Source organism: Labrenzia sp. PHM005, from assembly GCF_006517275.1.
In the GTDB taxonomy this organism is placed as follows: domain Bacteria; phylum Pseudomonadota; class Alphaproteobacteria; order Rhizobiales; family Stappiaceae; genus Roseibium.
Genome location: NZ_CP041191.1, coordinates 1,775,687 through 1,833,357 on the forward strand (window position 1 = coordinate 1,775,687; position 57,671 = coordinate 1,833,357).

General features: G+C 54.7%; 40 protein-coding genes and 1 pseudogene (2 of these 41 running past the window's edge). 18 read left to right on the plus strand and 23 right to left on the minus strand.

Annotated features, from left to right (window positions below; all coding sequences use genetic code 11):
* The 3 genes from FJ695_RS08095 to FJ695_RS08105 all read right to left on the minus strand — a co-directional run.
* A protein-coding gene (locus tag FJ695_RS08095) for a sugar phosphate isomerase/epimerase (RefSeq protein WP_141184958.1) crosses the window boundary here: on the minus strand, positions 1–22 show its 5' end (the start). Its footprint begins 797 nt before the window's first position; only the first 22 of its 819 coding nucleotides appear in the window; its start codon is at positions 20–22; the stop codon falls past the left edge of the window.
* Positions 23–98: 76 nt separating this feature from the next.
* Entirely contained in the window at positions 99–1,046 is a 948-nt protein-coding gene (locus FJ695_RS08100; RefSeq protein WP_141184959.1) for a glyoxylate/hydroxypyruvate reductase A, read from the minus strand.
* Positions 1,043–1,456 (minus strand): VOC family protein, encoded by a 414-nt coding sequence (locus FJ695_RS08105; RefSeq protein WP_141184960.1) that lies wholly within the window; start codon positions 1,454–1,456, stop codon positions 1,043–1,045. Before FJ695_RS08105 ends, FJ695_RS08100 begins: the two co-directional genes overlap by 4 nt.
* 90 nt (positions 1,457–1,546) lie before the next feature.
* Between FJ695_RS08105 and FJ695_RS08110 the strand changes: the two genes are divergently transcribed.
* The 4 genes from FJ695_RS08110 (at position 1,547) to FJ695_RS08125 (ending at position 5,884) form a co-directional block, all read left to right on the plus strand.
* Positions 1,547–2,401: a LysR family transcriptional regulator gene (locus FJ695_RS08110; RefSeq protein WP_141184961.1), complete on the plus strand. Its 855-nt coding sequence runs from the start codon at positions 1,547–1,549 to the stop codon at positions 2,399–2,401.
* Positions 2,402–2,905: 504 nt separating this feature from the next.
* Entirely contained in the window at positions 2,906–3,898 is a 993-nt protein-coding gene (locus FJ695_RS08115) for an ABC transporter substrate-binding protein (RefSeq protein ID WP_141184962.1), read from the plus strand.
* A 74-nt stretch (positions 3,899–3,972) separates the two neighbouring features.
* On the plus strand, positions 3,973–4,860 hold the full coding sequence (locus FJ695_RS08120) for a proline/glycine betaine ABC transporter permease (RefSeq protein WP_141188636.1): 888 nt from the start codon (positions 3,973–3,975) through the stop codon (positions 4,858–4,860).
* The gene (locus FJ695_RS08125; protein WP_141184963.1) at positions 4,853–5,884 is read left to right on the plus strand and encodes a glycine betaine/L-proline ABC transporter ATP-binding protein; all 1,032 of its coding nucleotides are present in this window, start codon (positions 4,853–4,855) and stop codon (positions 5,882–5,884) included. Before FJ695_RS08120 ends, FJ695_RS08125 begins: the two co-directional genes overlap by 8 nt.
* A 179-nt stretch (positions 5,885–6,063) precedes the next feature.
* Here the strand turns inward: FJ695_RS08125 and FJ695_RS08130 are convergent, their stop codons facing one another.
* The 6 genes and pseudogenes from FJ695_RS08130 to FJ695_RS08155 all read right to left on the minus strand — a co-directional run bounded on the left by FJ695_RS08130 (position 6,064) and on the right by FJ695_RS08155 (position 15,902).
* Positions 6,064–6,672: an N-acetyltransferase gene (locus FJ695_RS08130; protein ID WP_141184964.1), complete on the minus strand. Its 609-nt coding sequence runs from the start codon at positions 6,670–6,672 to the stop codon at positions 6,064–6,066.
* Between the two features lie 203 nt (positions 6,673–6,875).
* On the minus strand, positions 6,876–8,510 hold the full coding sequence (locus FJ695_RS08135; RefSeq protein ID WP_209010971.1) for a bifunctional diguanylate cyclase/phosphodiesterase: 1,635 nt from the start codon (positions 8,508–8,510) through the stop codon (positions 6,876–6,878).
* A 10-nt stretch (positions 8,511–8,520) separates the two neighbouring features.
* On the minus strand, positions 8,521–10,299 hold the full coding sequence (locus FJ695_RS08140) for an ATP-binding protein (RefSeq protein WP_168206294.1): 1,779 nt from the start codon (positions 10,297–10,299) through the stop codon (positions 8,521–8,523).
* Between the two features lie 246 nt (positions 10,300–10,545).
* Positions 10,546–11,787: pseudogene (locus tag FJ695_RS08145) on the minus strand (HlyD family type I secretion periplasmic adaptor subunit); the annotation flags it as partial.
* 154 nt (positions 11,788–11,941) lie between these two features.
* Positions 11,942–14,128 carry a peptidase domain-containing ABC transporter gene (locus FJ695_RS08150; protein ID WP_141184967.1) on the minus strand — a complete coding sequence of 729 codons (2,187 nt, stop codon included), beginning with the start codon at positions 14,126–14,128 and terminating at the stop codon, positions 11,942–11,944.
* A gap of 1 nt (position 14,129) precedes the next feature.
* Positions 14,130–15,902, minus strand: a complete 1,773-nt coding sequence (locus FJ695_RS08155) for a peptidase domain-containing ABC transporter (protein WP_141184968.1) — start codon at positions 15,900–15,902, stop codon at positions 14,130–14,132.
* 176 nt (positions 15,903–16,078) lie between these two features.
* On the opposite strand from FJ695_RS08155, the gene FJ695_RS08160 reads away from it, so the two are divergent.
* Positions 16,079–25,972 (plus strand): cadherin domain-containing protein, encoded by a 9,894-nt coding sequence (locus FJ695_RS08160; RefSeq protein ID WP_168206296.1) that lies wholly within the window; start codon positions 16,079–16,081, stop codon positions 25,970–25,972.
* Positions 25,973–26,040: 68 nt separating this feature from the next.
* Here FJ695_RS08160 and FJ695_RS08165 read toward each other — a convergent pair whose 3' ends face one another.
* Both FJ695_RS08165 and FJ695_RS08170 read right to left on the minus strand, forming a co-directional pair.
* Positions 26,041–27,471, minus strand: a complete 1,431-nt coding sequence (locus FJ695_RS08165) for a TolC family outer membrane protein (protein WP_209010972.1) — start codon at positions 27,469–27,471, stop codon at positions 26,041–26,043.
* A 270-nt stretch (positions 27,472–27,741) separates the two neighbouring features.
* Positions 27,742–29,781: a bifunctional diguanylate cyclase/phosphodiesterase gene (locus tag FJ695_RS08170; RefSeq protein WP_141184971.1), complete on the minus strand. Its 2,040-nt coding sequence runs from the start codon at positions 29,779–29,781 to the stop codon at positions 27,742–27,744.
* A gap of 628 nt (positions 29,782–30,409) precedes the next feature.
* Here FJ695_RS08170 and FJ695_RS08175 point away from each other — a divergent pair.
* Complete coding sequence (locus tag FJ695_RS08175; RefSeq protein ID WP_141184972.1) at positions 30,410–31,078, plus strand: GntR family transcriptional regulator; 669 nt, start codon at positions 30,410–30,412, stop codon at positions 31,076–31,078.
* Positions 31,079–31,094: 16 nt separating this feature from the next.
* Here the strand turns inward: FJ695_RS08175 and FJ695_RS08180 are convergent, their stop codons facing one another.
* Positions 31,095–32,129 (minus strand): LacI family DNA-binding transcriptional regulator, encoded by a 1,035-nt coding sequence (locus tag FJ695_RS08180; protein WP_141184973.1) that lies wholly within the window; start codon positions 32,127–32,129, stop codon positions 31,095–31,097.
* Between the two features lie 250 nt (positions 32,130–32,379).
* Between FJ695_RS08180 and FJ695_RS08185 the strand changes: the two genes are divergently transcribed.
* The 10 genes from FJ695_RS08185 to FJ695_RS08230 all read left to right on the plus strand — a co-directional run bounded on the left by FJ695_RS08185 (position 32,380) and on the right by FJ695_RS08230 (position 43,817).
* Entirely contained in the window at positions 32,380–33,750 is a 1,371-nt protein-coding gene (locus FJ695_RS08185; RefSeq protein ID WP_209010973.1) for an ABC transporter substrate-binding protein, read from the plus strand.
* 98 nt (positions 33,751–33,848) lie between these two features.
* Positions 33,849–35,102: a carbohydrate ABC transporter permease gene (locus FJ695_RS08190; protein ID WP_141184974.1), complete on the plus strand. Its 1,254-nt coding sequence runs from the start codon at positions 33,849–33,851 to the stop codon at positions 35,100–35,102.
* On the plus strand, positions 35,102–36,250 hold the full coding sequence (locus FJ695_RS08195) for a carbohydrate ABC transporter permease (protein WP_141184975.1): 1,149 nt from the start codon (positions 35,102–35,104) through the stop codon (positions 36,248–36,250). Before FJ695_RS08190 ends, FJ695_RS08195 begins: the two co-directional genes overlap by 1 nt.
* Positions 36,251–36,283: 33 nt before the next feature.
* On the plus strand, positions 36,284–37,375 hold the full coding sequence (locus FJ695_RS08200; RefSeq protein ID WP_141184976.1) for an ABC transporter ATP-binding protein: 1,092 nt from the start codon (positions 36,284–36,286) through the stop codon (positions 37,373–37,375).
* A 339-nt stretch (positions 37,376–37,714) separates the two neighbouring features.
* Positions 37,715–38,506, plus strand: a complete 792-nt coding sequence (locus FJ695_RS08205) for a DeoR/GlpR family DNA-binding transcription regulator (RefSeq protein WP_141184977.1) — start codon at positions 37,715–37,717, stop codon at positions 38,504–38,506.
* Positions 38,503–39,573 (plus strand): ABC transporter ATP-binding protein, encoded by a 1,071-nt coding sequence (locus FJ695_RS08210; protein ID WP_141184978.1) that lies wholly within the window; start codon positions 38,503–38,505, stop codon positions 39,571–39,573. The genes FJ695_RS08205 and FJ695_RS08210 overlap by 4 nt, the downstream gene beginning before the upstream one ends.
* Positions 39,574–39,655: 82 nt before the next feature.
* Positions 39,656–40,939 carry an ABC transporter substrate-binding protein gene (locus FJ695_RS08215; protein ID WP_141184979.1) on the plus strand — a complete coding sequence of 428 codons (1,284 nt, stop codon included), beginning with the start codon at positions 39,656–39,658 and terminating at the stop codon, positions 40,937–40,939.
* A 106-nt stretch (positions 40,940–41,045) separates the two neighbouring features.
* On the plus strand, positions 41,046–41,933 hold the full coding sequence (locus tag FJ695_RS08220) for a carbohydrate ABC transporter permease (RefSeq protein ID WP_141184980.1): 888 nt from the start codon (positions 41,046–41,048) through the stop codon (positions 41,931–41,933).
* On the plus strand, positions 41,930–42,751 hold the full coding sequence (locus FJ695_RS08225) for a carbohydrate ABC transporter permease (protein ID WP_141184981.1): 822 nt from the start codon (positions 41,930–41,932) through the stop codon (positions 42,749–42,751). Before FJ695_RS08220 ends, FJ695_RS08225 begins: the two co-directional genes overlap by 4 nt.
* 157 nt (positions 42,752–42,908) lie before the next feature.
* A complete protein-coding gene (locus FJ695_RS08230) occupies positions 42,909–43,817 on the plus strand; it encodes a sugar kinase (RefSeq protein ID WP_141184982.1) in 909 nt (302 codons plus the stop codon).
* Positions 43,818–43,874: 57 nt separating this feature from the next.
* Here FJ695_RS08230 and FJ695_RS08235 read toward each other — a convergent pair whose 3' ends face one another.
* The 7 genes from FJ695_RS08235 to FJ695_RS08260 form a co-directional block, all read right to left on the minus strand.
* Positions 43,875–44,825, minus strand: a complete 951-nt coding sequence (locus tag FJ695_RS08235; protein ID WP_141184983.1) for an SH3 domain-containing protein — start codon at positions 44,823–44,825, stop codon at positions 43,875–43,877.
* Positions 44,826–45,051: 226 nt separating this feature from the next.
* Positions 45,052–45,873 carry a 5-deoxy-glucuronate isomerase gene (gene iolB, locus FJ695_RS08240; protein WP_141184984.1) on the minus strand — a complete coding sequence of 274 codons (822 nt, stop codon included), beginning with the start codon at positions 45,871–45,873 and terminating at the stop codon, positions 45,052–45,054.
* Entirely contained in the window at positions 45,870–46,766 is an 897-nt protein-coding gene (gene iolE / locus FJ695_RS08245) for a myo-inosose-2 dehydratase (protein ID WP_141184985.1), read from the minus strand. The genes iolB and iolE overlap by 4 nt, the downstream gene beginning before the upstream one ends.
* An 18-nt stretch (positions 46,767–46,784) precedes the next feature.
* Positions 46,785–48,629 (minus strand): 3D-(3,5/4)-trihydroxycyclohexane-1,2-dione acylhydrolase (decyclizing), encoded by a 1,845-nt coding sequence (iolD, locus tag FJ695_RS08250; protein WP_141184986.1) that lies wholly within the window; start codon positions 48,627–48,629, stop codon positions 46,785–46,787.
* On the minus strand, positions 48,626–50,608 hold the full coding sequence (gene iolC, locus FJ695_RS08255; protein ID WP_141184987.1) for a 5-dehydro-2-deoxygluconokinase: 1,983 nt from the start codon (positions 50,606–50,608) through the stop codon (positions 48,626–48,628). The genes iolD and iolC overlap by 4 nt, the downstream gene beginning before the upstream one ends.
* Positions 50,559–50,780, minus strand: coding sequence for a hypothetical protein (locus FJ695_RS27970; protein WP_168206297.1), 222 nt, complete (start codon positions 50,778–50,780; stop codon positions 50,559–50,561). The genes iolC and FJ695_RS27970 overlap by 50 nt, the downstream gene beginning before the upstream one ends.
* 183 nt (positions 50,781–50,963) lie before the next feature.
* Positions 50,964–51,812, minus strand: coding sequence for a MurR/RpiR family transcriptional regulator (locus tag FJ695_RS08260; protein ID WP_141184988.1), 849 nt, complete (start codon positions 51,810–51,812; stop codon positions 50,964–50,966).
* Between the two features lie 117 nt (positions 51,813–51,929).
* On the opposite strand from FJ695_RS08260, the gene iolG reads away from it, so the two are divergent.
* Together iolG and FJ695_RS08270 are read left to right on the plus strand one after the other, a co-directional pair.
* The gene (gene iolG / locus FJ695_RS08265; protein ID WP_141184989.1) at positions 51,930–52,931 is read left to right on the plus strand and encodes an inositol 2-dehydrogenase; all 1,002 of its coding nucleotides are present in this window, start codon (positions 51,930–51,932) and stop codon (positions 52,929–52,931) included.
* 195 nt (positions 52,932–53,126) lie between these two features.
* A complete protein-coding gene (locus tag FJ695_RS08270) occupies positions 53,127–53,798 on the plus strand; it encodes a DsbA family oxidoreductase (RefSeq protein ID WP_141184990.1) in 672 nt (223 codons plus the stop codon).
* Between the two features lie 22 nt (positions 53,799–53,820).
* On the opposite strand, the gene FJ695_RS08275 is transcribed toward FJ695_RS08270, so the two are convergent.
* The 4 genes in view from FJ695_RS08275 to FJ695_RS08290 are tightly spaced (at most 8 nt apart) and all read right to left on the minus strand, a layout consistent with a single transcriptional unit that may run on beyond the window.
* The gene (locus FJ695_RS08275; RefSeq protein ID WP_141184991.1) at positions 53,821–55,722 is read right to left on the minus strand and encodes a beta-galactosidase; all 1,902 of its coding nucleotides are present in this window, start codon (positions 55,720–55,722) and stop codon (positions 53,821–53,823) included.
* 8 nt (positions 55,723–55,730) lie between these two features.
* Positions 55,731–56,570 carry an SMP-30/gluconolactonase/LRE family protein gene (locus FJ695_RS08280; RefSeq protein WP_141184992.1) on the minus strand — a complete coding sequence of 280 codons (840 nt, stop codon included), beginning with the start codon at positions 56,568–56,570 and terminating at the stop codon, positions 55,731–55,733.
* 4 nt (positions 56,571–56,574) lie between these two features.
* The gene (locus tag FJ695_RS08285) at positions 56,575–57,189 is read right to left on the minus strand and encodes a 2-dehydro-3-deoxy-6-phosphogalactonate aldolase (protein ID WP_141184993.1); all 615 of its coding nucleotides are present in this window, start codon (positions 57,187–57,189) and stop codon (positions 56,575–56,577) included.
* On the minus strand, positions 57,186–57,671 hold the 3' portion of the coding sequence (locus tag FJ695_RS08290) for a 2-dehydro-3-deoxygalactonokinase (RefSeq protein ID WP_141184994.1). It continues 435 nt past the right edge of the window; the window shows 486 of its 921 coding nt (coding positions 436–921); its start codon lies off the right edge, out of view — the gene reads right to left on this strand; its stop codon occupies positions 57,186–57,188. Before FJ695_RS08290 ends, FJ695_RS08285 begins: the two co-directional genes overlap by 4 nt.

The following is a 57,671-nucleotide window of genomic DNA, read 5'->3' on the forward strand; positions in this document are numbered from 1 at the left end:
CGAGAATAGGAAGGCTGGACATGGAAACCCTTGAAACTTGATGAAATCAAACAGCCTCTTAGGCGGTCTTCGGTGACACTATTACGACGTTATCAGCTTCAATACCCTTGTTTGCGGTCGACAGCGTCCGGAATCTCGCCGGTTCGCAAATACTGGCCAATGTTCTGAGCCACAATCTTGGAAGCTGTGCTGGTGATCGTGGGGGCTGAGATATGGGGAAGCACGGTCACCTGCGGGTGATCCCAAAAGGGATGTGTTTCTGGCAAAGGTTCCTCGTCAAAGACATCCAGGACCGCGTGGTTGAGCTGTCCGCTGTTGAGGGCGCCTAAAAGTGCATCCGTTTTGATGATGGGGCCGCGGGCAAAATTGATCAAACTGGCACCGGATTTGAAGTTTGCAAAAGCTGTCTCATTGAACAACCCGCGCGTGTCATCCGTCAGGGGCATCAAAAGCACGGCAATATCTGATTGCGACAACACGTCTTGGAGGCCATCGTGGCCGGAGTATGTTTTAAGCCCGTCAATCACTTTGGGGGTGCGGCTCCAGCCGATGACGTTAAACCCGTTGGCCTTCAGCCGCAGCGCCGATGCTTGGCCCAGTTTCCCAATGCCAAGGACGCTCACCGTAACCTCTTGCGGTGTTTTTAAAGGGTGATCGAGCCAGAGTTTGGCGCGCTGTTGGGCCATATAGGTCGGCATGCTGCGGTGAAGATACAGCGTCCAGGCCAGGACCGCTTCAGACATGGTTTCTGCCATTTGCGGATCGGTCAGCCTGACTATCAGCGGGCCATCTTCTGGCAGTTCTTTTACAAGCCGTTCAACCCCGGCCCAGAGGCTTTGCACCCAAACGAGATTTTTCAAGGCCGCGACCTTCTCGGGATCGGGATTGGCGACGATCGCGATTTTGGCGGCATTTCGCTCCTCGTCTGAAAGCTCGTCGAAGGCCTTGACCTCGGCAATCCCGTCCAGCGCTTCTGGAAGAGCATCCCGCCAGCTCTTGCGCTCCATGCCGCTGACTTCGGAAACGAAGGGAATAACCGTCTTCATGCCGCAAACACTCCAGCTTGGCTTGCAAATCCCTTGATTTCGATCGGGTTCCCTGACGGGTCCAGAAAAAACATGGTGCTTTGTTCCCCAGGTTCGCCCTCAAAACGGATGGTGGGCGGAATGACGAATTCCAATCCCGCTTCGGTGAGTTTACCGGCAAGGGCCTTCCAAGCGGTCATGTCGAGGACTGCGCCCAAATGCGGCATGGGAACCATATGAGCGCCAACTTTGCCGGTGGTTGTTGTTTCAAATGGTTTGCCAAGATGCAGAGATAGCTGGTGGCCGAAGAAATTGAAGTCGACCCAAGTCTCCGTGCTGCGGCCTTCCTGGCATCCCAGGATGCCGCCGTAAAACGCACGTGCGTTGTCCAGATCGGTCACATGAAAGGCGAGATGAAAACAAGGTTGCATAAGCTGTCTCCGAATTTGTCCGGATTTTCATAGCAGAGATCTTGCAAAACAATTACTATCTTTTTGTTCTTCTTAGGATAGGAAAAAGTTTTGGATACACGGTTTCTCGAAAGCCTGCTTGCTGTCGTCACGACCGGATCGATTGCTGCGGCTGCCCGCCAGCAGGGATTAACTGCAGCCGCCGTCAGCCAGCGGATACGTGTATTGGAAACGGATTTGGGATGCCGGCTTTTGACCCGCTCTGCCCAGTCGGCCAAGCCGACGCAGGAATGCCGGAACATGCTGCCAGCAGCGCAAGCTCTGGTCCGCGACGCGCAGCGGCTGTCTGGCCACGTCACTTCGGACGGTCTGAGAGGGGCTTATCGGCTTGGAGCAATTTCAACGGCGTTGCTCGATTTTGTGCCGAAGGTGGTCCTCTACTTCCGTGAGGCGGCGCCGGAAGTTCGGCTAACCGTGCGCCCGGGAAGTTCGCAGGCGCTTTATGAGAGCCTGGCCGCAGATGAGCTCGATGCTGTGATCGGCGTTGAGCCGCCTTTTTCTGTGCCCAAAGAAATCCGCAAGAAGGCTATGGCTGAAGAACCTTTCATGCATATTACGCCGCGCGAATTGCCGATAGCACCGCAGCAAGAAGAACTGCCCTGGATACTTTATGACCGGTCAACCTGGGGCGGGCGGTTGATCGCAAGCTATCTCGAAACACAAATTGGTGAGACTCCGGTCTTGTGCGAACTGGATTCTCTGGAGACGATTGCGGCCATGGTTGAGGCCGGATTGGGACAAGCCGCGGTTCCAAAATGGGCTGGTATGATGACTCAGTATTCCGGTTTGACCATCGTAGGCCTGCAAACTGATCAATGGTTCCAACGGCCTATCGTGTTGCTGCAAAAATCCTCGTCGGGTGTCCCTTCAATCGATGCCCTGTTGCAGAAGACACTTTTGCGATGACGTTTTTAGGAGAATGATCGTTATCATAATTCTCCTTTTGATTGCCTTTTTAAGGAAAATTAACCTTTTGAGTGTGGTTGCGGCGCCTGTTTAAAGTTACATTCTTAGTAAAAATGGCGTTTCTTGGCAGGAAAATGTCGCTGGATGGCTAGTTCACGAAATAACACGCATGATGGCCAAAAGAAGTGCAGGTCGGCTGTTGTACTGAAGGGCGCATAATGCAATTGTATTGATCGCATGCCCAAGAGCTTGGTTGAAATAGCTATTTCGACCTTGTGCGGCCCGTCGGGTTTTGCGGTGAAGATTAGGGAGCTGGGTCGAAGTTTATGATGCTGGAAAAGGCAGTAGAAAAGATCAAAGATCTTCACGCCTTTCTGTGTGATTTGATCCACAGCGCTATTTTACATGTTCAATTGATGCGCCGGGAGGTGAATACTTATTGTTTAGTATTCATGCGCTGCGCCAATGAAGAGCTCAACAAACAGACTGCATAGGAGTACCCTCATGAAAAAGTTGTTTGTCTCGGTCGCTGCGACCGCGTTAATCGGTATGGCATCTTCCGCCATGGCGGAAGACTGCGGTACGGTGACCGTCGCGGAAATGAACTGGGCGTCCGCTGGCGCGATCGCGCAGATAGATAAGATCATTCTTGAAAATGGCTATGGCTGTAACGTAGAGCTGGTGACCGGTGACACCATGCCAACCTTTACGTCGATGAATGAAAAGGGTGAGCCGGACATGGCGCCGGAGCTCTGGATTAATGCTGTTCGTGAGCCGCTCGACAAAGCTGTTGCTGCAGGGTCTCTGATCATTGGCGGTGAAATCCTCAACGAAGGCGGTGTAGAAGGTTGGTGGGTCCCGACCGCTATCGCTGAAGAACATGACATTTATACAGTTGAAGCTGCTCTCGCGCGGCCAGACCTGTTCCCAGGTGCTGAAGATGACAGCAAGGGCGGCTTCTTCACCTGCCCGACTGGCTGGAATTGCCGCATCACGACCGGCAACCTGTTCCGCGCTTATGGCGGTGAAGAAGCTGGCTTTGAATTGGTCGATCCGGGCTCTGCTGCCGGTCTCGACGGCTCCATGGCGCGTGCAAACGAACGTGGCGAAGGTTGGCTCGGCTATTATTGGGCCCCGACTGCGATGCTTGGAAAGTACGACATGACGCTGCTGGATTTTGAAGTTCCGCACGACAAAGCAGAGTGGGACAAATGCACTGTGGTCGAAGACTGCCCGGACCCGAAGAAGAACTCTTGGGTTGCGTCTGAGGTGTTCACGGTTGTCACGGACGACTTTGCCAAAAAAGCAGGCCCGACGATGGATTATGTCAAGGGTCGGACTTGGGACAACCGGACAGCCGGTAAAGTGTTGGCCTGGATGACAGACAACCAGGCAACCAACGAAGACGGTGCGTACTACTTCCTGGAAAACTTTGAAGACGTTTGGACCAAGTGGGTGAGCCCGGAAGTCGCAGAAAAGGTAAAAGCTTCTCTGTAATCCGTTGAAGCAAAAAAGAGCCCGCGCAAATGTGCGGGCTCTTCAATGAGGGGCATAATAACGGGACGAGAATGATGGAGTGGCTACAAGAATTTCCCTCGCTAAGCAGGGGCAGTTTACGCGCATTGCGCCAATCGGTTGATGGGTCCTTTAAAGATTTTACGCGCGCATACGGCGATGCAATTGAAAGTGCTTTCGATCCGATCAAAGATTTCCTGATCTTTCTGGAACATTTGCTGATCAATTCACCCTGGCCAATCATCTTAGCTGTACTCGTTGGTATCGTTTACCTCATGAGCCGCAACGTTAAGATCACTCTCGGTTCTCTCGCTGCCTTGTGCCTGATCGGCTTCCTCGGAATGTGGGAAGATACCATGCGCACCATTGCCATGGTCACGGTCTGTACCTTGATGGCAATTGTGCTCGGGATTCCTCTTGGAATCTTGATGGCCCGGTCGGATCGTGTGCAGAGCATGATCAACCCGGTTCTCGACCTGATGCAAACGATGCCAAGCTTCGTTTACCTCATCCCGGTCGTTATGATTTTCGGACTTGGGAAAGTCCCGGGAATGATCGCTGTGGTGATTTATGCGATCCCGCCGATGATCCGTTTGACCAACCTTGGCATTCGCCTTGTTGATAAAGATGTTCTGGAAGCCGCCGATGCATTTGGGTCAAGCTCCTGGCAGAAATTGAGCAATGTTCAATTGCCTTTGGCTTTGCCGACGATCATGGCTGGTGTCAACCAGTGTATCATGATGTCGCTTGCAATGGTTGTTGTTGCAGCGCTGATTGGCGTGAAGGGTCTGGGTCAGCCGGTGCTGAATGCCATTGCAAACCAGTATCTGACAATGGGTGTCATGAACGGCCTGGCTATTGTTGCCATCGCCATCATCTTTGACCGGGCGACGCAAGCCTATGGCAAACGCCTTCAGAAACATTCGGAGGTGATCCATGGCTGAGGCAACCGGCATTGAAATCAAGAATCTTTACAAGATCTTCGGCCCGAACGGCAAAGACATGGTGCAGCTCGTCAAGGACGGCATGTCCAAGACCGAGCTGAATGAAAAGCACAATCATGTTCTGGGGCTCAACAACATCAACATCTCCATGCCGGGTGGCAAGATCGAGGTGGTGATGGGCCTGTCCGGATCTGGGAAATCCACCTTGATCCGGCACATCAACCGGCTGATTGACCCGACAGACGGCGAAGTGCTCTACGGCAATGAAGACGTCTGCAAGATGTCTCAGGGCGAACTGAGGGAATTTCGCCGCCACAAAACGGCGATGGTGTTCCAGAAGTTTGCGCTTTTGCCGCACCGGACAGTGATGAAAAACACCGTCTACGGCCTGGAAATCCAGGGCGTACCGATGAAGGAAGCTGAAGAGCGGGCGTCCCGCTGGATTGCACGGGTGGGCCTTGAGGGCTTTGAGGATCACTATCCGAACCAGCTCTCCGGCGGTATGCAGCAGCGTGTCGGTCTGGCGCGGGCATTGACCAATGACGCCGACATCCTGCTGATGGATGAAGCGTTCTCGGCGCTTGATCCGCTGATCCGCATGGACATGCAGACCGTTCTGCTCGACCTGCAGGAAGAGCTGCACAAAACCATTGTCTTCATCACCCACGATCTGGATGAGGCGCTGCGCCTTGGCGACAAGATCGCCATCCTGCGCGATGGCGCAGTCATTCAGCAGGGGTCTGGTCAGGACATCGTCTTGAACCCGGCGGACGCCTACATCGCGGACTTCGTCAAGGAAGTGAACCGCGGCCGGGTGATCCTGGTCGATACCGTCATGGACAAGAGCAAAACGCTCGAAGGCGGTCTCACCGTCGAGAGCGGCATCATGCTGGAAGAGGCGGCCAAAAAATTCGCTGAAACCGGCCAGGGTGAATGCTGCGTGATCAATGGCGACGGCAAGCCGATCGGTGTCTTGAATGTCCAGGACACCATTAGCGCCATGGTGACTCCAGCCACGCACTAAGGCCGGGCATAAAACCAATAAAAACCTCCGGAAGCGGGATGCTTTCGGAGGTTTTTGTTTGGAAGGTGCTTGTTGAGATCGGAAAATCGTTATTGGAGCGCAACTTTCGGGCGGCAACCGGACGTTCTTTGTTTCGCAAACCAAGGTCCCCCATGCGCGTCCAGACCGATTTCGAAGCCTCACAACGGTCTCGCCATACGAACGGACAGTGACGGCATGAACCATGAGTTCGGCCACTCAGACTCGACGTTCCATCCGCGATGCTCGTAGAACCGGCGCGCCACCTCATTCCTAACGGACACATCGAGCGATAGTCGGGTCGACCCACTGGCGCGAGCCTGATCTTCGAAGGCATCCAGCAATACGGACCCGATTCCTGCTGCACGTCTTTCCCTGTCAACGGCCACGAAATGGAGATAGAAATCGCCTTCCTCGATGGAATCGTTTAGCCGCATGAGTGGTGCCAACAACACTTCCACGATCCTCATTCGTAGCCTCAGCCTACCGGCAGCCTTCCTCTGAGGTTCGCGGGAAGAACGACGATGCTGCGCTTCGGTGTAGGCCAAAATCATTCCCACGATGGTGTTGTCGCACTCTGCAAAAGTTACGTTTTGGTAGGAGCTATCGTGATCGGGTTGCAGGAATGCGTTGGCAATAATTTCTTCATAGCGGCGTCCGAACATCACCTGCATGAAGCCCTCCGACGCTTCGTTTGCATAATGCGCACAGGCAAGGCCGTCATCAAAAGTCGGATTTGCAGCTCTCAGGGTCACTGACGGTTGATTCATAGGATCCTCAAGGATGAGCTTGATACCTTGTAATACGAACTGCAGCTATGGGCCGGTAAAAGACAATACAAATAATAAGTTTTAGAATAAAAAGCCCTGGCCAACCGGCCAGGGCTTTCTAGGTTTTACACTGATCTCAGATCACCATTCGGAGAATGCCGTCCGCATATCCGGGCGTGCCGGCTGATATCGGTTCACCTTTGTTACTGTGACCGAGTCCCGGACACCCGCGTCGGGATTACGCGTGCAGGCGTCGGGGGAGCGCGCAGGTCGCCGGAAAGAAGCGTCTGTTTCGAGAACTGATCCAGAAGCATTGGCTTGGCAAAATAGTACCCCTGAGCCAGCTGGATTCCGGTCGCACCTTTAAGATAATTCAGTTCATCGAGTGTCTCGACGCCCTCGACAATGATCGACATGTCCAGGGCGTGGGCCATCGATTCAATGGCTTTCAAAACGCTCTGGCTGCGCGGTTTTTTATGAATGTCTGTGATGAACGAGCGGTCGACCTTAATCTCATCTGCCGTAATCTCGGAAAGCGCAGAGAGCGAAGAATATCCTGTTCCGAAGTCATCGATCGAAACGCGCGCTCCGGTCTCCCGGATCATTGGCAGCACTTCGGTCTGGAAGCGGCTTTTGAGCAAAAACGCCTCCTCGGTCACCTCGACCATAAAGCGGTCCGCAATCCCCGTTTCAGAAATATTCTCAAGAAATGGCGCCATGAACCGGGGATCTTCCACCTGACTGGCCGCGACATTGATCGAAATGCTTGTGTTGGCGCCAAAAGCTGCCTCGATTGTGCCTCTTGAGGCCACAATCTCAGCTAAAACGAGATGCGTAATCTCGTCCATGAGCCCCAATTCAATGGCCATGTTAATGAAATTTCCGGGCGGGCGAATATCGCCATTCTCGTCGCGCCAGCGAAGCAAAGCCTCGACGCCAACCACTTCGCCGGAACCGAAATCGACCTTCGGCTGGTATGCGCAGCACAGGCGCTGATCGTGCACAGCGAGCCGCAGCCTTTGCTCCAGTTTCATGCGCTCGTTGGAGGCGTCATCAAAGGCCGGGTCGAAAAAACGGACACTGCCTTTTGTTTCGTCTTTGATCCGGTAAATGGCCCGGTCCGCATTGGAATAAAGTTGTTCGAATGTCTCGCCATGATCGGGGTAGACACTGACGCCTATCGAAGCCGACGTTAGGACCTCAAGACCGTCAATGAAAAACGGTTTCTTCAGCAGTGACATGTACTTCTGATAATCAGAAGCAACGGCGCCGGCCTCTGTCGCCGGAGAGCGCAACAGAACAAACTCGTCCCTGGCCACGCGCGCAAGCATGTCGGAGGTCCCAAGTTCGGCGGATAACCGGTCAACGATCTTCACCAAGAGTGCGTTGGCTGCTGAGAGGCCATAATGGTCGTTGACTTGTTTGAAGCCATCCAGATCGATGATGGCAAGCTCGAAGGCCGCATCGTCCATTTCCGCCAGCGACATCACGGTTCTCTCAACCATATTGCGGTTTGGCAGCCCGGTCAGGTCGTCGTAAAACGCCCGCTGGAAGAGCTCGTCTTCCAACTGACGCTGTTCCGTGATGTCAGTTGATAGGCGCACATGGCAGACTTCCGGCCCCATAGGGACATTGATCTGCGCAACTTGAAACACGCGGCCATCGGTTTCGATGATGTCCTGATCGGCGGGAAAACCAGCGTGGGCTGCTCCGATCGGATTGGCATAATCCACAAGGCCAGACTTGGAGACCGCGGCAATACCGACCGGCAGCTCATCGATCACCCTAACGAGTGGGTCCCAAGCGGACCCTTTGTTCTCCCGTTTTTGGTCGGTCATTTGATTGCCGCTAACGCTTGAGGACCTGGCGCCGAGCATCACTCAGCATGGCTGAAATGTCTTTTCCGGCTGGTGCGCGTTCGGGCGCTGAGGTCCGCGCACTAGGTGCTCCCTCGGCAGGGCCTTTACCCGCTTTTGTCGCACCACGCCAGCGATCAACGACAGACTTGATAAAGTTACGATCCAGCAGTGCGCCGGCTTCGCCTGCAAGCGAGGACGAAGCGGAAACGCTCCGTGGCAGCAGTTTTTGGTCAAGCCGGGAAAAGGTCAGCCGGGCGGGGATCGGCATGCCCTCGCCAAATCCGACGACTTCACCCGTGCCAAGTGACGGGATGAAATCAAGGAGGTTTACTGCAGCGTCCGCGACCGCTGAGCGAAGCAGCTCCTGATCGTGTTCGTTGGCCATGCGCATCGCGAACATGGTGCTGCATTGAGAAATGATCGTCGGATCGAGTTCCGCTGGTCGCTGTGTTACGAGCCCCAGGAAAACACCGTGTTTGCGCCCTTCCTTGGCGATCCGGGCGAGCGCGCGCCGTGTTGGACCAAATCCGACCGCTGGATTGGCCGAAGCATAGCGGTGGGCCTCTTCACAGACAAATAGCAACGGCATCGCGCCATCACTCCAAAGCCCGAAATCAAAGGCAAGGCGGCACAGGACGCATACGACCGCATCCACAACTTCCACCGGAAGGCCGGCCAATTGCATGATCGAGATCGGCCGCCCATCCGGCTCAAGCCGGAACAGGTGGCTGAGAAGGTCAACCATAGTGTCGCCGCCAACACTGGCGTTCTCGAACATGAACGCGTAGCGGGGGTCGTTGGTAATCGTCTCCAGGCGCATCAACAGCCGATGGTAGCTCATCCTTGAGGACCGGTTCTCAAGTTTGCCCATCCGGTTATCGATGAGAGAAATCAAATCCTGCAGCAGGTAGGGAACAGGCGTATCGACCGTAAAACCTGACTGTTTGGGGTCAACCTTTTTAATGGAAACGCCAGTAGAGGCCGATTTATATCCGCGATAGGTCGCCTTCGCGATCGGAATGAGCTCCGACAGGATTTCGACTTCTTCAGCCACTGCAGGCCGGCCGCCGTAGATCACGTCGGTTAATTCTTCAAAGTTAAAGATCCAGAACGGAAGCTTGAAACTTTGTGGATCGATAACATTGGCTTTTTCGCCAAAACAGCTGCCATACTCATTGTGCCCGTCTAGCAAAAACAGCCGTACATCGGGGCGGACTCTCAAAATTTCGGAGAGGATAACAGCAACACCGCTGGATTTTCCGACACCTGTTGATCCCAAGATGGCGAAGTGCTTCGAGATCAGATTGTCAACATCGACATGTGCGTCAATCCGGCTGTCATGGTTCATCTGCCCAATCTTGATCGTGCGAGCATCGGCCGGGCTGTAAATCAGCCGTAACTGTTTGCTTGTGATCAAGTGGCAAGGGTCCCCTATCGAAGGATAACCTGATACGCCGCGCTTGTAGCGTTGCGTACCCGCAGCGTCGGTGGCGATCTCCCCCATTAGTGCGATTTTCGCAACCGCCTTCAGGTTTGGATTTTGCCCTCCACCGGAATTCCGGGCTGAAACCTCCTTGATCATCCCGATCAATTCGCGCTTACCGGCCTTGATCGCCATGAATTTACCGACAGTTGCCCTTGCTCCATCATTGGGCCAAGGGGCTGGCAATCCAATGAGAGCTTCAGATCCGCGCACGGACAAAACCTGTCCGATTGCCGCACTGGCATCGTGTGAGCCGTCTGTCTTTTGTGCTTCTTGCGCGTTCACCCTGACCTCCTAGGAGATATATGCGACGGGTAGTGTGCGCAAAAACAGTTATTTTCGTGTTACTTTATTGATGGGAACTTTAGCTTGGAGGCAAAGAATTCTCATCTGAAGACCGCTTCTATTTTGGTTGTAGTACTTTTAGCGGTGGGAACCAGGCGGTCTCGAACACGACGAGTATTGCGGATAAAACCAAAAAGCCCCGGCCTCAAAATGGCCGGGGCTTTGTTGTTGCTTGGAAGCGTCAGATCACCGCTCGGAGAACACGGTCCGCATCGCCCGTGTAACCGGGTTCAGCAGGTAGTTGAGGATCGATTTGGATCCGGTGACGATCTGGGCATTGACCTGCATGCCGGGACGGATAGGGCTGGTAACATTGCCTTCGCCGATTGTGTTCCCAGGGAAGGCCAGATCGGCTTTGAAATAGTATTCGCCATACTCATCCTGGAAGCTGGATGCGGAGATTGTTCCCACCTCGGCGATGATCGTGCCATAGATGTTCGGATCATAGCTGGTGATGGTGATCTCGGCCTTGTCGCCCACGTTGATGTGGCCGATGTCTTTCGGGTTGACTTTAACTTCGGCAACCATGCTTTCCGACTGCGGTACAATTTCAGCGATCATGTCGCCCGGATTAACCACAGCGCCCCGGCCCGTCTGTCCGAGGGACTTGATGAAGCCATCCACCGGGGCTTTGACGAAGAGGCGCTTCTGCCGGTCTTCCAGCTTGGCGATTTCCTGTTTCAGTTCCGCGCGTTCCTGTGCAATCCGGGCCCGTTCATCAGCCACATCCCGGTTCACTTCAGCGCCCGCCTGACTGAGGCTGGCCTGAGCCTCGGTCAACATCTCACGGGCTTGCGCGAGGTTGCCGAACAATTGCTCCAGGGTGACTTGAGAGCGCTGATACTCGCCCTTGGCTTCAAGGTAACGCCGCCGGGAGGTGTAGCCGTCCTTCAACAGGCCTTCCTGGATTTCGAACTTTTCCTTTTCCAAGGCGACTTGAGACTTTTGCAGTTCAATTTGGGCTTCGAGGCTGACAACTTCTGCTCTCTTTTGGCCAACACGGGCGGTGAAGGCTTCCTGCTCGTCGGCAACTGCCTTCCGGTTGGCTGTCAGCGCTGCGCGCTGCTGGGTGCTGAGGCCGTTGACCGTTGGGTCGAGGCGCAGGCCGATCGTGTTCGGATCGCTGTACTCCTGGGCTCTCAGGCGTTCTTCCTCAAGCTCCAAATAGCTCAACCGGCTCTGGATCCTGGCAAGCTCCGCGGTCGTATCTTCTTTTTCCAGGCGCGCCAGTGGATCGCCGGCTTTTACCAGCTGACCTTCCTTGACGAGGATATCATTGACAATGCCGCCTTCAAGATGTTCCACCGCCAGGATCTGACCAGCGGGGGTGATCTCGCCGATGGTGTTGGCTACCTCGCGGATTTGACCGATGGCCGCCCAAACAAGAAGAACCACTGTCGCGATCGTGAGACCGGTCAAGAGCCGGGAATAAAAGGCGGGCGGAACGCCGTCTTCCAATTCAAGCGGCAAGCCCACGCGGCCATAAACAGCTTTGCGAAGCGGATCTGAACTGTCTTTCGTTGCCATTGGTTCTTCCTCGGCGGTTGTCAGAAGGTGCGGCTCTTAAAAGCGCACGCTGCTGTTATTTCGTTTGCTGCTTGAGCACGTCGTCCAAAATTTCACTCGGGGCGCCGGCCATGGCGACCATGCCGTTTTGCATGTAGATGAGCTGGTCGGCCATGCGCATGTGGCTGGGCCGGTAGGTCGTCAGGATAACGGTCGACTTGCCGCGGACCTGCTCGATCTTTTTCATCAGAAGTTTGTCGCCTTCGAAATCCAGGTTTCCGGCCGGATCATCGAGCACATAGATCGATGCCGGGCGGATGAAGGCGCGCGCAAGGAGTATGCGCTGTTTGACGTTGTCGGGCAGAACTTGCAGGAGCTGGCCAGTCAGGCGGGTCTCAACCCCCTGCGGCAGCAAGTCGGCGTAGTTGTGAAGGCCGAAATCCTCAAAGGCCGTCCGCACCTGGTCGTTGTCCGCCTGCGGGTTTGCCATGCGGAAATTCTGGGCGATGGTGCCGTAGAAGAAATCATAATGCTCGGGCGCGTAGCCGATCGCATGGCGCCATTCGCCCGGGTCGAGCTGGCGGATATCCAAGTCATCAACCAAAACCGCGCCCATTTGCGGTTTGTAGAGGCCGAGAACTGCCCGGACCAAGGAGGTCTTGCCGCAGCCACTGGGGCCGGTGATTGCACTGACTGATCCCTGTTCAACCTGCAAAGAGAAGTTCCGCAAAGCTGGTTCCTGCCGGGCCGGATAGCGGAGCACCACATTGGAGAAACGGACTGTCCCTTGGAACTGGCGGTGCAGGCTCGGCAGTTTGCCAGGCTGACGCTCCATATCGATTTTCAGCAGGCCGTTGATCCGCTCAATGGTTTGCTGGGCCTGACCAAGCTGGGAAAAGCTCAAGAATGCCTGGTGCATCGGATTGAGCGCACGCCAGGAGAGGGCCATGACTGCGATGAGCGCGCCCTGGGTCAGGCTTTGAGACATGACCAAGATTGCGCCGAAGCCAAGAACGCCGATGCCGCAAAGGGTCATCATCATCTGGGAGATGACCTGCATGATTTGCGAAAGGTGCTTTGTGATCAGGTTTTTCTGCGCAAAATCGGCGGACAAGGTCCGGTACTTTTCGATCCAGATGTCATCGGCCGACAGATCCCGGATGGCATTCCGTTTCGCCAGAATTTCAACCGTGATGTTTTGAAGGCGTGATTTGGCCTCGCCTGCCCGGTTGATTGCCGTTTTCATGCGCGGAACGATTAAAAGGGCCGCGACGATGTAAAGTGCCAGCAAGCCTGCCGGCAGCAGAGCAAGTGGTCCGCCAATCAGCGCAAGAACCACCACGAACAATGCAGAAAACGGCAGATCGATCAGTGCGTTGGCAAGGTTGCCGTGGAAAATTTCACGAACGCCGTCGAACTGCTTCAACCGGGTGATTTGCGCTCCGATTGGCGCCGAGGCTGTGAGCGGTAGCGGCAAGTGGAGGAAATGCCGGAATGTGGAGTTGGCCACAACGGCATCGAGACGCGCCCCCAAATAGGCCTGGAGATGAGACTTGGTCCCTTTCACAAGCCAATCCGTACACAGGATCACCGCAATCCCGACCATCAGGGTGAGGAGAACCGTTACGGATTTTGCGCCAATCGCCTTGTCATAGACGTTCATCACAAACAGCGGCAGTCCGAGGGCAAGGATATTGGCCAGGAACCCGATCGCCATAATGGAGGCCAATGTGCCGCGGAACCGGTGAAACAGCCGGGAAGACCAGTGTTTGAAGCCGGCGCTTACGCTCGCGTCTTCTTCTTCGATCAGATAAAGCTCTGCGTCTTTGAGATCGGCAAAACTCAAACTGATGTTTTGCTGAGCTTCACCGCTAAAGACGCGCAACCGGCCGTCGTTTGATGGCCCTAGACCAACACAAACATTGTTGCCGACCTTCAAGAGACAAGGAAACTGTTCAGGCGTCAGTTGCTTTAAACCTCTCGTCGAGGCCGTTACCCGATAGTTCAGCCGGGTGAGCACCGCACGGAGTTCAAATATGCTTGCCACCCCTTCCAGGTGGGGCAAAGCTTCAAATAGGTGGCGTTCCATGCCATCCCATCCGAGGGCTTCCAAAACTGGAAGAAGGCAGGCTTCGGCAGCCGAATTGCGCTCAATTGCCACGCTGGAATGCTGACGAACCCGGCTTGCCAGGCTGATTTGCCTGTCGGAAGGATTTGCGCCGTGAATATAACCGGAAGAGTTTTCAAATGCGGCCAGGGACATTTCAGGCTCCTTGGCTGGTTTTTAGAATGCCGGCAGGTTTGCGGGCATGCAGTTTGTATTTCTTGGGAGCTGGGGCAGCAGGCATCGGTTTGAGCTGTCCGCCTTCAAGCAGATATTGTTTGTCGGCAACGGCTCTGAAAGATGGGCGGTGGCTGACGATAATCATGGTCAACTGCCCCTTGAGCCGCTTCAGACCTTCAACAAGTTCCGCTTCGCCGCGATGATCAAGTGCTCCATTGGCGTCGTTGAGGATCAGGATCTTTGGCTCCCGTGCCAAAGCGCGGGCAATCGCGATCCGCTGGATCATGGAATCCGTCAAGTTTTCCTCAATGGCGTTGCCCAACTGCGTGTCATAGCCGAGCGGCAGCAGATGGATATCCTTTTCCAAGCCAATTAGATCGGCGGCCATGCGCGCCGTTTGTGGTGTCGACTGCGATCCGAATAGAGTGAGGTTTTGCAGGATGGTTCCGGAGAACATTTCCGCGTCATTGCCGACATAGGCGATTTGCCGGCGCAGACCGCGGTGATCTTCGCCGTAAAGATCATGGCCATCGATCAATATGGAACCCGATGTTGGCTCAAGCCCGCCAGACATTAAACGCGATAAGGTCGACCGGCCGCTGCCATCGCTGCCTTCAAATGCGAGCGTTTCGCCTGCATTGATTGACAGGTTTACGCCGCGGATTGGAACGACAACATCGCTTCGGGCACTGTAGCCGGCATTTTGCAGACTAAGATTGCCAATAACAGGGACATCCCGGGCTGTTTGTTTGATTTCAATGGGAAGATCAAAAAGGGCCTTGGCTTCACGGTAATCGTGTTTGACCCGCTGCATTTCCGTCCAGTGATTGATACCGCGCAGCAGCGGCTGCACCACCTGACCGGCGAGCAAAGTACAAGCGGCCACGGCACCAATGCTAATAAAACCGCCCATCACCATGAGGGCTCCAGAGGAGACAACACAAACGGTGGTGAGCACTGTGAAGAAACTGCTGGTGTTGCGAGCGCGGTTGTTCAGGTCAATCTGATCGTAGCCAAGGCGCGAAATCTGTGTCTGCAAGCGTTCAAAGCGGCGTAGGATGACCGGTTCCAGCGCCATCGCCTTGATCGTGTTTAAACCCGAAAGAACTTCAAAAACAAAGTCATATTTGCGCTGATCATGCTCTGCGCGTTTTTCAACCAACGCATTGAGCTTTGAGTTGAGGTTTGCAGTGCGGAGCATGAAAATCGCCAGAAGTGCCAGAGGCACAAATCCGATTGGGCCACCGATCAGGAACAAAACGACAAGAAAGATTATGCTCGCCGGCAAGTCGATTCCGAGCAGGCGTGCCGGTCCGCCGTATTGGTCGCACAGTGATTGCAGAGATTTTAGAGAATCCAGGTGTTTGGAAACACTGGCATCAGTCATTGCATCGGATTTGGGTCCAAGCAGACGATGTGCAGCTTCCATATTTGCCTTGTGCGCAAAAGAGGCTGCCGACCAGCCAACCACATATGAGCGAACGATTTTGAGGACTGCATCAATGGCCAGAACGACACCGAGGCCGACGATAAGAACAATAAGAGTGTCGGTCGCCTGATTGGGAAGAATTCGGTCATATACTTGTAGAATTGTGAGCGGCATTGCCAGCCCTAATACATTCACAAGTATGGATGCAAACACTACCGGACGTGGTAGTTTTGGTGTTTTAACCGTGCTTCCATTCTCTGAAGATTGGAACTTTAGTTGAGGTAATGCAGTATTTGCCAATGCATTACTGATAAAATTGACCATACCAGGCGCCTCCTACCTCTATTAAGACGCGCAAGTGTTTCAAAACCGTTTACCAAGAACTTTGGAAGTCGCTAATTTACATCAAGATGTAGCGGTTTTTCGCAGAGCTGGGTTGGTTTTTGTTAAGACAAGCCTGCGCGAATTGGTTCCATGATTTAATGGAGCACGTGCGAGCCATGGCTAATACTGACACCCCGAAAACATCTGGCAAACCGATCGACGGCTCGAGTGCAGAGTCTGCGACCCGGGCATCCGCGGAAGCGACTCCGTCAAACGTGGCGCGGGTAGATGCTCAAACCGGAGATCCATATCGGCCGAAAGACAGCAATGATTACACGTTGTCGATTGATCCGGATGATACGGGTGAAGCTACTGTGGCTAACCTATTCCAAGCGGTGCCTTTAGAATATGAGGGAACCGGTGCGGCATTGCACGATGGCGAAGGTCTGGCTGGTGACGGCGGCTTAGATGGTGATGGCAGAGGGGGAGCTCAGCGAAACGGTTTGGGTCTTGACCAAACTGATAACGTTCCACTGCCGGACGGTGAGTTGGATGTTGTAGAAACATTTGATGGTGGCATCGGTGATGCTGGCGGTATCGGTGACGGGGATGCACCGGAAGCCCGAGGCTTGGATGCGGGCCTTTCTCAATTTGATCTTGGTGGGAATGGCATCCCTTCTGGAGATCCGACGATTGGCGATGGCATTGGCGGCGGCGGCGGTGGCGCGGGCCCGACCGACGGCCTGGAAGCGCTTGGCGACGATGATGATGGCGACGACGGCGGTCCGGGCGGTGATGGTGATGACGACGGCGGTGACGATGGTGACGACGGCAGCCCAATCGGCCCGTTGAGCGACGTTAATCCCAGTGACAACATCGTTGAGGAAAACGCTGTCGAGGGCACCCCGGTTGGTGTGGTTGCTTTTGCAGACGATCCGGATTTGGGTGACGACGTTACTTATGAAATCATTGGCAACTCGCCGTTTGTGATCGACCCGGTTACCGGTGTGATATCCGTCGGTCCGGGTGCGGTTATCGACCGCGAAGAGTTTTCTTCGATTGATGTCACAGTTCGCGCGACCTCGAGCGACGGCTCTTCAGTAGAAGAAACATTCACTATCCAGATCGGCGATGACAACACTGAATTCGAAATCGGTCCCGTGACCGATGTGGATGCAGACGCAAACTTTGTGATGGAAAATGCCACCGGCGGGACCGGCATTGATGTCACAGCGTTTGCTGAAGATTTGGATGCAACCGATACTGTCACCTATGAAATTATCGGCGACTCGCCATTCGTGATCGATCCGGTAACCGGTATTCTTACGGTGGCCAACGGTGCAGAAATCGACCGGGAAGAAACACCGTTCATTGATGTAACGGTCCGTGCGACATCCACCGACGGCTCGACCTCTCAGGCGACCTTCAGGGTTGAAGTCGGTGATGAAAACGAGTTCGAGATCGGTCCGGTTATTGATACCGATGCGACTGACAACTTCGTTGAGGAAAACTCCGACGGCGGCACAGTCGTGGGTGTCACAGCTTTTGCTGAAGATCCGGATGCGACGGATACTGTGACTTACGAAATCGTTGGGGATTCTCCGTTCGTCATTGATCCGGTAACAGGCGTGATCACTGTTGCGCCGGGCGCTGATATCGACTTTGAGGCAACACCTTTTATCGACGTAACGGTCCGGGCAACGTCCACAGACGGATCGACATCTCAAGAAACGTTCCGCGTCACCGTCGGGGATGACAACGAATTCGAAATTGGACCGGTTATCGATACCGATGATGCCAATAACTTCGTTCAGGAAAATTCCGACGGCGGCACAGTCGTGGGTATCACGGCCTTTGCCGAGGATCCGGACTCAAGCGATACAGTTACCTATGAAATCATTGGGGACTCTCCGTTCGTCATCGACCCGGCGACGGGTGTGATTACAGTTGCCCCAGGCGCGGATATCGACCGTGAAACAACGCCGTTTATCGATGTGACGGTCCGTGCGACGTCTACAGATGGCTCGACATCGCAGGAAACATTCCGCGTTACTGTTGGCGACGAAAATGAGTTCGAAATCGGACCTGTGACTGATACCGATGCCGATCGCAATTTCGTCTTGGAAAACTCGGACGAAGGCACGGTTGTTGGCGTTACCGCCTTTGCTGAAGATCCCGATGCAACCGACACAGTCACCTATGAAATTGTTGGGGATTCCCCGTTTGTGATTGATCCTGTGACCGGTGTGATTACTGTCGGTCCTGGCGCAGATATCGACCGCGAAACGACGCCGTTTATTGATGTGACGGTCAAGGCCACTTCGACCGACGGTTCAACATCGCAAGAAACATTCCGGGTCACCGTTGGCGATGACAATGAGTCTGATATTGGTCCGGTGATTGATATCGACACGTCGAACAATGACCTCAACGCCGTTGCCGAAAATGGAACCGGCGGCGAAGAAGTTGGAATCACGGCTTTTGCCGAGGATCCGGACGACACCGACACCGTAACGTACTCCACCGACGATCCGCGGTTCGATATTGATCCGGACACAGGCGTTCTGACGGTTAAGCCGGGTGTCAGCTTCGACTATGAGCAGACACAGACGGTCGATGTGGATATCACTGCGACGTCCTCCGATGGCTCGTCATCGACAGGCACATTCACAGTCAACATTCTGGACGTAAATGAAGCGCCGGATCTGGTGTTTGAAACCGGTGATGTCGACGGTGTAAGCGCCACCATCACCTTCACTTCAGAGGGGGCCGGGTACAGCAACACATTCGGTGTGTTTGTCATGGATGGGAGCGGCAACCCGGTTGCCGGTCAGATTATCTGGACCAACGGCAACGAACTGACCCCGGGTGAAATGGCAAATGTGGCGTTCCCGGGTGTAGATGCTGCTGATATCGGCTATTTCCTGATCCCGGATGGCGCGGATCTCAATTCGGGCATTGCTGCCGGCGACATGGTTACCTTCCAAATGGATGGCAGTGGCAATTGGCAGGCAATTGGCCAAAACGGAACGCCGCTGGTCGGCGAGGACGCCAATGTTTACTTCTCAGGCGATGGTTCCCTGAATCCAGATGGGCTGGATCATACTGTTGAAAGCGGCCTCTCAATCGCGTTTGAAGATCAGTTCAATGGCGGTGATGAAGACTTCAATGATTTCATCTTCCAGGCGCGAACGACTGATTTTGAATACCGCACCACTATCGTTGAGGAAGTTGAGGGAGCCGAAGCTGCGCCGTTAACCGTTACGGATCCTGATTTCGGCGACACGCATACATTCACGGTTTCTGATGACCGCTTCGAAGTGGTTGTTTCTGGAAACAAATATGTTCTTAAACTAAAAGACGATCAGGCACTCGATTATGAAACCGAAACGCAGGTTTCTGTCACTGTGACCGCGACGGACAGCGGTGGATTGTCTGACACAGAAACCATCATCATTGATGTCATCGATGTTGATGAAAACACAGCGCCGATAGGCCCGTTATCTGACACGGATGCCAGCAATAATTTGGTTGCCGAGAATTCCGATAGCGGCACTGTCGTCGGTGTGACAGCTTTTGCTGAAGACCCGGATGTTATCGATACGGTCACCTATGAGATCGTCGATCAGGATAGCCCGTTTGTCATTGATCCGAACACCGGTGTTATTTCTGTTGCACCGGGTGCCGACATTGATCGTGAAGCGACACCGTCGATTGATGTGACCGTCAAGGCAACGTCGACGGACGGTTCGACAACAACCAAGACTTTCACGGTTCAGGTTGGTGATGAGAACGAATTCGAAATCGGACCGGTGACGGACGTTGATGTCAGCGACAACACCATTTCCGAAACCGCAGATGGCGGCGAAGATACTGGCATCACGGCGTTCGCCGAAGATGAAGACGCCACAGACACGGTCACCTATGAGCTGACCGGTGGTGATGACCGCTTCGAGATTGACGAAAATACAGGTGTTATCACGGTCAAGGACGGTGCCCAGTTTGATGCTGAAACCGAACCGACTGTCGATGTAACGGTCACGGCAACATCGACCGATGGCTCCTCGTCCAGCAACACCTTCACCATTGATGTCACGGACGGCAACGAGCCGCCTGATCTGATTGTCCATCTTGATAACGCTGCCAATGAACTGGTTATCAACGGCGGATTTGAAAACTTCACGGGCACTTTGAAGGGGACGGACGGAACCGGGTGGTACGACATCCCGGACACTCTGGACGGGTGGAACTATGCCGATGTGGATATCCATCAGTCTGCCCGCCATGGCGAAGGTACGACCGATGGCGACCACAGGCTTGACCTGACCGCCGATGACAATGGGGTCATTTCTCAGGTCATCGAAGGCCAGCTGGATGGCCAAGTTTACACGCTCTCCTTCAATATGAATTCACGGGGCAACACACCAGGGGAAGGTGTTGCTGAAGTTTATTGGAATGGCGAGCTGATCGACACCATTGATCCGACAGATGGCGGCGGTGGTTGGCAGAGCTATAGCTATGATATCGTTGGTGGATCCGGCGATGGATCCAATACATTGAGATTTGTCGAAATCGGCTCTGACAACAGTCACGGCACCTATATCGACAGCGTATCTATCCGCTCCGATGGCCGGATCGCTGTTCTGGAAGAGTACATGGGTGCGGAAATTGCGCCGCTCTCCGTGATCGATCCGGATGTCGGCGACACACACACCTTCACAGTGTCGGATGACCGGTTTGAAGTTGTTGCATCAGATGGCAAATATCTGCTGAAGCTTAAGGACGATCAGGCACTCGACTATGAAACCGAAACACAGGTCACTGTTCAGGTAACAGTCACCGACAGTGGCGGCTTGTCTGACACGGAAACCGTCATCGTCGATGTCATTGATATTGACGAAAACTCGGCGCCGATTGGTCCTCTGTCTGATGCGGATCCGAGCAGCAACATGGTTGCCGAAAACGCAGATGGCGGAACGTTTGTCGGTGTCATAGCCTTTGCGACCGATCCGGATACTTCCGATACGGTCACTTACGAGATCATTGATCAGAATTCTCCGTTTGTGATTGATCCGGATTCAGGGGTGATTACTGTTGCGCCGGGTGCCGATATCGACCGGGAAGCAACACCCTCGATTGATGTCACCGTCAAGGCGACCTCGACGGATGGCTCCTCGACAACCAAAACCTTCACGGTCGAGGTTGGCGATGAGAATGAGTTCGCGATCGGACCGGTGACGGACGTTGATGTCAGCGATAACATCATTTCCGAAACTGCAGATGGCGGTGAAGATACTGGCATCACGGCTTTTGCCGAGGATGAAGACGCCACCGACACGGTGACATATGAGCTCACCAGCGGGAATGACCGGTTCGAGATTGACGAAAACACCGGTGTCATCACGGTCAAGGACGGTGCGCAGTTCGATGCGGAAACTGAACCCACTGTTGATGTGACGGTCAAGGCGACGTCCACCGACGGGTCTTCGTCCAGCAACACTTTCACCGTTGATGTCAGCGATGGCAATGAACCGCCGGATCTGATTGTTGAGTATGGAGGTCTCGGCACCAATCTCATCATGAACGGATCGTTCGAATCCTTTGACGTTGCCAGTGGGACTTGGAAGCAGTTTTCGCAAGACAGCTCCGGTGCCTGGACGAGCAACGGCAAAATGGAAGTCTGGGATGGCTTCGGAGGTGTCTCTGCTACGGAAGGCGAGCAGCATCTCGAGCTGGACTCTGAAACCAATGTCAATTCGATCTCCCAGACGGTCGAGACATCTTTGGGACAGGTCTATGATCTTTCCTTCGACATTCAGGCGCGGACCAACGACGCATCCAACACGGTAGAAATCTACTGGAATGGCGAGCTGCTCTCCAGCGTCGATCCGGATGCTGGTAGCTGGCAAACGGTTGAGATCCAGGTTGTCGGAACGGGCGGCAATGATGTCCTTGAATTCCGCGAAACCAGCGAAGACAACAACACTTACGGAGCGTTCCTCGACAACATTCAACTCACCGGAACGGACCGGATTGCAGTTCTTGAAGAGTTGGAAGGCGCCGAAGTTGTTCCACTTTCGGTGATCGACCCGGATGTTGGCGATACGCACACCTTTACTTTGTCCGATGACCGGTTTGAAGTGGTTGCGTCAAATGGCAAGTATTTGCTGAAATTGAAGGACGATCAGGCGCTCGATTACGAAACCGAGCAACAGGTGACCGTCCAAATCACTGCGACAGACAGCGGCGGCTTGTCCGATACGGAAACCGTTATCATCGATGTCATTGATGTTGATGAGGGTTCTGAGCCAATTGGTCCTCTGTCCGATGCAGATGCCAGCAGCAATCTGGTGGCAGAGAATTCCGATAGCGGCACCGTCGTAGGCGTCACAGCCTTTGCAACGGATCCGGACACTTCCGATACGGTCACTTACGAGATCATTGATCAGAATTCTCCGTTTGTGATTGATCCGGATACAGGGGTGATTTCTGTTGCGCCGGGTGCCGATATCGACCGGGAAGCAACCCCGTCCATTGATGTGACAGTCAGAGCGACTTCGACCGATGGTTCGTCAACGACCAAGACCTTCACGGTTGAGGTTGGGGACGAGAACGAATTTGCCATCGGTCCGGTGTCTGACGTTGATGCCAATGACAACACCATTTCCGAAACCGCAGATGGTGGTGAAAACACTGGCATTACAGCTTTCGCTGAAGATGAAGACGCCACAGACACAGTCACCTATGAGCTGACCGGTGGTGATGACCGCTTCGAGATCGACGAAAACACCGGTGTTATTACAGTGGCGGACGGTGCGCAGTTTGACGCCAGTGGTGAGCCGACGATCGATCTGATGGTTCAGGCCACATCAACGGATGGGTCGACATCCAGCAAGACGTTTACCGTCGAAGTCACCGATGGCAACCAAGCACCAGACCTCATAGTCCATCTTGAGAATGGTTCGCAGCAGTTTGTCGTCAACGGCAGCTTCGAAGTGTTCGATGGAACCTTGGGCGGGCGCGACGGCTCTGGCTGGTATCAGAATCCGGATTCCATCGAGGGCTGGACTTACAATGATGTTGATGTCCACCAGGCTGGGCATGGCAACTTCGGTGCGACCGATGGTGGTCACCATCTGGATCTTGCGGCTTTGACCAATGGTTGGGCCTCGCAAGAGATTGAAGGCCAGCTCGAAGGTCAGGTCTACGAGCTGAGTTTTGACATGAAGTCCCGTGGTGGGGTCGGTCAGAGTGTTGCCGAGGTTTACTGGAATGGTGAACTCATCGACACAATTGATCCTGCCACAACAGGCAGTGGTTGGCAGAGCTACAATTTCAACATTGTGGGCGGCTCCGGCGACGGCTCCAACACATTGACCTTTGTCGAGATTGGATCTGACAACAATGGCGGTGCGCTGATCGACAGTGTTTCCATCGTCTCTGACAACCGCACGGCTGTGGTTGAAGAGTTCGCGGGCGCCGAGATCGCACCCTTGTCGGTGATCGATCCGGATGTGGGTGATACGCACACCTTCACTGTGTCCGATGACCGGTTCGAAGTGGTTGTATCCGGCGACAAGTATATGCTCAAGCTGAAGGACGACCAGGCACTCGACTATGAGACGGAAACTCAAGTCACGCTCGAGATCACTGCGACCGATCAGGGCGGCTTGTCCGACACTGAAATTGTGGTCATTGATGTGATCGACATTGATGAAGCCAATGCTCCGATTGGCGATCTCGTCGACACGGATACAGCGGACAACACCGTTGCAGTCAATGCCCCTGGTGGAACGGTGATCGGTCTAACGGCTTTTGCGAACGATCCGGATGCCGGGGATGCGGTATCCTATTCGATCACAGATCCAAGATTTGAGATCGATCCGGATACCGGAGTTGTCACTGTTGCGGACAATGTTGATTTCGATCCAAATCAGACACCGTTCATTGATTTGGAGGTAACGGCGACTTCGACCGATGGATCAAGTGTTACAGAAACCTTCCGCATTGATGTTACCGAAATGAACACTGCACCGGATCTCGACTTTGATCCGGAACTTGGCGCAGGCGTCTCGGTCACCATGACTTTTGTTTCTGAAGTCGCGGGTTACAGCAATGTGCTGGGTGTCTTCATTATGGACGGCAGTGGCAATCCGGTTGCCGGCGAAATCGTCTGGGTTGACCAGAATTTGCTGACACCAGGAGAAAGCGCAACTGTCTATCTTGAAGGTGTAGATGCTGGTGATGTTGGTTATTTCCTCATTCCGGACGGTGCCGACACCAATTCCGGGCTGGCGAGCGGCGATCAGGTTACCTTCGCACAAGACGGCAGCGGGAATTGGCAGGCGTTTACTGCGAACGGTGTGCCGCTCGACGGCAAAGACGCCAATGTCTACTTCTCCGGCGACGCATCCCTGAATCCGGACGGATATGACCACACCACAGAAATGGGTGTGACCGTCAGTTTCGAGGATCAGGTCGATGGCGGTGACATGGATCATGATGATCTGGTCTTTGATCAGACCGTTTTTGAAACCGATGCGACTGCTGCCGTCTATGAAGAGCAGGCTGGCGCTGTCGTGGGCGACTTGACCGTCGTTGATCCTGATGTTGGCGACAGTCATACATTCTCCGTTTCCGATGACCGCTTTGAAGTGGTGTCCAACGGCAGTTCGTATGTGCTGAAACTTAAAGACAGCGACGCGCTGGATTACGAAACCGAAACACAGGTGACCGTCACCGTGACAGTGACCGATAGTGGCGGCTTGTCGGATACCGAAACCATCGTGATCGACGTGATCGACGTCGAGCCGGAAGATGGCAACGTGCCTGTAGGTCCGGTGCGTGACTCCAATACGGCGCAGAACCTGGTTGCCGCGACTGCCGCAGCTGGTGCAGTTGTCGGTCTGACCGCCTTCGCTCAGGATGCTGATGCGGGCGACACGGTGACTTATTCGATTGATGACGACCGTTTTGACATCGATGAGAACACCGGCGTTGTCACGGTTGCGGACGGTGTGACGCTGACCGCAGGAGAAACCATCAATGTTAACGTAACAGCGATCTCGAGCGATGGCACTCAGTCGAGTGCAGAGTTCCCGATCGAAGTGACGGAAGGTGGCGACAACACGGCTCCGGACCTGATCGAAGGTGATGCAATCTACACACCGGACAACAAAGGTGGCCATACCGATGACCATCATGATGACCATTGGGGTCACCATCACGATGGGCCGAAGGGGCAACATGATCATGATGACGATGATGATGACGATGACGACGACGATGGCGATGATGGCAGACCGCATGGGCATACCCATGATGCCGGAGTTTACGTGCTTGAAAACGAAGCAGGTGCAGGCGTTGTCGAACTCACCGTCGTAGATCCGGACGTGGGCGACACGCACACGTTTGCAGTTTCGGATGATCGCTTTGAAGTGGTGTCCGATGGGGACGCGTATCTCTTGAAACTCAAGGACGGCGTTGCGCTCGACTATGAGAACGAGCAAAGCATCACGGTGAACGTCACAGCAACGGACAGCGGTGGCCTGTCGGACACTGAAAGCATCACGCTGGATGTTGTTGATGTCGATGACGACAGCTCGGTCAGTGAGTATGGCACCAATCAGGACGATGTCATGGTTGGCGGCGATGCGGATGATGCCCTCTACGCCCGTGGCGGTGATGATACGGTCATCGGCCAGGATGGCGATGACTTCCTATCCGGTGGATCGGGCGATGATGTCATCCGTGGCGGCGAAGGCGATGACACCACACTCGGCGATGACGGATCCGATGTGTTTGCCTATATGCTTGGTGATGGCAATGACACCATCTATGGCGGCGCTGGTGAAAACTGGATCGACATTGTCGACCTGGGCGATGCTGCTGACGGAACGCCGCTTGGTTCCTATGGGGCAGACTGGTCTGTGACCACGACCGAAGGCTCGATCGAAAACGTTGATGCTCTCAATGGCGAGATCACCCTGTCTCAGGATGCCGGAGGCCATATTGATTTGGCTGATGGCGCCCAAGTCGATTTCTCAGAGATTGAGGGCATTCAGTACTAAGCCAGCGTTCAATCTGAAGCCTGGAAAGAAAAAGCGGACCTGTAAGGGCCCGCTTTTTTGCTTGAAACCTATTGGATCGGGGCAGGTAGCTCTGTCTCTATAATCACAGGTTCTGTCGTGGCGATCTCGATAACATCAGATTGATAGATGTCGTTTTCTGTCGCTCCGAGGCGGAGATCCCAGGTGTTGAATTCCGGAACAATTCGAGCCACAGGACCCGGGCGTTCCTCGATAATGGCAAAGTGTTGTGGTGCCAGCCTGCCGATATTGGCAAGCAGGAAGAAATCCGCAATCTTCGCGTCGTACTGTGCCCGGACATAGTCGACTTGGCTGAGCAATAGTTCCCGTTCACCATCAAGAACATTCAACAGGGTTCGCTGACCACTTTCAAATTCGACCTGCAATCCTTTGACGGCGCGTTTGTTGGCTTCAATCGCCCGCACGCCGGCTTTGGCTCGTAAGCGCGCTGCCGCCCGCTGCTTCACCGCCCGGATAACATTCTCCCGGATGATTTGCTGCGTATCGTCCAGCTCATATTCTTCTTGCGAAGCCGTGTATTTTGCGCGTTTGACCGCAGCAACGTTCCGTCCGCCGGTAAAGAAAGGCGCCGTGACCCTGACACCGAGCCGGTAGTCTTCGGTGTCCGTAGTGCTCAGATTACCACGATAGCCATTTTCCCAAGACCCTTCCAACGTGACACGTGGCAGCATGTCACCGATAGAGGCTCGTGCCGCATAGCGGGCCGCGCGGGCGTCGTTTGTGGCGGCGCGAATGGACGGGTTGTTCTGGAAAGCAATCGTGATTGCATCGTCAAGACCGGCGGGTTCGATCGATTTGGGAATTCCCGGCCAGCCAATTTTGCCAGGCTTTTGTCCCGTCAGCCGTTCATAGAGGGCTTCGGATGCTTCCAGATCGCCAACGGCCTGGTCGCTGTTGCCTTGGGCTTCAGCATAGCGAGCCAAAGCCTGCTCGATATCGGTGCGGGTGGCGTCGCCGGATTTGTAGCGCGCGCGCGCGGCGTTCACTTCCCGCTTCACAATCCTGGTGTAGGCCCGCAGATAAGCCAAGACGCCACGGTCACGAACGACCCTGAGATAGGCGTCAGCGGTATCGAACAAAAGGGTCTGTTCAGCTCCAATCAACTGATTGCGGCCTGACTGAGCTTCTTCGTGCGCCTGATTGAGGCGGTTCACACCGGCAAAACCTTGAAACAGGGTCTGAGACATAGAAACGCCGAGTTCGTGAAAAACGGATCTATCGCTTGATAGCGTGTTTCGCTCATTGCGGAATGAATTGTGCTCTCCGACGTAGGTTCCGGTTACCGTTGGCAGGAACTCAGAGCGAGCAGTCCAGACACCTTGATTGGTGGCTTGATAGCGGGATCGCTCAGCCTTCAAACCCGGATTGACTGCATAAGCTGCGCCCATTGCTTCTTCCAGAGATTGCGCAGCGGCGGGAAATCCGGATAGCAGCATGCTGACCAACGCAGCGCTGGCCATGAGTATGCCTGACAACTTCTGCAAAGATGCAGCAGGGTGTTTGTCAGGATTTGAAGATGCATGTGGAATTGTCATAGCAGCACCAAATTCGTTATCTGCTATTACGGTAAAGTTTTATGGTTAATCAAAAGTAATTGTAATCGAATATTTATAGTTAATTTTTGTAAACTATATTGCAAAAATGATAATGTCACAATTCACTATATAGTGAATTTTTGAGAATTATTTATTGCTGCGGATATTTGTTCCGTCTTTAGAAGTCTATCATGCTTAACCAGCGCGTCTATGTTTGTCTTTTTCAGTAGATTTGATTTGTGACGGCAATAGATGTTTACCGAACAGAAAGCCTTGTACTTCCTGACAACCGACTTCTTTTAAAAATTCGAGTTGTTGCTCCGTTTCAACACCTTCAGCAATTACGGGAATGCCGAAACTGTGACCTAAAAGAACTGCGGACCGGAGGATTGCCCGGGCTTGCGAACTGGTTTCCAGGGATTGGGTAAAGACCCGGTCGACTTTCAATTTGTCGAAGGGGAATGCCTGCAACGTGTTCAGGGATGAATAGCCAGTCCCAAAATCATCCATTGCCACCCGAATTCCCATTTTTTGCAAGGCTTCAATCGTTTGCGAAACCCGTTCGTGATCTTCGATCGGGGTGCTTTCTGTTAATTCAATTTCGAGCCGATGCGGGCTTAAGCCAGTTTCCATCAAAACAGTCGAAACAAGCCCGGAAAAATCACTTCTTGAGAACTGATACGGCGATACATTGACCGAAACGGTTACTGGATCGTCCCAATTGGCCGCTTCCCGGCATGCTTCTCGCAGAACCCAAGCGCCGATATCGAGAATGATTCCCGAACGTTCAGCGATCGGAATGAAATCTTCGGGTGGAATGTAACCTTTTTCCGCATGCCGCCACCGTACCAGCGCTTCATAGCCAATAAGGCGACCATTTTGGGTCTGGTTTTGTTTTTGGAACAGCAAACTCAGCTGATTTTCGAAGGTGGCATTGCGTAAATCGGACGCCAGGGCGGCTTCCCAGAGATTATTTTCTTCCATGCCGGTTACATACGGCTGGATGGCATTTCCGCCGACGGCTTTGGCCTGTTTTGCAGCAAGGTTTGCGCGCTGAACCAGGTGATTCAAATTCTGGCCGTCACGCGGATAGATGGCCAGGCCAATACTGCATTGGACAGACAGGCGGTAATTCTCCGTCTGGATCGGACGCCGCGCCAATTCGCGAACCTTACGCGCGAGGGCCGTGGCATCATCGGGTGTCTCGACCGATGGGTCGATGATCAAGAACTCGTCACCATAAAACCTTGCTATCACAACAGGGTCGCCGAACTGAGCTCTAAAGAGGCTGGCCATGCGGCGCAGAACGGCGTCACCAGTGGAATACCCGTGCAGGTCATTGATTGCCTTAAATTCATCCAGGCTTACCAGAACGACCGCGCAGATCGTCTCGTTGTCTCGCGCTTCTTTTAGCAGTTGCTTGGCAACATTTTCGACATAGTGGCGGTTCGGTAGATGCGTTAGATTATCTTGTAGCGCCAGATGATGGTAAGCGCGGCGGGCGGCCTGTTTGCGGAAGTTTTCCAGAAGATCTCCAGAGCATGTGAAGGCCGCGCAAAGTGCGGATACCAGAACGGCCATTGTCAACGCCTGGGACGTCGTCAACAACTCCATGCCTGCCGGAAACCAATGTGGAACAATGGGCAGATTGGTGACCGGAGCCGTCAGGAACGCCGCAGCAACTGGCACTGCCATAATTGCGGCGGAGACTTTGATCTGACCTTTACCTGCGGTGCGGAGAGCCAATCCGAACAGTACTGAACCTAAACCCGCGCCTGCGACGAACGGCCAAAAATAGGATGGAAGATCGGCAGGAGTTGCGCCCGCGACCTTAAAGGACCGCTCGACAAGCATAAATGTGGCTGCAGCTGTCGATCCGAAAACTATGCCGCTCAAGGTCAAAAATAGCCGGAGGTGCTTTTTCAATGAGAGAGCAAAACTGGCAAATGTGCCGGCAACAGCCAGGAAAAGTACAGCGAGGATACTCGTCATCTCAAAGCCCGACTGGGCGGTTGTGACCTGTGCAGAGATTGCAAACACCGCTGCAGCCCAAAGCGATGTACCCATCACAAGGGCTGTCCAGAGCAGCCAAATAGTCCGCGCTCCGCTGCTGTCCTTGCGGAATTTCCCGGAGGTTTGCAAGGCAAAAACGGTACCAGCCAAGCAAATCGCAAGCGAAAGTAGCAGAAGTATATAATCGTATTTTGACGAGAATATCGCTATCGCCAAATTCATAAACGCCCCCAGGTAATTGCCTTTGTTTTAGATGAAAAGTAATAACAAACAGTATTGATCGACTATGTCTAAGGATGTTTTGCATTATTACTTATTGTTATTTCTTTCTAATATTTGTTGGCTGAGTTAGCCGTTTGCATTGTTGAAAGTTCTAATGTCGCAACGGGAGCCGGAATTTAGTGTGAAATGTTCGATATCTCCGGGCGTATTTCCGCCATGCTACAAATGCGTCAGCCAGTGCGCTAACTCGGTGACAGGCCAGAAGTCTGCGTTGTGCAGCTGACGTTTCTCGGTAATTTCTGAGAAGAATTTGGCTTTTGCGGGCCAGATCCCTAGAGAAAATGCCCGATTTTGAAGTTTATTTTCGGACTGAGGAAAATTGGTAAATATGAATTTTATCAATAGTTTATGAGGATATATGTTTGGCGCATTCCCTTTGGGAATGCTGATCAATAAAATCTTAATAGTATAATTTGCGATACGGAATGAATTTGGCGCCAGAAACGTGTCTCAGCAAACTAGCTGCCAATGGTTCTCGCACTTGCCGCAATTTGTGTGGGCCGGTTTTGCTTGTGTCTGATTCAAACGGTTGTTTGCGCCGTTTTCATTTGTTTAGGTACGCCCCAAAATGCTTGCCCGCGTCAAAGAGACCCGCGTCGACAACGCTTACGAAAAACTCAAAGCTGATATTTTGCTTGGAGAATTACCTCCTGGCTTTCAGGCGCCAGAGCCTGAAATTGCAGCCCGTTTGCAAATGAGCCGGACACCGGTTCGTGAAGCGCTGATCCGTCTGGAAACCGAAGGTCTGGTCGTGTTGATACCAAGGCGCGGTGCTCGGGTGCTTTCCATGAATGTTCAGGATCTCGTTGAGGTCATGGAAATTCTGGGAGCTTTGGAAGCGCTCGCTGCCGCGACGATTGCCCACCAGGGACTATCAGCGGATGTTTGCGCAGAGATGGAGAGCGTGCTTGACGCGGGGTCTGCAGCTTTGGCTGATGGCGACCTTCTGGCGTGGGCCGAATACGATGCCCGGTTTCATCGGCTCCTGGGGAAGTGGAGCAATCGGCGTCTGGAGCGGGAAATCGGATTGCACCTGGATCAGCTTCACCGGGTCGCCCGTGTGCTTGTCCGTATGAACGGGGCGCCGGTTGAGCAGCCAGAGGATCATTTTTCTCTAATCCGTTCAATGAAGTCCGGAAATGCAGCTGAGGCCGCGGCAATTGCCCAGAGCCACCGGGAAACTGCTCTTTCTAACATGAAGGCGCTGTTTGAAAGCAGCGGTGTCACCCATCTGTGACCTCTTGGGCGTCGGGTTAGCGTTGAAGTGGGCCGGTTGATTGCCCGGTGATCAGCTGAGCTTCCAAATGCAGTGACGCTGGGCCGCTGGCGGGATTGGAAATCAGGTCCAAGAGCATTTCAGCAGCCTTTTGACCTGCATACCGGACAGAGGATCTGGTGCAGGTGAAGATGGGCACCTCTCCGCTATTTGGCAGGAATGACAGAGCGTCATCATGTGTGACGATGGAGACGTCGGTGCCGACTTTCAGGCCGCACTGACCGATTGCCCTTGCGACGCCGATTGCCGAAATCATTGAGGACACCAAAAAGGCCGTCGGCGGATTGCTCGAATTCAGCATTTCCATCGCGCTGTCACAGCCATAGGGCTCGGTCATGTCGGCGCTGCGCATCAGGTCCGGATCGGGCAAAAAACCGCGGACTTCTAGCGCATCCTGGAAGCCTTGGCGCCGGCGGTGGGCAAAATCCATATGTTCCAGCCCGTTCAGCAGCGCTATTCGTGTGTGCCCTAGATCCAAAAGGTGCGATGTGGCGCGTTCAAAGGCTTGTTTGTTGTTCATGTCGATCCAAGACGTCTCGCTCTCAGCGCCGGGTACGCGGCCGTGGATGACAAATGGCAAACCTAATTCCTGAAGCAATTTGTGCCGGTATTCGTTTGTTGATGGACCGTGAACAATAACGCCGTCGGCTTTTTTACGCGAGGCAATTTGCCGGTAGGCGTCGTCCTCCTGGTGATCGTCCACGACGGACAAGATCATGTCATAACCATGTTCGGAATAGGTTTCGCCAGCCCCGGCAATGAACTCCAGGAAGATGGGGTTCATCATTTCATGAACCGATTTGGGAATCACATGGCTGATAGCCATGGCCCGGCCGGTCGCCAGGCGCCTTGCCTGGCTGTTGGGCGCATACCCAAGTTTTGCCGCCATTTCCGACACACGTTTGCGGGTGTCCGCATTGACTTCCGGATATCCGTTCAGTGCTCTACTGACCGTGGTCTGGGACAGATTTAATTTCTCGGACAGTTCCTTGAGATTGATACCTTTGCTCATTCCTATCCCAAACACTTGTCTAGCAATACATTCAACCGGTGAAACCTGATCCGTCACAATAATTCGCCAGCTGTTTTCTTGACAAGGCTTGTTGAGAAAGTCATGGTTGTCAAAAATTCAAAGCGCTTTGAGTGGCCGGATTTGGGGATCCATTGGATGGCATTCAAGGTAAGGGCTGTGCTGTTGATTGATCAGCTTTGCGACTTCAGGTTGAATGGCTTGAGGTGGTGAGTCGTCTGGGAGGAAAGACATGATTTCACGGTTGTTGATCCGTTCGTCCGGGTCGGTCCTTGCGTTGTCTCTGAGTGCAGGTGTTGCGCTTGCAAGCGATGATCTGACGTTCCCTCCGGGCGAAGGTCCGTTTAATTGGGACAGTTACTCAACATGGGCTGAAAACGCGCCGGACTTAAGCGGGCAAACCGTGACCATCGCTGGTCCCTGGTTGCAACCGGAGGATGGGTTCTTCCGTAACGTTTTGGCCTACTTCTCCAAAGCGACCGGCGCAGAGGCAATTTACACCGGTTCGGATTCCTTTGAACAGCAGATCGTGATTGATGCCGAAGCTGGAGCGGCGCCGAATGTCGCGGTGTTTCCGCAACCGGGATTGGCGGCCGAAATGGCTGCGCGCGGCCTTCTGACGCCTTTGCCAGCGTCTATGAAGTCGTGGGTCGCGGAGAATTATGGCGCAGGCGAAAGCTGGGTTGATTTGGGTACTTATGCTGATCCGGAGGGCAAGGATCAGCTTTACGGCTATTTCTACAATGTAAATCTGAAAAGCCTCGTCTGGTATGTCCCAGAGAACTTCGAAGATGCTGAATACGAAGTTCCCACGACGATGGAAGAGCTGAAAGAGCTCACTGAGCAAATTGTCGCCGATGGCGAAACACCCTGGTGCATCGGACTTGGATCGGGGGCGGCGACTGGCTGGCCAGCAACTGACTGGGTCGAAGATATGTTGCTGCGGACACAGCCGCCGGAAGTCTACGATCAATGGGTTGCCAACGAAATCGCCTTTGACGATCCGCGTGTCGTGGCTGCGATCGAAGAATTCGGTTGGTTTGCGCGCGACGATGCAAAAGTGGCAGGTGGGGCCGGCACCGTCGCGTCGACCGACTTCCGCGACAGTCCGAAGGGCCTGTTTTCTTCACCGCCGCAATGTTATCTGCACCGCCAAGCTTCCTTTGTACCGGCTTTCTTTCCTGAAGGTGTCGAATTTGGCGCTGATGTCGACTTCTTCTATCTGCCTGCCTATGCGGCGAAAGATCTCGGCAATCCTGTTCTGGGTGGCGGTACCTTGATGGCAATTACCAATCCGTCAGATGCGACGGCCGCGTTGATGGAATTCTTTCAGCTGCCGATCGCCCATGAGGTGATGATGGCGCAGTCCGGCTTTTTGACCCCGCACAAGGGCGTCAATCCGGAGGCCTATATGAACGACACTCTGCGCGGTCAGGGCGAGATTCTGGTCAACGCCACGACCTTCCGCTTTGATGGGTCAGACCTGATGCCGGGCGGCGTTGGTGCCGGCACTTTCTGGACCGGCATGGTCGATTACACTGGTGGCAAGGACGCTGCGACCGTGGCAGGTGAAATCCAGAAGAGCTGGGACGCCCTCAAATAATCAATGACAGGCGGCCTCTAACAAGAGGCCGCCGTTTCTCAAAGATCACTGGTCCTAAAAGACTGCCTGCTGGTTTCAGTAGGCACATCAGCTGAACCATGGGGGCGGCAGTGTTTGCAGATAATCCAGCGCTACTGGGCCTGGTGACCATCATCCTTGGTGTTGGTGCCTGTCTTGGGTATTTTTTTCTGTCCAATCTGGTTCTCGACAAGGTGATCTTTCCGGCCAAAGGGGAACATGCAGGCCGGAACATAAACCGCGCCAATCTGGTCAGGCCCTGGTTGTTCTTGTTCCCTGCTTTATTCGCGCTGACCCTCTATCTCGCCTATCCGGTTTTTGAGACATTGCGGCTTTCGCTGACCGACAGGGCGCAGGGAGGGGCTTTTGTCGGCTTCGACAATTACCGGCAAATGATGAATGAAGCGAAGTTCTGGGAGGCGGTTCGCAACAACATGCTGTGGTTGATCGTGGTGCCCGCTTTGTCGACCGCCTTTGGGCTCTTGGTGGCACAGCTGACCGATCGGATCCGCTGGGGCAATCTGGCAAAATCACTGATCTTCATGCCGATGGCGATTTCCTTCGTCGGCGCGTCCGTGATTTTCAAACTGATCTATGACACGCGGCCGGCCGATCAAAACCAGATCGGAGTGTTGAATGCGATCTGGTTGAAGTTTGACGGTGGGATTGGGTCGATCTTACTGCTTCAAGTCCTGCCAACGGTGCTGCTTTTGGGTGTGGCCGGCGTGACAATCTACGCCGCTTGGGCGTTGGTTCGCGAAGGTGTCGCAGCAAATCGCCAAAGGTCTCTTTTGCAAATGATGCTGCGCGTTTTGGCAGCGGCTGGTGGACTGTGGCTGGTCTGGACATGCCTGAGTTTTGTAGGTGGTATCTGGATCGATGCATTGCCCTATGGCGCACCGCAGACCTGGCTGACCATTCCCTTCTGGAACAATTTTTTCCTGATGGCCGTTCTAATCTGGATCCAGACCGGCTTTGCCATGGTGATCCTGTCAGCAGCCTTGCGCGGCATTCCCGAAGAGACAATAGAAGCGGCGATCGTTGATGGGGCCAATCCGTTTCAGATCTTTTTCAAGATCAAGGTGCCGCAGATCATGGGCACAATCGTTGTGGTCTGGACAACCATCACGCTCACTGTTCTGAAAGTCTTCGACATCGTGTTTGCCATGACCAACGGACAATGGGAGACGCAGGTTCTGGCCAACTACATGTATGACAAGCTGTTTCGGGCCAACGATTGGGGTGTTGGGTCTGCAAGCGCGATTGTCATCATGCTCCTGGTTACGCCGATCCTTGTCTGGAATGTCTACAACGCCCGCAAGGAGATGCGCTGATGGCTAATGTTGCGGGCAAAAAATCTGGCCTGACTTGGGCTGTACACATCTCCGTTACCCTGTTGGTACTGTTGTGGCTGTTTCCAACGATCGGCTTGTTCGTATCATCCTTCCGGACCGGGGATCAGATCTCTTTGTCTGGCTGGTGGGCCGCGCTTTTCCCAACGGAACAAAACGACGTTTATCGTGCGCTCGATCCAGACGATCACCGTGTCGCAGACGGCGATCTGTTTGTGGTCACGGGCAACATTTTTGAAGATGGTCCGCGTGATATCCGGGCCTGGGGTGTGTCTTCAAAGAAAATCTCCGCATACCAGCCTGGTGAAACTGCTGAAATGAAGGGGGGCGAAACGCTCACGCTGCAGCCTGATGGCAGTTATGTTTGGCGTGGCAATGACAAACAGATTTCCGGGCGCGGGCAGCGGATTTTTGTCACGGCGCAAGTGCCGCCAGAGTTCACGTTAGAAAATTATGCGACGATCCTATTTTCCGGCAGTGGCCAGGACAACATGGCGAAGGCCTTCTTCAACACGCTGACCGTGACTATCCCGGCCACAATCATCCCAATCGTGATCGCCGCCTTTGCTGCCTACGCGCTGGCCTGGATGGAGTTTCCCGGGCGCGCGCTTTTGATTGCGGCCATTGTCGGGCTTCTGGTTGTGCCCCTGCAGTTGGCGTTGATCCCATTGCTGCGGTTTCACTTTGGTATCGGAATAGGCAAGGGTTATCTCGGCGTTTGGCTGGCTCATACGGCTTTTGGCATGCCGCTCGCGGTCTATCTTTTGCGCAACTACATGGTCGGGTTGCCGCGGGACATCATCGAGAATGCCAAAGTTGACGGGGCGACGGATTTTCAGATCTTCACCAAGATCATTCTGCCCTTAAGTTTTCCGGCGCTTGCGTCCTTTGCCATCTTCCAATTCTTGTGGACCTGGAACGATCTCTTGGTGGCCAAAGTGTTTCTCATTGACGCCACCGGCTCGACGACGGTGATGACCAACCAGATCGTCGAACTGTTGGGCACCCGGGGTGGCAATTGGGAAATCCTGGCAACTGCGGCCTTCGTATCCATCGCCGTGCCGCTGGCTGTTTTTTTCGCGATGCAGAGATATCTGGTGCGCGGACTTCTTGCTGGATCGGTCAAATAATATGAACAAAAACAACGTCGGGGAGCTGCCTGAATGACCTCACTATCCCTAAAAGGCGCTAGCAAGTCCTACGGTCCGGTCGAAGTTCTCAAAGACATCAATCTGGAGATTGATAAGGGCGAACTGATCGTATTTGTCGGCCCGTCCGGCTGCGGCAAATCCACTTTGTTGCGCATGATCGCAGGCCTTGAAAAAATTACAGGCGGCACCCTGGAAATTGATGGAGCAGTCGTCAACGATATCCCGCCGGCACAACGCGGCATTGCCATGGTGTTTCAGTCATATGCGCTTTATCCGCACATGACGGTCTACGACAACATGGCCTTTGCTTTAAAACTGACCGGTCATTCGCGGCAGGAAATAGATGATGCTGTGCGCTCCGCTGCCGAAACACTGCAGTTGACCCAATATCTCGATCGCTTACCCAAAGCGCTTTCTGGCGGGCAGCGCCAGCGTGTGGCCATCGGCCGGGCCATCGTCCGCGACCCGAAAGTGTTTCTGTTCGATGAGCCGCTGTCCAATCTTGATGCCGCCTTGCGCGTCGCGACCAGGATTGAGATTGCCCAGCTGAAGGAAAGCATGCCGGACAGCACGATGATCTACGTCACGCATGATCAGGTCGAGGCAATGACGCTGGCCAGCCGGATCGTGGTGCTGCATGGCGGCATTGTTGAGCAATTCGGTAAACCGCTGGACCTGTATGAGCGTCCGGCCAACACTTTTGTCGCCCAGTTCATCGGATCTCCGGCGATGAATATGGTTGATGCGAAAGTAACGGCGACAGGGGCGGTCACGTCCGTTCACACTTCGGATGATGGCCATGCAGACGTGCCGATTTCATCTGTAGATTCCGATCAGGGCGCCGCAGTCAAACTTGGCGTCCGACCGGAGGACCTGACATTGACCAAAGGTGATGATTTCCTGGTTTCGGCTGAAGTCGAAATTGTGGAAGCGCTCGGGGAATCGACGGTGCTCTATTTCAAGCCACGCGAAGGCCATGACGCCTTTATCGCCAAACTTCCGGGAATTCATACCATTGCCAAAGGCACGACCTTGCGCATGACCGCAGCGCCGGAAAAACTGCATTTGTTTGACAACGGTGGCAGATCGTTTCTCTACCGGTGAGGCTTTTGTTTGTAGAGGCAATTGACCTGAAACCGCAGTTGTCATTAGGCGCCTGCAGTGCGATCGCGTTTCTTGAAACCGGTCTTGCAAGCTCGTCCCATCCAGCCTAAACCGACCTAGAAAATGGCTTGGGTCGCCCCTTTTTGAGCCGTTTCTGCAGCAATTTCATCAAAAACAACTTGTCTAAACTGTCATATCATTTTCATATGAACGTCTAATAAGGTTCATATGAAAATGGTTGATTGTGCTCCACAGCCACCTCGCCGGTGTGTCCGCGGTTCACAAAACCTGATGCGGCCAAATTGGTAAAGGCGGCCGCAGGAATTTCGGGTGCATCAAATGCTTGGGCAAGTTGACATAACAAAACGGCAGGCGGAAATCGCCGATCTGGTTCAAAAGGCCGGATTTGCTTCTGTTGAGGAATTGGCAGAGCGGTTTGATGTGACCACGCAGACAATCCGGCGCGATGTGAACGGACTGTGCGAGCTCGGCATCCTCCGGCGCACCCATGGCGGTGTAGAACCTCCGGCACGTGCCGCCAACATCCACTATTCCACCAGGCAGATCCTGAACCTTCCCGGCAAGCAGGAAATCGCCAGGATGGTGGCGTCTCAAGTAGAAAACAATCAGTCGCTTGCCTTCTCAATCGGTACCACGCCCGAAATCGTCATGCAGGCGCTGACGTCCCATGAAAACCTGGCGGTCTTCACCAACAACCTCAATGTGGCCTTCAGTGCGTCCAGCAATGCGTCATTCCAGGTGACCATCGCCGGTGGGCGCCTGCGGTATGGGGACCGCGACGTGCTGGGCTCAGCTGCACAAGCGTTTTTTGCCAACTACAAGGTCGATATCGGCATCTTTGGGGTGGCCGGTGTCGATGAAGATGGCACTCTGCTCGATTTCCATGAAGACGAAGTGGCAGCCCGCCAGGCAATTCTCGCCAATTGCCGGACCTCCTACCTCGTGCTTGATCACAGCAAGTTCGGCCGTAGTGCCCATGTACGCGGCGGGCATCTGAGTGATGTCTCTAAGATCTTTACTGACAAGCCGGTGCCAGAGCCCTATCTGGATTGCCTGAAAGGCGCACAGACCATCGTTCATGTCCCGGAATACGGGAGTGCCGATCAATGACCGGTAACATGCTCTCCAATGCTGGGAAGCCGATCGTCCTGGAGAGCGTCAGCCGCTCTTGGGGCGAGACGATTGCCGTGGATGATCTGAGCATTGCCATGCCCGAGGGCTCGTTTACTGCTTTGCTTGGACCGTCCGGCTGCGGCAAGTCCACCACCTTGCGCATGATTGCCGGGCTGGAAATCGTGTCCTCGGGCCGGATCCAAATCGGCGGCAAGGATGTCACCGATATGCCGTCGTCCAAACGCGACTTGTCTATGGTGTTTCAGTCCTACGCCTTGTTTCCGCATTTGTCGGTTGCAGAAAATATCATCTTCGGTTTGAAGGTGCGCCGGGTTGCACGAGCTGAAAGGGATGAGAGGCTGCGCAAGGTGGCGGACCTTTTGGGGCTGTCTCAACTTCTTGAGCGCAAGCCAGGTCAATTGTCGGGTGGCCAGCAGCAGCGGGTTGCGCTGGGCCGGGCGATCATCGGTGAAAAACCGATCTGTCTGATGGATGAGCCGCTCTCCAATCTTGACGCCAAGCTGCGCCATGAAATGCGGGTCGAAATCCGGGCGCTGCAGCAGCAACTCGGTTTCACGATGGTCTATGTTACCCACGATCAGGTCGAAGCGATCACAATGGCCGATCAAGTGGTGCTTTTGAACCAAGGACAGCTGGTTCAGGCGGCTGATCCGCGGACGCTCTACGATCAGCCGGCAACGCCGTTTGCCGCCCGGTTTATCGGCACCCCGCCAATGAACCTGTTCCCTGCAGCTGCCTTCCACAAATTGACAAATGCTCCAGAGCACAAACTCGGTGTCCGCCCGGAAGCCATGCGCAGGCAGTCCGGCGGCCCGCTGGAAGCGACAATCCGCACCGTCGAATACCTCGGCGCCGATATTCTGGCCGATTGCATTGTCGCTGACACATCTTTCCAGGTTCGCCTGAAGACTGCAGACCCAGTCGAACCCGGACACTCCATAGAACTCGGATTTGAACCGGACGCGCTGCATATCTTCGATGCGCAGTCCGGACAGCGCCGGGACGATCTTGTTTTTGAAATTGGAGCGCAATTGCACTCCTGACCAGCTACGTGGGCCCGCGTGGATGAACCGCCCTGTGCGGATGTTTGAACCCTAGGAAGTCATAGCCTTAGGAAGATATCTCATGTTGAAGTCCACCTTCCTCAAGGCCGTTGCTGCAACGGCCCTGACTGTCAGCACTTGGGCATCCGCTCACGCTGTTGATCTGCAATTTTATTTCCCGGTTGCGGTTGGCGGTAAAGCTGCCGACACCATCCAGGAACTGACCGCGGAATATGTCGCGCAGAACCCGGATGTCAAAATCGACGCGGTTTATGCCGGGTCCTACCAGGACACCGTTGCCAAGGCGATCACCGCTTCGCGTGGCGGTAACCCGCCGCAGCTTTCCGTGATCCTGTCTGTCGACATGTACACGCTGATCGACGAAGATCTGGTAATCCCGTTCGACGACTATCTGACGTCTGATGAAGACAAGACGTGGCTCGACGGCTTCTACCCGGCTTTCATGGAAAACAGCCAGACCGGCGGCAAGACCTACGGCATTCCATTCCAGCGCTCCACTCCGGTTCTCTACTGGAACAAGGAAGCCTTCAAGGAAGCAGGCCTTGACCCGGAAGTCGCTCCGGCGAATTGGGACGAGATGGTCGAATTCGGTAAGAAGCTGACCAAAAAAGATGCTTCCGGTAATGCGACCCAGTGGGGCGTACGTATTCCGTCTTCCGGTTTCCCGTACTGGCTCTTCCAGGGACTGGCGATCGCCAATGGCGCTGAGCTGGTGAATGCGGAAGGCAACAAAACCAATTTCGATGACCCGAAGGTCGTTGAAGCGCTCCAGTACCTGGTTGACCTGAGCACCAAACACGAAGTGATGGCACCGGGCATCATCGAGTGGGGCGCAACGCCGAAGGCTTTCTTTGAAGGCCAGACTGCCATGATGTGGACCTCTACTGGCAACCTCACCAACGTGCGCACCAACGCGCCGTTTGACTTCGGTGTCGCCATGCTGCCGGCCAAAGCCTCCCGTGGTGCTCCAACAGGTGGTGGCAACTTCTACCTCTTCAAAGGCGCGTCTGAAGAGCAGACCAAAGCTGCTGTTGAATTCGTGAAGTGGATCACCGCTCCGGAACAGTCCGCCAAGTGGACCATCGCAACCGGTTATGTTGCGCCGCGCGCTGAGACTTGGGACACCGAAACGATGAAGGCCTATACCGCCGACTTCGCTCCGGCCCTGGTTGCCCGAGACCAGCTCGAGTTCGCCAAGGCTGAGCTGTCGACCTACCAGAACCAGCGTGTCACCGGCATCTTCAATGATGCACTGGCGGCCGTTATCACTGGCAAAAAAGACGCTGAGACCGCTCTGAAAGAAGCTCAGGCACAAGCTGACGAGATCCTGGCGGAATACCGCTAAGGAGGGTCGGGAAGCAGCGCGCCGGACCACGGCCGGGTGCGCTGCTTCTCATTTTTTTTACTCCCTTTTTCAGTTTGAACCTGAAAACTCTTTGATTGTGATGCGCATGCAGACCTTACGAGTGAAACGCGACTGGATGTACGGTTGGCTGTTGTTGCTGCCGGCGATGGTGTTTCTATTCGCCTTTACGCATATCCCGGCCGTGACAACGCTTTTAAACAGCTTGTTTTCGACGCCGCGCGGCCGCCGCCCGGCCAAATTTATCGGCCTCGATAACTACGAGCGCATGTTCAATGACGCGGTGTTCTGGAAGGTTTTGTGGAACAATCTGTGGTTTGCGCTCGGCACCATTCCGCTGTCCGTCGCGCTGGCGATTATCATGGCGCTTTGGGTGAATGACAAATTGGCTGGCCGCGGTTTTGTTCGCATGGCCTATTTCACACCAACCGTCCTGCCCCTGATTGCTGTTGCAAACATCTGGCTGTTTTTTTACACGCCCGGATTTGGCCTGTTTGACCAGATCACCGGTTTTCTATTCGGCTGGCCGGCGTCCAATTACCTCGGCAATCCGGACACCGCCCTCAATGCGATCATTGTCGTGACAGTCTGGAAAGAGGCCGGGTTCTTCATGATCTTCTATCTGGCGGCGCTGCAGGCCATTCCGATTTCCTTAAAGGAAGCAGCACAGATCGAAGGTGCCGGGCGCTGGACGGTCTTTTGGCGGATCACGTTCCCGCTGCTCATGCCAACAACCTTGTTTGTTTGCGTCAATGCGGTGATCAACTCCTTCCGGCTAGTTGATCACATCTTCATCCTGACGGATGGCGGTCCGGACAATGCGTCTGCACTGCTGCTCTTTTATATCTACGAAGTCGCCTTCCGCTTTTGGGAAACCGCCTATGGCGCAACATTGACAGTCGCGCTGCTGGTGCTCTTGTCCCTGCTTGCCATTGGCCAGTTCTTCTTCTTCGACCGTAAGGTGCACTACAAATGACCGGCGCCACCGATATGTTTGACCGCTTCTTGAACACGTTTGCGGCCTGGGCGCTGGCATTGCTCTGGATCCTGCCGCTGGCTTATGCGGTCTGGACGGCAGTTCATCCAGCAGCCTATGAAGCCCGGTTTGAGCTATTTGCCCCGTTGACGCTCGACAACTTTGGCAAGGCTTGGGAAGCCGCTCCCTTTGCACGCTATTTTCTGAACACCTTCATCTTGGTGACGATGATCTTGGCCGGGCAGTTTTTCCTCTGCACGCTGGCGGCCTTTGCCTTTGCCCGGTTTGAATTCCCAGGCCGGAGCATCTTGTTCACCCTGGTGCTCTTACAGCTCTTGGTGATGCCGGACATTTTGATGGTCGAGAACTACCAGACCATGCGTTTGCTCAATCTGGTCGATACCATTCCAGCAATTGCTCTGCCATACATCGCGTCAGGCTTTGGGATCTTCTTGCTGCGCCAGACCTTCATGACAATTCCGAAAGAACTGGATGAAGCCGCCCGCGTTGAAGGGGCGTCCGTCTTGGGAGTTCTCTGGAAGGTCTATATACCACTGGCAAAGCCGACTTACCTTGCCTACGGCTTGGTGTCTGTCAGCCACCACTGGAACAATTTCCTGTGGCCTTTAATTGTCACCAATTCCGTTGACACGCGGCCGGTGACTGTGGGTCTCAGTATCTTTTCTGCGATCGACAGCGGCATCGAATGGTCGGTGATCAACGCGGCGACGCTGATGACCTCAGGTCCATTGTTGGTTGCGTTTTTGTTGTTCCAGCGCCAATTCGTTCAAAGTTTTATGCGCGCCGGAATCAAGTGAATTCCAAGGTTTCTATTGGTGTTTGAGCCTTTGCAAGCCAATTGGGAGAACTCATAAAGATCCTCCCTCTTTCCAGTATATGGGTTTTATGCTAATGGATTTAAATCGCAGATTTCTGCGATTTTTTTATATGTAAGACCGTCTTGAGGAGAGTTTCGTGCCGTCAACATTTCTGGCGATTGGTGAGTGTATGGTGGAAATGGCGCCGACCGGCGAGGGCACATTTAAGATGGGCTTTGCCGGCGATACGCTGAATACGGCCTGGTATGTACGCAAGGCTTTAGGCCAGGACTGGGCAGTTGCCTATTACACCGGCGTCGGCATGGATCAGGTGTCCCGGCAGATGACCGATTTCCTGAATGAAGCAGGAATCGAGACCGGTTATATTCGCGAACTTCAAGACCGTACGGTTGGTCTCTACATGATCCAGCTGAAAGACGGCGAACGCAGCTTCGCTTATTGGCGTTCTCAGTCGGCTGCGCGCTGTTTGGCGGACGATCCCGCGGTTTTATCTGCGGCAATGGACAACGCCGGTTTGATCTATTTCAGCGGCATCACCCTCGCGATTCTGTCTCCTGAAGGACGGCAGGCGTTCTTCCAGGCGCTGAAATCCGCGCGGCAAAAAGGTGCCAAGGCGGCTTTCGATCCCAACCTGCGGCCGAGGCTGTGGGAGGATGCTGAAACAATGCGGAGCTGTGTGACGGAGGCAGCAGGCCTGTGTGACTTCGTCATGCCGTCTTTTGAAGATGAAGAGGCCTATTTTGGCGATGCGACGCCGTCGATCAGTGCAGACCGGTATCTTGCCGCAGGCGCGGAAATGGTTGTTGTGAAAAACGGCCCGCAGGAGGTGATCGTTGCAACCGCCTCGGATCGACATGCCTTCAGTCCGGCCCCTGTCAGCAATGTGGTTGATACGACTGCCGCTGGTGACAGCTTCAATGCAGGTTTTCTCGCAGAATATCTGGTGACCATGAGTGTGACTGCCAGTGTAGCTGCCGGTGCGCGTTTGGCCGGTACGGTCATCCAGCACCGCGGGGCTTTGGTCGACTGCCTAGAACCGGCATGATCTAAAAGAGAGTTTTTCGAAACAAAAAGGGCACCAGCTGGTGCCCTTTCGCCGTTCTTACTGTTTGGACGTGATTTTCGCCATTTCTGCCATCGGGCCATTGCCGATACCGAACAGAATGCGATTGTTTCTTAAATCCAGCTTGACCGAAACGTTCCGGCTGCGGTCGAGCAAAAAGACAGAGTGCTGGTCGCGATTGGTTTCCTGGTATCCATACTGAACGGCCCCATTCGGTCCGGTTTGATGCCAGCGGCCATTGGTCTTCATGATAAACCTGCCGCCTGGATAACCCGCACGGGACAGTGTGAAGCCGTTCGTTCCGGTTGTTGGGCCGCCGATCCCTGGATTTTTGATGAGGTTCGGGTTGGCCGCCATATTAACGATGTCGTAGATCGGCGTGTTGGGGGCGCTGGCGAGACCAATCAAGATTTTCCTGCGGTGTAGGTCCAGCTGGATCGACACATTGCGGGACGCATCATGAAGATAGACGGACCACTGGTCGCGCGACTTTTCGATAAAGGTATAGCGGACCCGGCCGCGCGGTCCGGTTTCATGCCATTCGCGATAACCGACCTGTTTGAAAACACCACCCGGATAACTCACGCTGGCGACATTTTTGCCCGTCACATTCGGATCTCCGACAATTGTTAAACCATTGCCGGGACCTGGGGCCGGATTGACCTGACCGAGATTAGGGCAGGTTTTGTAAATCGTCGGATAAGGGCGCTGTGAGCACATCAGCCCGCCCCACTGGAAGCCGGTGCGGCCATTCCGGTAGCGGATTTGAAACCACTCATAGCCGTCCATCATCACGCCCGTGGCCCCAACAATCTGAATTCTGTCGCCATCCCGCAGGCTGCCAATCTGACCGTATTGCAGTCCAGGGCCGGCGCGGACCTTGCCGCCATAAGAAATACCTTGTTGGGGAAATGCATTTTGCGCCGAAGCGGTCGCAACTGGGCCATAAAGAACCACACTCATCAAAAACATAAAGAACAGGCGGTACATAAGGGCTCCTTTCAAAAATACAGCTTCCGGCAAACTGTTCGTCACCTTGAAAAAGTAGTCTCAGAAATTGCTACGCTATTTTCGCTGAACTGAAAATGAACGTTCCTGTTAGATTTATTAATGGGCCGGAGAATGGTTTCTTGAATCCAGTTTTTCCGAAAGTCTAGCTCTAGAAACGAAAAAGAGCGCCGGTGGCGCTCTTATAACGTCAGGGGTGTCTTATTGATCAATCGGCGTCCCGCTGGGCGATCCAGTCGTGGTCCGGATGGTTTTGGAAGCGCCATTTGCGCATCGGACCGGCCATGACGTTCAGATAATACATCTCGTAGCCATAAGGGGCACCGCAGGGGTGGTGGCCTTTTGGAACCAGCACTACATCATGGCTTTCGACCGACATCGTCTCATCAAGCGAGCCGTCTTCGGTAAACACCCGTTGATGGCCATATCCCTGCTCCGGATTGAGACGGTGATAGTAAGTCTCTTCCAGATAGGTCATCTCCGGATAGTTGTCTTCATCGTGCCGGTGCGGCGGATAGGACGACCAGTTGCCAGCTGGTGTGAAAACTTCCGTAACCAGAAGGCTGTCAGCCACATCGCTGTCTTCCATCGCAATTGGATAGATGTAGCGTGTGTTGGCGCCTTTGCCCCGGGTGACCTTTTCCGGCTTCGGCAAGACGCGGGCTGTGTGTCCGCCATGTCCGGGCGCTGTGCACACACCAATGGTGCAGTCGGTCGCTGCGGTCGCCGACCAAGTGCTGCCGTTCGGAACATAAACACTGTGCGGAGCGATTTGTTCGAACACGTTCATGCGCTCGCCCTGAATGCCAAAGCTCTCGCCGTCTGCCGAGATTTCCGCTTTGCCCTCGACCATGACCAGAATGATCTCGCGGTCGCTGGCTTCTTCAGAAATCGCATCCCCTGCCTTCAGGCGATGGAGGGCAAAGCCGACGTAGTTCCAATCCGGAGACTTAGCCGTCTTAGCATTGGCGACGGTGATATCGTGCACCTTGCCTGTCGTGCCTGAAGGTTTGACGAGAAGGTCGCTCATGTCAGGTCAATGTCCTGTGCAATGGATTTCAAGGTTTTCAGGCCGAGGCTCTGATAGGTGAAGGGATCTCGGATTTCCGGATCCTGTTCCGCTTCGATCACGATCCAGCCGCTGTAGTGCTTGTCTTTTAGCACTTTTAGAAGTGGCGCGAAATCAATCCCGCCTTCGTCGTCGCCTGGCACGGTGAAGACACCGGCCCGCACGCCGTCCATGAACGAAAGACCTTTTTCGCGAACGTCCGCCATGACCGCCGGACGGACGTTCTTTGCATGCACATGCCGGATGCGATTGGCGTAGGTTTCAAGCGCAGGCTGAGGATCGCCGCCGAGAGAACCGAAGTAATAATGACCGGCATCAAAAAGCAGTTTTGTTGCCGGGCCGGTCGCGGCCATAAAGGCGTTCAGTTCTTCCGGCGTTTCGACGACTGTTCCAATGTGATGATGGTAGACCAGATCTATGCCTTGCTCGGCGCAGAAGGCGGCGAGCTCTTCAACCTTGGCGCAGAAGGCGGTCATTTGATCCCTGCTCAAAACCGCTTTTTCCGACAGCGGCTTATGGTCGCCCTGGATCGAGTTTGACGTCTCGCAGACGATACAGACCGAACAGCCATTGTGCTTGAGCTTGTTGAGATGCGGTTGGATGGCTTCCTTTTCCGCCGCAACGCTATGGGTAAGAAGGTTCAGCGAATACCAGCCGGAGATGAACTTCAGCCCGTGGCTGCCAAGAAGTGTCTTCAGTTCTTCCTTGTCGTCCGGCCAGCGGTGGCCGTTTTCAATGCCGTCAAAGCCGATTTCCGCGGCGTCGGACAGGATTTGGTCTGTTGGAATATGGGTGCCGAGCGTCTGGTCGTCATCATTTGCCCAGGCGATCGGGTTGGTTCCGTAAAGGATCATGGTTTGTGTCCAGAAATGTTAGTCGGCGGCGCGCTGGTGCTGGAGCGCGGCCAGATAGTTTTGGCGGGCCTGATTGACTTCGGAGCGGCCGGAGACTTCCGGAACCGCGACATCCCACCAGTGGCCGCCAGCTTCTGTTGACGGCAGCGGATCGGTGTCGATGACAATCACATGGGTTTTTTCCGAAGCTCTCGCCCGGCCCATGGCTGCTTCCAACTCGTCAAGGCTGCCGACCTTTTCGGACATTGCCCCCATGGAGCCGGCGTGTGCGGCGAAATCGATATTGCTCGGGACTGCATGCCGGGCGGTGTCCAGGAGATTGTTGAAGCTTTTGCCGCCGGTTCCCATCTGCAGCCGGTTGATGCAACCGAAGCCGCGGTTGTCGAGCAGGACGACGATGATCTTGTGGCCGAGCATGACGGATGTCGCGAGCTCGGAGTTCATCATCATGTAAGAGCCGTCGCCGACCATGACGACGACTTCGCGCTCCGGCAGTGCCATCTTGGCGCCAAGCCCACCTGCCACTTCATAGCCCATGCAGGAAAAGCCGTATTCCATATGATAGCCATTCGGCAGTACGGGCTTCCAGAGTTTGTGCAATTCGCCCGGCAGGCCGCCGGCTGCGCACAACATCACGGTATTTTCATCTGTTGAGCGCTGGACAGCACCAATCACCTGCGCATCGGTCGGCAGGGCATTGCCCTCCGGTTTTGCGGTGACCGCATCAACATCCTTGAGCCAGCTTTCTTTCAACGCCGGATCGACCGCTGAGAATTTCTGATTGTCGAGCCCGGCAGAAAGGGCTTCCAAGGCAACCTTGGCATCGGCGACAATCGGCAACGCGTTGTGTTTGACGCTGTCGTAGGAAGCAATGTTGATGGCCAGGATTTTCCGGTCCGGATTCTTGAACAGAGCCCAGGAGCCTGTTGTGAAATCCTGAAAGCGGGTGCCGACCCCAATCACCAGATCAGCCTCTTCCGCCAAAGCATTCGCGCTGGAAGCGCCCGTGACCCCGATGGATCCCATGTTCAGTGGATGATCCCAGGCGAGCGCGGATTTTCCGGCCTGTGTTTCCGCAACAGGGATCTGATGCGTCTCGGCAAAGGTTCTCAGCGTGTCACAGGCCTCGGCGTAATGGACACCGCCTCCGGCGATGATCAGCGGGTTTTTCGCTGATCGGATCGCCTCGATAGCCTCGGCCAACTGTGTGCTGTCCGGCTGCGGGCGGCGGCGGCGCCAGACCTTTCCGGCAAAGAAACTCTCCGGATAGTCGAAGGCTTCGGCTTGAACGTCCTGGCAGAAGGCCAGTGTAACCGGGCCGCAACGTTCTGGGTCAGTCAATGTCTGAAGCGCGCGGGGCAGCGCTGTTAGCAGCTGTTCAGGCCGCGTGATGCGGTCAAAATACCGACTTACCGGCTTGAAGCAATCATTGGCGGAGACGGTGCCGTCATCGAAATCTTCGATCTGTTGCAAAACAGGATCTGGAGCCCGGTTGGCAAAAACATCGCCGGGAATGAGCAGGACCGGCAATCGGTTCACATGCGCGAGCGCTGCGGCGGTCACAATATTGGTCGCGCCCGGACCTATGGATGTGGTCACCGCCATCGCCTGTTTGCGGTTCTTTGCCTTGGCAAAGGCGATCGCTGCATGGGCCATGCTCTGTTCGTTGTGGCCGCGCCAGGTTGGGAAGGCGTCGCCTGCCGCTTCCAGGGCTTCACCGAGCCCGGCGACATTGCCATGGCCGAAGATCGCCCAGCAGCCGGGAATAACCGGGGCGCCATCTTCGTTCTTTTGCGCAATCAGATAGCGCACGAGCGCTTGGGCGGCGGTCAGGCGCACGGTATTTTGCTGGGAGGAGCTCATTCGGAGTGTTCCTGATGGTGTGATGTCTGGGCATTGGCCCGAGCTGTGTCCCACAATTGGCACAAGCGTTCAAACCGGGCCTTCATGTCCGCAATGGCTTGGTCGTTTGTCATCTCGCCAGCGAGCCATTTCCGCGCCGCGTCAGCGAAGATTGTCCGGCCCACGGCAAACCCTTTGACCAGATCAAATTGCGCAGCTTCTGTAAAACTCGCAGCCAGCTGGTCTTCCGGGGCATCCAGGCCGAGCACGACAATGCCACGGGTGTTTGGATCGTTGCGCGTGATGGCGTCACAAACGTTCGACCAGGCTGCGCGGGAGGTCATCGGTTCCAGCTTCCACCAGTCCGGATAGATGCCAAGATCGTAGACACGTTGGATGATTTCGGACGTTGTCTCATCATCAACGGGGCCAACTTTGGACGGAATGACCTCCAGCAGCATTTCAAGGCCGTTGCGGCGGCAGGCAGCAAAGAGCCGTGTCAAAACGTCTTCCTGCTGCGCCTTCATCTCCAGACTGTCGTTTGGATGATAGAAGCACAGGACCTTGACGACATGTTCGGTAGGCCACTCGACCAGGCCGCCGAAATCCGCACCGATTTCAGGTTCCAGGGCCAATGGCCGGGAGGCAGGCCATTCCACAGGATGTCCGATCCATAGTCCGGTTCCGGCAGCCTGATAGAGGGCGTCGCGGCCAAGACGGCTATCGCATAAGATGCCATACCCGGATTTTCCGTTTGCAACTTTCACAGCAGCGTCAAGACACAGCTTTTTAAAGAAGCCAATATGATCATGGCTAACCCCGGCCGCATCCGCCATTTGCTCAATCTGGATGCGGTGGTCGAAGGCAAACACCCGCATGGTTGACCAGTCGCCGCCATGAGCGGTGTGGCGGTTGCTCGACCAGTGGATTTGCTCAAGTTGCCGATCTTTGCGCAGCGCCTTTTCTTTGACGCCGCAATCTAAGAAAAACTGCAGTTCCTCCCAGCTCGGGTAAGCTGGGGTGCAGCCGTGCCGCGAGACGGCAAAGGCACCGCAGGCATTGGCATAGGTCAGGCTTGTCACCCAGTCTTCGCCGGTAATCCAGCCGCGCAGCAAGCCGGACATGAAACCGTCACCAGCGCCCAGGACATTAAACACCTCAACCTGGAAGCCCGGGCCGGAAATCCCGTCATCCAAGCTGTCTGGAATTGCGCCTTCAAAGGCGCTAGCCCCCATTGGGCCGCGTTTGCAGACAAGAGTGGCACCGGAAACCTTACGCACATTGCGGAGCGCTTCGAGAGTGTCTGTTGAACCGCCGGCAATGTGAAACTCTTCTTCCGTTCCCACAATGAGATCGAACAGATGCAGTGTGGATTGGAGTTTCGCAGTGACTTTTGCAGAGGCGATGAAGCGGTTTTCGCCGTCACCATGGCCGGAGAGGTCCCAAAGGTTCGGCCGGTAATCGATGTCGAGTGCCGTGCGGCCACCGCTGTCCTTTGCCAGTCTCAAGGCTTTGAGAACTGCGGCTTCCGTGTGCGGGTGGCTGAGATGTGTTCCTGTGGCAACGACGGATTTGGAGGAGGCGATGAAGTCCGGGTCGATGTCATCTTCGCAAAGCGCCATATCAGCGCAGTTTTCACGGTAGAAGATCAGTGGGAATTGTTCCTGATCCCGGATCCCGAGGAGAACCAGCGCGGTGAGTCGTTCGGGATCAGTGACCACACCGGATGTGTCGACACCGTGGCGGGCCAGTTCTTCGCGGATGAAGCGGCCCATATGTTCATCGCCAACCCGGGTAATCAGGCCGGATTTCAATCCTAAGCGGGCGGTGCCGGCCGCCATATTGGTTGGAGAGCCGCCAATGTACTTGTTGAAGGACGCCATGTCCTCGAGACGGCCGCCAACCTGCGCCCCGTATAAGTCGACCGACGAGCGGCCGATGGTGATGACATCAAGCTGTTTCACTTTTCTTTTCCGTTCTTGGGGACTTTGACCAGTCATAGCATTCGGTGTGTCCCGCCGGACGATCCATCCAGTCGGACCAGTTTCTGTCCAACGGCCTGAACATGTTGTCGGCTTGGCCAAGAGAGACAACAATAGTGCCGACAGCAAAAAGCGATGCGGTTGTTGCCTGTGCCCCAGCAATCAAGGTGCCATTCAAAAAGTTCTTCATGTGAATCCTGCCAAGATAGGAAGAAGTTTCCTGGTCGTGCGGATTAGAGATCAGTCTGAACCCGATTGATGTGTGTTCCTGCCCTTTGTCCGGTTGCAGGGAAGTGTCTGCCGTCACTGCCGCCGGTATATGAGATGAAATGGAATATAAATTCTATATTTAATTATGCGCAATGGAAATTTTCTAAAAAATGGAATCTGACTTCCGGCGGGTGCCGACGGAGACGGCCAAAGCGATGGCCAGCGACAGGCTCGCGGAGAGGGCGCGGAACGCACCAACGTCCAGTTCGGATACCAGGAGCTGTATGGCCTTCAGTTTGGCAAGCGGGCTGGTGACGACATCGGTAATCGCGACAATATCGGCGCCATTTGCACGGGCCTTGGAGACAAGGTCGAGGGTAAGTTGAGAATAGGGAGAGAAAGTCACGGCAATGACAGCATCATTCGGCCGGATCAAATGATCCATTTGGATGTTGGCGACACCAGAATGGAGAACGGCTGGAATTTCCATTTTTTCAAAGGCATAGGCCAGATAAGAGGTGACCGGAAAAGCGCGTCGGAATCCGACGATGTGAATGGTTTCCGCCCGTGTCAAAACGTCGACGGCCTGCTGCATCGCTGCCGGATCCACGGTTGCCATCAGGCTTTCCAATGAAGCGCGACCCACTTCAACAAATTCGGCAAGTAAAGCCGTTGGAGATTCCGCGCCGTGTTCACGTATGCGTGCCAAACGGGTGGGGTAATCCGGCCATTTCTGGGAATAATCGGTGCGGAAGAGCTTCTGCATTTGAGAAAAACCGCTGAACCCCATTTCCTGGCAAAAGCGCATGGCGGCGGACGGCTGGACCTCAGCTGCAGCTGCGAGTTCGGCGACTGTTGAAACGGCTACCCGATCCGGATTGGCAGCGATATAATCGGCAAATTGCTTCAGCCGTTTTGGTAAGCTATCTGCGCGCGCGCCCAAGCGGTTTAAAAAGGCGTCCACGGTGGCTGGGGCGGCTTCACCGGAAGTGGCGGCAGAGTTATCGGTCATATGTTGGCCTTTTCCATCTTGACACATTCCACTGAAAGTGATTTTGGAATTTTTATTCTAATTTGGCAACCCGCTGACAACCGTCTGCCGATCTTGCCGCTGCCTGGAGGACTACTCATGACCGTGAACATTGCCCTGTTGGGCGCGGGACGAATTGGTAAGGTGCATGCAAAGGCGGTGGCAGCGACCGAGGGAGCAGAACTGGTTGCTGTTGCCGACGCTTTTCCGGATGCGGCCCAGGCGCTGGCCAAATCCTCTGGAGCCCGGGTCAGCAGCATTGATGAGATTGCAGGTGCTGATGATGTTGATGCGGTTGTTATATGCACACCCACGGACACCCATGCGGATCTGATCGAACAGTTTGCGCGTGCCGGCAAGGCGATCTTTTGCGAAAAACCGATCGATCTCTCGCTTGAGCGGGTCAAGACCTGCCTTAAAACCGTTGAGGATGAGAACGGGACATTGATGCTTGGGTTTAACCGCCGGTTCGACCCACATTTCAAGGCGGTTCGCGCGGCGATTGATGCCGGTCAGATCGGTGATGTGGAAATGGTCGAGATCACGTCCCGGGATCCGGGCGCGCCACCGCCAGCCTATATTCAATCGTCCGGCGGAATTTTCCGTGACATGACCATTCATGATTTCGATATGGCCCGCTTTCTTCTCGGCGAAGAAGTCTCGACGGTCTATGCAGCGGCGTCGGTTTTGGTGGACCCGGAGATCGGCAAACTCGGGGACTATGACAGCGCGATGGTGGTGTTGACGACAGCATCAGGAAAACAATGCTCAATCTCCAACTCGCGCCGCGCCGCCTATGGTTATGACCAGCGGATCGAGGTCCATGGCTCCAAGGGGGCTGTTGCCGCTGAAAACCAGCGTCCAGTCTCCATCGAAGTGGCAACGGCCGACGGATATACCCGCCCGCCATTGCATGATTTTTTCATGACCCGATACACCGAGGCCTATGCTGCGGAGATCGCAGCCTTTGTTAAAGCGATTGGCGCCAATCAAGCACCGTCTCCCAACGGAGAAGACGGCCTCAAGGCACTGGCCTTGGCCGAAGCAGCCTTGAAATCCGTTGCCGAACGCCGGGCTGTCGGTATTGACGAAGTCCAATAGTGCTTGGCGGGAGGCCGGTTGATGGAAAATCCTGGCTTCAACGAACTCAAGGTGATCGAGGCCCACGAATTCCTGCGGGCAATTGCCAATTGAGGTGAAACCAGCAAGCGGGTTCAGCTGGGGTAAACTGATCGAAGGTGATTGCCGGAGCGGGATAAGCCACCATATTGTGGTGAAATTCATTAGGAGATCACAATGACCGACATGACCGACCTCGATATGGAAGAGGTGCTCCAAATCGACATCGTGTCCGATGTGGTCTGTCCTTGGTGCATCGTTGGCTTCAAGCAGCTGGAACAGGCGATCCAGCAGGTTGGGGTGACAGCGGCGATCAAATGGCACCCGTTTGAGCTCAACCCGGATATGGTCGAGGAAGGTGAGAACCTGCGTGAGCATATCATGCGGAAATACGGGTCGACCGCCGAGCAGTCACAATCGGCGCGAGACCGTTTGGCAGCGCTTGGTAGTGAGCTTGGATTTGAGTTCCGGTTTTCCGATGACAGCCGGATGGTCAATACCTTTAAAGCACACCAGCTCATTCACTGGGCCGGGCCGGAAGGCAAAGAACATCCGCTCAAGATGGCTTTGTTTGAAGCTTATTTTCGCGATGGCAAGGATCTGAACAACAATGAGGTTCTCGCCGATATTGCTGGCAGCATTGGCCTGGACTGGGATGAAGCTCTCAAGGTCCTGAACGAAAACCGGTTTGCCGAGGACATCCGCCAGGAAGAAGAGTTTTGGCGGCAGAACGGAATTCAGGGCGTGCCGGCCGTGATTTTTGACCGGCGCCATCTGATCACCGGTGCGCAAGGTGTCGACAATTACGCTTCGATCTTGAAGCAATTGGTTGAGGGGGAAGCGGCCTGAGCCGCGTCACCGTCTGCGTTCATTAGATTTTCTCAAATAACACACCGGCCGCTTCAATGCGTCCTGCAGGTGTTTCGGCCGGGGTTGCGCCGTAGTTGGTCCAGATCCTGAGGGCGTCTGTGTCCCGGCAGCGAACCCCGTCCTGAAGGTCCAGTGTCGACAACCCAACTCTGTTGCTTATCTGGCTAAATACCCTCATCCAGGTGATGTCATCACCCCAGCCGCCCACATAAGTTAGGTTGCCGGAGGAGACGGCAGCGGCTTGCCCGTCTTCCAGTTCAAGCAGCGTTTCGGCGGATCCTTCCAGCTCTTCCCTGTAGCCGGTAATGGTGCCACCGCCTTTGAGGGGCAGGGGCATGTCCGAACGGAGGCTTTCCACGCGTGAGACCGTGACATCAAGCCCCGGCATATCCGGAGGCAAGGGGACCGGTATGACCATATCGGCATTGCGGGCGGCGGTTCGCGGTCCCAGAACAACTTCAGCCTCCGCCTCGGCGAGTGCATTTTTCAAGTCATTCGGCATATAGATCATGCCCGGTGCGGCCACGATCTTGTAACCTGAAAAGTCGCGAGTTCCTGGGCGCAGGATGTCGACAGAAAACCCAAGTTTGCGCAGGGCCTTATAAGCATCGAACACCAGCTGGAAATAGCTGAGGCCTGCCCCATGCGGCTGGGTCGCCCAGGCAAAGTCGGCGTCATAATCAAAGATCAGGGCAACAGGTGCTCGCGGAGCAGAAACCTCCGGGGCATCGCGCAGTTCATCAGCGACTTGCCGGGCTTCGATCAACGCCGGTGCGTCGGCATTGTCCGGGCGGAGCATGCCAGCATGCATTTGTTCCTGTGCAAACGGCGCTTGCCGCCACCGGAAATAACAGACGGCTTCGGCGCCATGGGCATAAGCCTCCCAGGCCCAAAGGCGCATCATACCTGAAAGCGGCGCCGGATTATAAGGTGCCCAATTAACGGGTCCCGGCTGTTGTTCCATCACCCACCAACGGCCTTTTCCAACCGATCGGTATAAATCGTGATGGAACGCCTGAAAGTCTGGGTCTCCCTGGCGGGCATAAGTTTTTTGATGCTCAGCCGAAGCCCCGACACGATCTTCCAAAAAACCGAGCGGATAACTGTCCCAGGTCGCGATGTCCAGATCGTCCCCGACCTTGAAGTGATCGAAATCTGTGATCCGGCCCATATAATTGTGGCTGACCGGTGCATCGGAATACGCACGAATGATGTCGACTTGACGCTTGTTGAAGACGGCAACCTGATCAGACGAAAACCGCCGGAACGCCAGAGTATGAGACGGGTTTGGTTCGGTCACCGTGAGGTTCGGCAGATCGATTTCATCGAAGCTGTTGTAATCCATCGACCAGAAGACATTGCCCCAAGATCGGTTCAGGGCTTCGATGGTTCCATAGCGCTTTTCAAGCCACAGACAGAAGGCCGTGTGCGCGGCATCTGAATAGGAGATCGTGGTGTCGTGGCAGCCGTATTCGTTGTCAGTCTGCCAGGCGGCAACATAAGGGTTCTTGCCATAACGCTCGGCGGTCAATTTGACGATCCGGTCGCTTTCAGCCTTGTAGCCTTCATGGGAAAAACAATAGTGGCGGCGGGAGCCAAACTTGCGGGGGTTGCCGTCAGCATCAACGGCCAGCATGTCCGGATGTTTGTCGATCATCCAGCGCGGCGGCGTTGCCGTCGGTGTGCCAAGAACCACTTTGAGCCCGGCCTGGCCGAGTGTTTCGATGGCCCGGTCGAGCCAGTCAAATTTCAGGTCGCCCTGGGTAGGTTCAAGCCGCGACCAGGCGAATTCTCCGATCCGGACCCAGGTCAAACCGGTGTCCTTCATCCGGCGGGCGTCTGCTTCCCAGATTTCTTCCGGCCAATGTTCCGGATAGTAGCAGGTGCCAAGCGTACGTTTCATGTCAGTCTCTATAGAAGAACGCGGTGTTCGGCTTGTCCGGCAACAGCGGTTTCGACTGTAAAGGTCTTGCCGTCATCCTTGCCGTTTAATCCGTCGGTCGCAGATGTGGCGAAGAGTGTTTTCATATCCGGGTCGCCAAAGGCCGGGCAGGTCATCTGCGCTGCCGGATATGTGATCTCTTCAACAAAGGATCCGTCTGGCGCATAGCGGGCGAGACGGGACGCGCCCCATTGTGCATTCCAGAGATATCCGTCGCGATCAATCACCGCGCCATCTGGGTTGAGGTTCTCGTTTGAAAGATCAATGTGGAGTTCGTCGGCGGCTGCTGGCCAGCCATGCTCATCAAGCGCGACTTTGCGGATGCTTTGCGTCGCCGTGTCAGAAAAATAGGCAGTTTTTCCGTCCGGCGAGAAGCAAATCGCATTGGAAATGGTGATGCGGGAGAAGAGTTGGCGCAGTTCTCCCTGGTAATACCGGTAGATCGCTCCGGCGTCCTTTTCGGCGTTTTTGCCCATCGTCCCGATCCAGAACCCGCCATAGGGGTCGGCACGCCCATCATTGGAGCGGGTGACCGGATTGTCGGCTTCCAGCGGGCAAAGCAGTTGGTCTGCGCCGGTTTCGATATCAAAGAGAAACAGTTTGCTTTCGCTTGCAATCAGCAAAGCATGGTCGCTGATCCAGCCAGCAGCAGACACGTGCTCTTCAAACTGCCACGTTTTTTCGTTGTTATTTATCCGGCTAAGTAATTGCCTGTTCAGGATATCGAACCAAAAAAGTTGCTGGCGTTCCGGATGCCAAAGCGGGCCTTCACCCAAGAGACACTGCCGGTTGTCGAAAGTGCGTGTCATACGATTACTCGTTGGCTGCGACAGCAGCATCATAAGCCGCAACGATGGTGTTGGCCCGTATTTTGACCTCTTCCACAGTGAAGCCAGGTTGGTATAAGGCCGTGCCGATGCCAAAGCCTGTTGCGCCGACCCTCAGCCAATCTCCAAAATTGTTTGGACCTGCGCCGCCGACAGCATAGGTTTTGGTCTCCTTGGGCAGGACAGCGCGTACAGCTTTTAGGCCTTCCGGACCGATAAGGGATGCTGGGAAAAACTTTAGGCCGTCTGCTCCACTGCGCAATGCGCTGAAGCACTCTGTCGGTGTCATGACTCCAGGAAACGATGACATGCCTTCAGCTTTTGTGATCCGAATGACGTCCGGATTGCAGTCCGGGGACACGATCAGGGAGCCGCCTGCGGCTTTGACCTGATGGACCTGTTCTGTTTCAAGAACCGTTCCAGCACCGATCTCCGCCTTACCTTCATATGCCTTGGCCATTGCCGCAATGCTTGTCAGCGGATCCGGAGAGTTCAGCGGAACTTCGATTTTGTCGATCCCGGCATCCACAAGAACGTCCGTAATGGGCAGGGCTTCGTCTGGTGTTAGTCCGCGCAGGATCGCGATGATGTTGCGGCTCATGGTTTTTCTTTCAGGTGAGTTTTGTAGGCCAAGGTAAGTCCCGTCAATGTGAGAGTGTCCGCATCCAACGGGTCGCTCTTGTGTTCTAGGGCTGTGAGCGCCGTTGCATAGGCCTTGGCGATGGTATCGCTGCCAAGAATTGCTGTTTGTCTGAGATCGAATATGGGGGCCATGGCTGCCAGTTCCGCGCCGATTAGAAGGCCGGACAGCCGGCCACTTGCAGCTTGCGGCGATAAATTATCTACCAGGCCGGAGGCCCGAATTCCGAACAGTTCTCCGGTTAGCCGCTCAGGATGCTGCGCCATTTCAAGGACTGCTTCGGTAAAGGCAGTTTCGTCGAGAGCCTCGGTGGAAAGCCCATGCCGCAGAACCGACTGCTTGCGCAGCAAAGCATAAACCTCGCCGGTCATCGACGTACGGAAGCGGGTAATGACACCACTTTCCAGAGCGGCCCATTTGGTATGGGTGCCTGGCAAACACAA

Coding starts and splice junctions, on each gene's coding strand:
- FJ695_RS08150 (WP_141184967.1), bottom strand. CDS start 14,128: ATGTCCCTGGCCGCATTTGAAAACTCTTCCGGTTATATTCACGGCGCA.
- FJ695_RS08210 (WP_141184978.1), top strand. CDS start 38,503: ATGACCGGTAACATGCTCTCCAATGCTGGGAAGCCGATCGTCCTGGAG.
- FJ695_RS08190 (WP_141184974.1), top strand. CDS start 33,849: ATGGGGGCGGCAGTGTTTGCAGATAATCCAGCGCTACTGGGCCTGGTG.
- iolD (WP_141184986.1), bottom strand. CDS start 48,629: ATGAGCTCCTCCCAGCAAAATACCGTGCGCCTGACCGCCGCCCAAGCG.
- FJ695_RS08185 (WP_209010973.1), top strand. CDS start 32,380: ATGATTTCACGGTTGTTGATCCGTTCGTCCGGGTCGGTCCTTGCGTTG.
- FJ695_RS08165 (WP_209010972.1), bottom strand. CDS start 27,471: ATGGCCAGCGCTGCGTTGGTCAGCATGCTGCTATCCGGATTTCCCGCC.
- FJ695_RS08160 (WP_168206296.1), top strand. CDS start 16,079: ATGGCTAATACTGACACCCCGAAAACATCTGGCAAACCGATCGACGGC.
- FJ695_RS08285 (WP_141184993.1), bottom strand. CDS start 57,189: ATGAGCCGCAACATCATCGCGATCCTGCGCGGACTAACACCAGACGAA.
- FJ695_RS08115 (WP_141184962.1), top strand. CDS start 2,906: ATGAAAAAGTTGTTTGTCTCGGTCGCTGCGACCGCGTTAATCGGTATG.
- FJ695_RS08175 (WP_141184972.1), top strand. CDS start 30,410: ATGCTTGCCCGCGTCAAAGAGACCCGCGTCGACAACGCTTACGAAAAA.
- FJ695_RS08200 (WP_141184976.1), top strand. CDS start 36,284: ATGACCTCACTATCCCTAAAAGGCGCTAGCAAGTCCTACGGTCCGGTC.
- FJ695_RS08170 (WP_141184971.1), bottom strand. CDS start 29,781: ATGAATTTGGCGATAGCGATATTCTCGTCAAAATACGATTATATACTT.
- FJ695_RS08105 (WP_141184960.1), bottom strand. CDS start 1,456: ATGCAACCTTGTTTTCATCTCGCCTTTCATGTGACCGATCTGGACAAC.
- FJ695_RS08275 (WP_141184991.1), bottom strand. CDS start 55,722: ATGAAACGTACGCTTGGCACCTGCTACTATCCGGAACATTGGCCGGAA.
- FJ695_RS08100 (WP_141184959.1), bottom strand. CDS start 1,046: ATGAAGACGGTTATTCCCTTCGTTTCCGAAGTCAGCGGCATGGAGCGC.
- FJ695_RS08155 (WP_141184968.1), bottom strand. CDS start 15,902: ATGGTCAATTTTATCAGTAATGCATTGGCAAATACTGCATTACCTCAA.
- FJ695_RS08195 (WP_141184975.1), top strand. CDS start 35,102: ATGGCTAATGTTGCGGGCAAAAAATCTGGCCTGACTTGGGCTGTACAC.
- FJ695_RS08220 (WP_141184980.1), top strand. CDS start 41,046: ATGCAGACCTTACGAGTGAAACGCGACTGGATGTACGGTTGGCTGTTG.
- FJ695_RS08235 (WP_141184983.1), bottom strand. CDS start 44,825: ATGTACCGCCTGTTCTTTATGTTTTTGATGAGTGTGGTTCTTTATGGC.
- FJ695_RS27970 (WP_168206297.1), bottom strand. CDS start 50,780: ATGAAGAACTTTTTGAATGGCACCTTGATTGCTGGGGCACAGGCAACA.
- FJ695_RS08215 (WP_141184979.1), top strand. CDS start 39,656: ATGTTGAAGTCCACCTTCCTCAAGGCCGTTGCTGCAACGGCCCTGACT.
- FJ695_RS08280 (WP_141184992.1), bottom strand. CDS start 56,570: ATGACACGCACTTTCGACAACCGGCAGTGTCTCTTGGGTGAAGGCCCG.
- iolB (WP_141184984.1), bottom strand. CDS start 45,873: ATGAGCGACCTTCTCGTCAAACCTTCAGGCACGACAGGCAAGGTGCAC.
- FJ695_RS08130 (WP_141184964.1), bottom strand. CDS start 6,672: ATGAATCAACCGTCAGTGACCCTGAGAGCTGCAAATCCGACTTTTGAT.
- iolC (WP_141184987.1), bottom strand. CDS start 50,608: ATGACTGGTCAAAGTCCCCAAGAACGGAAAAGAAAAGTGAAACAGCTT.
- iolG (WP_141184989.1), top strand. CDS start 51,930: ATGACCGTGAACATTGCCCTGTTGGGCGCGGGACGAATTGGTAAGGTG.
- iolE (WP_141184985.1), bottom strand. CDS start 46,766: ATGATCCTTTACGGAACCAACCCGATCGCCTGGGCAAATGATGACGAC.
- FJ695_RS08225 (WP_141184981.1), top strand. CDS start 41,930: ATGACCGGCGCCACCGATATGTTTGACCGCTTCTTGAACACGTTTGCG.
- FJ695_RS08180 (WP_141184973.1), bottom strand. CDS start 32,129: ATGAGCAAAGGTATCAATCTCAAGGAACTGTCCGAGAAATTAAATCTG.
- FJ695_RS08260 (WP_141184988.1), bottom strand. CDS start 51,812: ATGACCGATAACTCTGCCGCCACTTCCGGTGAAGCCGCCCCAGCCACC.
- FJ695_RS08125 (WP_141184963.1), top strand. CDS start 4,853: ATGGCTGAGGCAACCGGCATTGAAATCAAGAATCTTTACAAGATCTTC.
- FJ695_RS08270 (WP_141184990.1), top strand. CDS start 53,127: ATGACCGACATGACCGACCTCGATATGGAAGAGGTGCTCCAAATCGAC.
- FJ695_RS08120 (WP_141188636.1), top strand. CDS start 3,973: ATGGAGTGGCTACAAGAATTTCCCTCGCTAAGCAGGGGCAGTTTACGC.
- FJ695_RS08135 (WP_209010971.1), bottom strand. CDS start 8,510: ATGACCGACCAAAAACGGGAGAACAAAGGGTCCGCTTGGGACCCACTC.
- FJ695_RS08205 (WP_141184977.1), top strand. CDS start 37,715: ATGCTTGGGCAAGTTGACATAACAAAACGGCAGGCGGAAATCGCCGAT.